This window comes from Afifella sp. IM 167, assembly GCF_020144925.1.
In the GTDB taxonomy this organism is placed as follows: Bacteria; Pseudomonadota; Alphaproteobacteria; order Rhizobiales; family Afifellaceae; genus Afifella.
In genome coordinates this window covers 112,273-154,481 of record NZ_NSLC01000010.1, presented here as the reverse complement: position 1 = coordinate 154,481, position 42,209 = coordinate 112,273, and the positions used below count along the sequence as shown (strand labels likewise).

At 66.7% G+C, this 42,209-nt stretch carries 40 protein-coding genes, 1 tRNA gene and 1 pseudogene (1 of these 42 running past the window's edge); 15 read left to right on the top strand and 27 right to left on the bottom strand.

The genetic code is table 11. The features are described 5' to 3' along the window. From CLD20_RS17585 to CLD20_RS17565, 5 genes and pseudogenes are all read left to right on the top strand, one after another. Positions 1-281: pseudogene (locus CLD20_RS17585) on the top strand (tRNA uridine-5-carboxymethylaminomethyl(34) synthesis GTPase MnmE); the annotation flags it as partial. Between the two features lie 130 nt (positions 282-411). Continuing rightward, a complete protein-coding gene (mnmG, locus tag CLD20_RS17580; RefSeq protein ID WP_224407971.1) occupies positions 412-2,280 on the top strand; it encodes a tRNA uridine-5-carboxymethylaminomethyl(34) synthesis enzyme MnmG in 1,869 nt (622 codons plus the stop codon). Next, a complete protein-coding gene (gene rsmG / locus CLD20_RS17575; RefSeq protein ID WP_224407970.1) occupies positions 2,270-2,926 on the top strand; it encodes a 16S rRNA (guanine(527)-N(7))-methyltransferase RsmG in 657 nt (218 codons plus the stop codon). The genes mnmG and rsmG overlap by 11 nt, the downstream gene beginning before the upstream one ends. 3 nt (positions 2,927-2,929) lie before the next feature. Continuing rightward, the gene (locus tag CLD20_RS17570) at positions 2,930-3,751 is read left to right on the top strand and encodes a ParA family protein (protein WP_255599971.1); all 822 of its coding nucleotides are present in this window, start codon (positions 2,930-2,932) and stop codon (positions 3,749-3,751) included. An 8-nt stretch (positions 3,752-3,759) separates the two neighbouring features. Beyond that, a complete protein-coding gene (locus tag CLD20_RS17565) occupies positions 3,760-4,641 on the top strand; it encodes a ParB/RepB/Spo0J family partition protein (protein ID WP_224407969.1) in 882 nt (293 codons plus the stop codon). Positions 4,642-4,677: 36 nt separating this feature from the next. Here CLD20_RS17565 and holA read toward each other — a convergent pair whose 3' ends face one another. The 3 genes from holA to leuS are packed head-to-tail and all read right to left on the bottom strand — an operon-like array spanning position 4,678 to position 8,844. Next, on the bottom strand, positions 4,678-5,718 hold the full coding sequence (gene holA, locus CLD20_RS17560; RefSeq protein WP_224407968.1) for a DNA polymerase III subunit delta: 1,041 nt from the start codon (positions 5,716-5,718) through the stop codon (positions 4,678-4,680). Positions 5,719-5,729: 11 nt separating this feature from the next. After that, entirely contained in the window at positions 5,730-6,233 is a 504-nt protein-coding gene (gene lptE, locus CLD20_RS17555) for an LPS assembly lipoprotein LptE (RefSeq protein WP_224407967.1), read from the bottom strand. Then, positions 6,226-8,844: a leucine--tRNA ligase gene (leuS, locus tag CLD20_RS17550; protein WP_224407966.1), complete on the bottom strand. Its 2,619-nt coding sequence runs from the start codon at positions 8,842-8,844 to the stop codon at positions 6,226-6,228. Before leuS ends, lptE begins: the two co-directional genes overlap by 8 nt. A 125-nt stretch (positions 8,845-8,969) precedes the next feature. Here leuS and CLD20_RS17545 point away from each other — a divergent pair, with 125 nt between their 5' ends. Beyond that, a complete protein-coding gene (locus CLD20_RS17545; protein WP_224407965.1) occupies positions 8,970-9,659 on the top strand; it encodes a YggS family pyridoxal phosphate-dependent enzyme in 690 nt (229 codons plus the stop codon). Between the two features lie 4 nt (positions 9,660-9,663). Here the strand turns inward: CLD20_RS17545 and CLD20_RS17540 are convergent, their stop codons facing one another. After that, on the bottom strand, positions 9,664-10,302 hold the full coding sequence (locus CLD20_RS17540; protein WP_224407964.1) for a L,D-transpeptidase: 639 nt from the start codon (positions 10,300-10,302) through the stop codon (positions 9,664-9,666). Between the two features lie 109 nt (positions 10,303-10,411). On the opposite strand from CLD20_RS17540, the gene CLD20_RS17535 reads away from it, so the two are divergent. Both CLD20_RS17535 and CLD20_RS17530 read left to right on the top strand, forming a co-directional pair. Next, positions 10,412-11,098, top strand: coding sequence for a response regulator transcription factor (locus CLD20_RS17535; protein WP_224407963.1), 687 nt, complete (start codon positions 10,412-10,414; stop codon positions 11,096-11,098). Positions 11,099-11,106: 8 nt separating this feature from the next. Beyond that, a complete protein-coding gene (locus tag CLD20_RS17530) occupies positions 11,107-11,583 on the top strand; it encodes a Crp/Fnr family transcriptional regulator (RefSeq protein WP_224407962.1) in 477 nt (158 codons plus the stop codon). Positions 11,584-11,590: 7 nt separating this feature from the next. On the opposite strand, the gene CLD20_RS17525 is transcribed toward CLD20_RS17530, so the two are convergent. From CLD20_RS17525 to tesB, 8 genes are all read right to left on the bottom strand, one after another. After that, complete coding sequence (locus CLD20_RS17525; protein ID WP_224407961.1) at positions 11,591-12,394, bottom strand: exodeoxyribonuclease III; 804 nt, start codon at positions 12,392-12,394, stop codon at positions 11,591-11,593. Between the two features lie 281 nt (positions 12,395-12,675). Further along, positions 12,676-13,326 (bottom strand): outer membrane lipoprotein carrier protein LolA, encoded by a 651-nt coding sequence (locus tag CLD20_RS17520; RefSeq protein ID WP_224407960.1) that lies wholly within the window; start codon positions 13,324-13,326, stop codon positions 12,676-12,678. Between the two features lie 107 nt (positions 13,327-13,433). After that, positions 13,434-15,920, bottom strand: a complete 2,487-nt coding sequence (locus CLD20_RS17515) for a DNA translocase FtsK 4TM domain-containing protein (protein WP_224407959.1) — start codon at positions 15,918-15,920, stop codon at positions 13,434-13,436. Between the two features lie 147 nt (positions 15,921-16,067). Beyond that, positions 16,068-17,408, bottom strand: a complete 1,341-nt coding sequence (locus CLD20_RS17510; protein ID WP_224407958.1) for an ammonium transporter — start codon at positions 17,406-17,408, stop codon at positions 16,068-16,070. A gap of 29 nt (positions 17,409-17,437) precedes the next feature. Further along, the gene (locus tag CLD20_RS17505; RefSeq protein WP_224407957.1) at positions 17,438-17,776 is read right to left on the bottom strand and encodes a P-II family nitrogen regulator; all 339 of its coding nucleotides are present in this window, start codon (positions 17,774-17,776) and stop codon (positions 17,438-17,440) included. A 322-nt stretch (positions 17,777-18,098) separates the two neighbouring features. Beyond that, entirely contained in the window at positions 18,099-19,400 is a 1,302-nt protein-coding gene (locus CLD20_RS17500; RefSeq protein WP_304504370.1) for an ammonium transporter, read from the bottom strand. A gap of 26 nt (positions 19,401-19,426) precedes the next feature. Beyond that, a complete protein-coding gene (locus CLD20_RS17495) occupies positions 19,427-19,765 on the bottom strand; it encodes a P-II family nitrogen regulator (RefSeq protein WP_224407956.1) in 339 nt (112 codons plus the stop codon). Positions 19,766-19,997: 232 nt separating this feature from the next. Further along, on the bottom strand, positions 19,998-20,870 hold the full coding sequence (tesB, locus tag CLD20_RS17490) for an acyl-CoA thioesterase II (protein WP_224407955.1): 873 nt from the start codon (positions 20,868-20,870) through the stop codon (positions 19,998-20,000). A 201-nt stretch (positions 20,871-21,071) separates the two neighbouring features. Between tesB and CLD20_RS17485 the strand changes: the two genes are divergently transcribed. Continuing rightward, entirely contained in the window at positions 21,072-22,298 is a 1,227-nt protein-coding gene (locus CLD20_RS17485) for a ubiquinone biosynthesis hydroxylase (RefSeq protein ID WP_224407954.1), read from the top strand. 146 nt (positions 22,299-22,444) lie between these two features. On the opposite strand, the gene CLD20_RS17480 is transcribed toward CLD20_RS17485, so the two are convergent. The 6 genes from CLD20_RS17480 to CLD20_RS17455 form a co-directional block, all read right to left on the bottom strand. Further along, positions 22,445-23,056 carry a TetR/AcrR family transcriptional regulator gene (locus tag CLD20_RS17480; RefSeq protein ID WP_224407953.1) on the bottom strand — a complete coding sequence of 204 codons (612 nt, stop codon included), beginning with the start codon at positions 23,054-23,056 and terminating at the stop codon, positions 22,445-22,447. A gap of 16 nt (positions 23,057-23,072) precedes the next feature. Then, positions 23,073-23,297 carry a Trm112 family protein gene (locus CLD20_RS17475; RefSeq protein WP_224407952.1) on the bottom strand — a complete coding sequence of 75 codons (225 nt, stop codon included), beginning with the start codon at positions 23,295-23,297 and terminating at the stop codon, positions 23,073-23,075. A 37-nt stretch (positions 23,298-23,334) separates the two neighbouring features. Beyond that, positions 23,335-23,952: an LON peptidase substrate-binding domain-containing protein gene (locus CLD20_RS17470; RefSeq protein WP_224407951.1), complete on the bottom strand. Its 618-nt coding sequence runs from the start codon at positions 23,950-23,952 to the stop codon at positions 23,335-23,337. 95 nt (positions 23,953-24,047) lie between these two features. Further along, complete coding sequence (gene trxA / locus CLD20_RS17465) at positions 24,048-24,995, bottom strand: thioredoxin (protein WP_224407950.1); 948 nt, start codon at positions 24,993-24,995, stop codon at positions 24,048-24,050. Positions 24,996-25,088: 93 nt separating this feature from the next. Beyond that, entirely contained in the window at positions 25,089-25,592 is a 504-nt protein-coding gene (locus CLD20_RS17460) for a GNAT family N-acetyltransferase (protein ID WP_224407949.1), read from the bottom strand. Next, positions 25,585-26,088 (bottom strand): prolyl-tRNA synthetase associated domain-containing protein, encoded by a 504-nt coding sequence (locus tag CLD20_RS17455; RefSeq protein ID WP_224407948.1) that lies wholly within the window; start codon positions 26,086-26,088, stop codon positions 25,585-25,587. Before CLD20_RS17455 ends, CLD20_RS17460 begins: the two co-directional genes overlap by 8 nt. 236 nt (positions 26,089-26,324) lie before the next feature. Between CLD20_RS17455 and CLD20_RS17450 the strand changes: the two genes are divergently transcribed. Further along, positions 26,325-26,399 (top strand) — tRNA-Gly (locus tag CLD20_RS17450). A gap of 80 nt (positions 26,400-26,479) precedes the next feature. Here the strand turns inward: CLD20_RS17450 and CLD20_RS17445 are convergent. Both CLD20_RS17445 and CLD20_RS17440 read right to left on the bottom strand, forming a co-directional pair. Then, positions 26,480-26,797 carry a PilZ domain-containing protein gene (locus tag CLD20_RS17445; RefSeq protein WP_224407947.1) on the bottom strand — a complete coding sequence of 106 codons (318 nt, stop codon included), beginning with the start codon at positions 26,795-26,797 and terminating at the stop codon, positions 26,480-26,482. A 173-nt stretch (positions 26,798-26,970) separates the two neighbouring features. After that, positions 26,971-27,885, bottom strand: coding sequence for an AraC family transcriptional regulator (locus CLD20_RS17440; RefSeq protein WP_224407946.1), 915 nt, complete (start codon positions 27,883-27,885; stop codon positions 26,971-26,973). Positions 27,886-28,172: 287 nt separating this feature from the next. Between CLD20_RS17440 and CLD20_RS17435 the strand changes: the two genes are divergently transcribed. Beyond that, entirely contained in the window at positions 28,173-29,204 is a 1,032-nt protein-coding gene (locus CLD20_RS17435) for an aldo/keto reductase (RefSeq protein WP_224407945.1), read from the top strand. A 40-nt stretch (positions 29,205-29,244) separates the two neighbouring features. Here the strand turns inward: CLD20_RS17435 and CLD20_RS17430 are convergent, their stop codons facing one another. After that, a complete protein-coding gene (locus CLD20_RS17430; RefSeq protein WP_224407944.1) occupies positions 29,245-30,156 on the bottom strand; it encodes a LysR substrate-binding domain-containing protein in 912 nt (303 codons plus the stop codon). 72 nt (positions 30,157-30,228) lie between these two features. Between CLD20_RS17430 and CLD20_RS17425 the strand changes: the two genes are divergently transcribed. Further along, positions 30,229-30,414 (top strand): DUF1127 domain-containing protein, encoded by a 186-nt coding sequence (locus tag CLD20_RS17425; protein WP_224407943.1) that lies wholly within the window; start codon positions 30,229-30,231, stop codon positions 30,412-30,414. A gap of 16 nt (positions 30,415-30,430) precedes the next feature. Here CLD20_RS17425 and CLD20_RS17420 read toward each other — a convergent pair whose 3' ends face one another. From CLD20_RS17420 to CLD20_RS17415, 3 genes are all read right to left on the bottom strand, one after another. Then, positions 30,431-32,023, bottom strand: coding sequence for a glucan biosynthesis protein (locus CLD20_RS17420; protein WP_224407942.1), 1,593 nt, complete (start codon positions 32,021-32,023; stop codon positions 30,431-30,433). A gap of 140 nt (positions 32,024-32,163) precedes the next feature. Next, the gene (locus CLD20_RS20280) at positions 32,164-32,298 is read right to left on the bottom strand and encodes a hypothetical protein (protein ID WP_255599969.1); all 135 of its coding nucleotides are present in this window, start codon (positions 32,296-32,298) and stop codon (positions 32,164-32,166) included. A gap of 36 nt (positions 32,299-32,334) precedes the next feature. Next, positions 32,335-33,273: a LysR substrate-binding domain-containing protein gene (locus CLD20_RS17415; RefSeq protein ID WP_224407941.1), complete on the bottom strand. Its 939-nt coding sequence runs from the start codon at positions 33,271-33,273 to the stop codon at positions 32,335-32,337. A gap of 109 nt (positions 33,274-33,382) precedes the next feature. Here CLD20_RS17415 and proX point away from each other — a divergent pair, with 109 nt between their 5' ends. Together proX and betC are read left to right on the top strand one after the other, a co-directional pair. After that, on the top strand, positions 33,383-34,399 hold the full coding sequence (proX, locus tag CLD20_RS17410) for a glycine betaine/L-proline ABC transporter substrate-binding protein ProX (protein WP_224407940.1): 1,017 nt from the start codon (positions 33,383-33,385) through the stop codon (positions 34,397-34,399). Positions 34,400-34,531: 132 nt separating this feature from the next. Next, entirely contained in the window at positions 34,532-36,049 is a 1,518-nt protein-coding gene (betC, locus tag CLD20_RS17405; RefSeq protein ID WP_224407939.1) for a choline-sulfatase, read from the top strand. Between the two features lie 250 nt (positions 36,050-36,299). On the opposite strand, the gene CLD20_RS17400 is transcribed toward betC, so the two are convergent. Both CLD20_RS17400 and CLD20_RS17395 read right to left on the bottom strand, forming a co-directional pair. Then, positions 36,300-37,196, bottom strand: coding sequence for an MBL fold metallo-hydrolase (locus CLD20_RS17400; RefSeq protein ID WP_224407938.1), 897 nt, complete (start codon positions 37,194-37,196; stop codon positions 36,300-36,302). A 60-nt stretch (positions 37,197-37,256) separates the two neighbouring features. Then, the gene (locus CLD20_RS17395; RefSeq protein ID WP_224407975.1) at positions 37,257-38,912 is read right to left on the bottom strand and encodes a thiamine pyrophosphate-binding protein; all 1,656 of its coding nucleotides are present in this window, start codon (positions 38,910-38,912) and stop codon (positions 37,257-37,259) included. Positions 38,913-39,148: 236 nt separating this feature from the next. Between CLD20_RS17395 and CLD20_RS17390 the strand changes: the two genes are divergently transcribed. After that, a complete protein-coding gene (locus CLD20_RS17390) occupies positions 39,149-39,925 on the top strand; it encodes a succinate dehydrogenase iron-sulfur subunit (RefSeq protein ID WP_224407937.1) in 777 nt (258 codons plus the stop codon). Between the two features lie 136 nt (positions 39,926-40,061). On the opposite strand, the gene CLD20_RS17385 is transcribed toward CLD20_RS17390, so the two are convergent. Next, positions 40,062-42,209: the 3' portion of a hypothetical protein gene (locus CLD20_RS17385; protein ID WP_224407936.1), read on the bottom strand. It continues 819 nt past the right edge of the window; the window shows 2,148 of its 2,967 coding nt (coding positions 820-2,967); its start codon lies beyond the right edge, outside the window — the gene reads right to left on this strand; it ends in the stop codon at positions 40,062-40,064.

The window sequence follows — 42,209 nt, the reverse complement described above, 5'->3', positions numbered from 1 at the left end:
GCCTTGCGGAACTTGAGGGGGCCCTGGGCGCCTGGTTGAAGCGTCAGGCTGATGCTGGGGGGGCGGCGGGCACCGCGCCGGTGAATGCCAGGCAGCGCGCCGGGATTTCTTCGCTGTCTCGCCGCATCGAATCGGTTCTGGAACGGAAAGGGGATCCCACCGATGAATTGCTCGTGGAAGATCTGCGAGCCTGCGTCACCGCCGTTGGTCGGATCACCGGACGCGTCGACGCCGAAGAGATCCTCGACGCTGTGTTCGGCAAGTTCTGTATTGGTAAATAATGTGTTTCACGTGAAACGCGGACCCCGGGGATCCGCGAGGGCGTTTCACGTGAAACGCAAGACGCCGCCTTCTGTCCCGTTCCACGTGAAACACCTTTCCAACACGGCGACAAGCCACTAGATCACGCTCATGATCCAGAGATGCGATGTGGTTGTGATCGGGGGCGGCCACGCTGGCTGCGAGGCGGCGGCGGCCGCGGCGCGTGCAGGTGCGAGCACGATTCTTCTGACGCATCGCTTCGACACGATCGGCACGATGTCCTGCAACCCGGCGATCGGCGGTCTCGGGAAGGGGCATCTGGTCCGCGAAATCGACGCGCTCGATGGCCTGATGGGGAAGGTGGCGGACGCGGCAGGGATTCAGTTCCGCATGCTCAACCGCCGCAAGGGGCCGGCGGTGCAGGGGCCGCGCGCCCAGAGCGATCGCTCGCTCTATCGCCGTGCGATGCAGGAAGCGATTCGGGCGCAGAACAATCTTGCGGTTATCGAGGGCGAGGCTGCGGATCTGCGTCTCGAGGATGGGCGACTGGCGGCGATCGTCCTTGCCGACGGTCGGGAAGTCGCCTGCGGGGCGGCGGTCATCACCACCGGCACCTTCCTTCGCGGTCTCATCCATATCGGGGAAGCGACCATGCCCGCCGGCCGCGCCGGCGAGCCCCCGGCCCTTGCGCTGGCCGCGACGCTTGGCCGGATCGGTCTCCGCCTCGGGCGCCTCAAGACGGGGACGCCGCCGCGCCTCGACGGCAGGACGATCGCGTGGTCGCAGCTTGAGAAGCAGCGCGGCGACGATCCGCCGGAACCGTTCTCGGCAATGACAGAGCGGATCACCACGCCCCAGATCGCCTGCGCCATCACGCGCACGGTGTGGCAGACGCATGAGATCATCCGGCAGAACCTCACCCGTTCGGCCATGTATTCTGGCCGCATCGAAAGCCGGGGGCCGCGCTATTGCCCCTCCATCGAGGACAAGATCGTCCGCTTCGCCGATCGCGACAGCCATCAGATCTTCCTGGAGCCGGAGGGCCTCGACGACGACACCGTCTATCCGAACGGCATTTCGACCTCGCTGCCGGAGGATGTTCAACTGGCGCTCGTGCGCAGCCTGCCCGGTCTCGAGAAGGCGACCATTCTGCGCCCGGGCTATGCCATCGAATACGACCATGTCGATCCGCGGGAGCTCACATCGGGGTTGGAGCTGAAGAAAGTCGCCGGTCTTTTCCTCGCCGGCCAGATCAACGGTACCACCGGCTACGAAGAGGCGGCCGCGCAGGGGCTCGTCGCAGGGCTCAACGCCGCACGGCTCACAGGCGGCGAGGAACCGGTCAGCCTGTCGAGGGCAGACGCCTATATCGGTGTCATGCTGGACGACCTGGTGACGCGGGGCGTGACGGAGCCTTACCGCATGTTCACCTCGCGCGCCGAATACCGGCTGGCCCTGAGGGTCGACAACGCCGACGAGCGGCTCACGCCTCTCGGAGAAGCGTGGGGGATCGTCGGAAGCGAGCGGTCGAATCGGTTCCGGAAGAAAGCGAACGCGCTCGGCCATCTGCGGGCGATCCTCGGGGAGAGGACGCTCACGCCGAGCGAGGCCGCGCGCCATGGCCTCGCTGTGAACCAGGACGGTATCCGCCGCACCGGGATGCAGCTTCTTTCCTATCCGGAGATCACCTTCGCGGATCTTACGCGAATCTGGCCGGAGCTTGCCCCGGCAGAGGAGGCGCAGATCCGCCAGGTGACGACCGATGCGCGCTACGCCGTCTATCTGGATCGGCAGAAGGAGGATGTCGCGGTCCTGAAGCGGGAGGAGGCGGTCGCCATCCCGGACGACTTCGCCTATGGCGGGCTCGCGGGTCTTTCCAACGAACTGCGTGAGCGGCTCGAGATCGTGCGGCCCGCGAGCCTTGCCCAGGCCGGGCGCATCGAGGGGATGACGCCGGCCGCCCTGACGCTCATCCTGGCGCATCTGAAGAAGACGGGGAGGGAGCGCCGTGCCGCCTGAACTGCTCGGCGAGGTGCCGGCGAAAGGCACAGCTCTCGCGCCATTCGATCTTTCCAGAGACGTCGAATCGGATCTGGAACGGTTCGTCGCGCTCCTCTTCGAATGGCAGGCGACGCACAACCTCGTCGCGCCGAAAACGCTGGCGGAGATCTGGACGCGACATGTCGCCGACAGCCTGCAGCTCCTGCCGCTGACATCCGAGAGCGCGCGGCGCTGGATCGACCTCGGCAGCGGCGGCGGCTTTCCCGGTCTCGTCGTGGCGATTGCCGGCAAGGCGCGGGGGATCGAGGTGACGCTCGTGGAGGCGAACCACAAGAAGGCCGCGTTCCTGCGCCAGGCGGCGCGGGTCTGCGCCCCGAACGCGACCGTTGTTTCCGAGCGGATCGAGGCGCTCTCAGACGGCCGCGCCGGCCGGTTCGATGTGGTCAGTGCGCGGGCGCTGGCGCCGCTCGACACGCTTCTTGCGCTCGCCGCCCCGCTTCTGGCGTCCGGCGGCGTTCTTCTTGCCATGAAGGGCAAGGAATATGTGCATGAAGAAGCTTCCGCGGCTCACATCTGGAGCTTCGATCGGATATTGTTCGAAAGCGCCGCCGGGGGCGGCGGAACGATTGCAGCCATCTCCAATCCAAAGCTGAGGAAGGCCTGAGACATGCCGCAGAACCCGGAGCGGCTTCCCCCGATTCCCCGCGTCCTCGTCATCGCTAACCAGAAGGGCGGCGTTGGCAAAACGACAACGGCAATCAATCTCGGCACAGCTCTCGCCGCGATCGGCGAGCGCGTCCTCATCGTCGACCTCGATCCGCAGGGCAACGCCTCGACGGGTCTGGGGATCGGCAGGGAGAACCGGCTACACTCCACTTACGATATCCTGATGGACGGCATGGCCATCCGGCAGGTGGCGCGCGACACGGTCGTGCCGCGCCTGTCGATCGCGCCTTCCACCCTCGACCTCCTCGGCGTCGAGCTGGAGATCGCCAGCCTCCAGGATCGCGCCTTCCGGCTGCGCAAGGCCGTCGCCGACCTCGGAACCGAGGCCTCGCCGCCCTACACTTATGTGCTGATCGACTGCCCGCCCTCGCTCAATCTTTTGACCATCAACGCCATGGCGGCCGGGCATGCCGTGCTGGTGCCGCTGCAGTGCGAGTTCTTCGCGCTCGAAGGTCTCAGCCAGATCCTCGGTACCGTCGAGCGGGTGCGCCGCGGGCTCAATCCGGAGCTCTCGATCCATGGCATCGTGCTCACCATGTACGACGGCCGCAACAACCTCTCCGGACAGGTCGTGGAGGATGTGCGCTCGCATATGGGCGAGAAGGTCTACGACACCATCATTCCGCGCAATGTGCGCATCTCGGAGGCGCCGTCGCACGGCAAGCCGGCGATCCTCTACGACATCAACTGCGCCGGCAGCCAGGCCTATCTCAAGCTGGCGAGCGAAGTGATCCAGCGCGAGCGCGTGCTGAGAGCGGCGTAGGAGGGAACATGGCACAGGAACCCCCAAGGCGGCTGGGACGCGGTCTCGACGCGCTCCTCCAGGATTACGCGGTGCCGGATGCGGCGCCCGCCCAGGCGAGCGAGGCGCCGCGCACGCCGCTGACGGCGCTGCTTGCTTCCATCCATCCCAACCCACGCAATCCGCGCAGGGATTTTTCCGGCGAAGAGCTGGAGGATCTGGCCGCCTCCATCCGCGCCCATGGTCTCGTCCAGCCGGTGGTGGTGCGACCGAAGCCCGACACGCCCGGCGAGTACGAGATCATCGCCGGCGAGCGCCGGTGGCGCGCCTCGCAGATGGCGGGTATCCACGAGGTGCCGATCACGGTTCTGGAGGTCTCCGACCGCGAGGCACTCGAGCTCGCGATCGTGGAGAACGTCCAGCGCAGCGACCTCAATCCGCTGGAGGAGGCGCAGGGCTATCAGGCTCTGATCCAGGAATTCAGCTACAGCCAGGGCGACCTCGCCGACGTCATCGGCAAGAGCCGGGTCCATGTCACGAACACCCTGCGGCTCCTGAAGCTACCGGAAAAGGTGCTGGAGCATCTGCGTTTCGGCCGGCTGACGGCGGGCCATGCGCGGGCGCTCATCAACACCGAGGAGCCGGTCAAGCTCGCCGACATCGCCATCGCCAAGGGCCTGTCGGTACGCGACACGGAAAAGCTCGCCCAGCGCGGCGCTGAGCCCTCCGGCGGAACCGCGCGGCAGGCGGACGAAAAAGATGCCGATACCATCGCGCTGGAGCGCGAGATCGGCGACCGGCTGGGGATAAAGGTGGATATCCGCCACAGGCCCGATGGCCGCGGGGAAGTGCGGCTGAAGTACCGCGATCTCGATCAGCTCGATGCGGTCTGCAACCGGCTGCGGGCCTGAGCCAGGCTCCTTCCTGGATCTGACGGGAGCGCCCGCCTAGCGTCGAGCCGCGCGCCGTGCCGCCTGGGCGAGCTTGAGGAGCGTCGTGGCTGCGACGGCATGGTCGAGAGCCGGGAGCTGTCGGGTTTCGAGAACCGCGCTGTCGAGCGCAGCGCGGGCACGCTGCAGGGCCGGCAGGGGCCAGAGCTGCAGGGTCCGCACCACCTTGTCCTTGCGCCTGAAATGCACCGGGGGGCGGGCCCGGTCCACTAGCGATGAGATCGACCCGCCTCGGGCCGCCTCTGCGGCCAGCCCCGACAGCATGATGAGATGGCTCAGCGCCTGCGACATCACCGAGGCGGGGGAGCCGCCCTCGGCTTTCAGGCGGTTGAGGTCGTCCGCCAGGCGCGCGATATCGCCGGTCAAGGCATGGTCGATGAGCCGGTCGTTGCGCAGCTCCACGCTCTCGCCGCTGACGGCCACGACGTCCTCCAGAGCGACCTCACGCGAGTCGCCTGCATAGAGGATGAGCTTTTCGAGCTCGCGACGGGTCACGCCGCGGTCGCCGCCGAGATGGGCCACGAGATAGTCGAGCGCATCGGGTGCGATCTGAAGACCGGCCTCGCGCAAGGCGGAGCGCGCGAGATCGGCGGTGTCCTCGGCCGTCGCCTCGTAACAGGGAAGCGCCACGGAGAAGGCGGCCTCCTCGAAGAGTTTTCTCAGCGCATTGCCGGCGCGCAGTTCTTCCGCCTCAACGATGAGGGCTGGCGTCTCGGGCGGATTATCGAAGAGCGGTCGGACGGCGTTCGCCACGTTGTGGCGCCCGTCCACCACCTTGAGCCGGATCAGCGGCGGGCCGCCGAAAAGCAGATCGGCATTCGCCTCGTCGGAAATGCGGCCCGGATCGCCGGAGAGCTCGTCGGAGCCGATGCGCACCAGGGTGACGCCGCCGGCGTGCCGGGAAGATAGGACCGAGGCCAGCGTCTCGGCCCGCTCTGTCACGGCACCCTGATCCGGCCCATAGACAAGGAAGAGGCGAATACTCTCAGGTGGGGCGGCGACGAATGCGGAAACGCCGCCAGCTCGGACCGCGACCATCGCGGCGCCGCTCAGTTGGTCGCGAGAAAGGCGGCGAGGCGCGACTTCAGGATGCCTGCCAGCGTGGTGGCGGCGCGATCCTCCGCATCGCGCTCGGCGCGGATGTTGGCAAAGACCTGCGAGGAGCGGTCGTAGGAGGCAACGGTCGCGATGGTCCCGTCCGTGACCGTCTTGCTGCTTTCGATGTCTGTGAGCCTGTAACTGAGCGTCGCGGTGATCTGATAGGCCGTCGGCACGCCCGTGACCGTTTCGATGCCGACCGAGCCGGATGAAAGCGACATGGCGTAGGTCAGGCGGTACCGATTCGGAGCCGGAACGGCGTCGTCGATGCCAAAGAGAAGGACATTGCGGAAGACCTGCTCGGCGCGGCTTGCCGGCGGCTCGACATCGACGGCGCGCAACTCGGCCTGCACCGACTGGCCGGTCGGAGTCGGTGCGTAAAGGGGCCTGATCTGGCAGCCGGCAAAGAGGGTGGCACCCGCAAGCACAAATGCCAGCGACGCACGTCTAGCCAACCACATTCACGATCCTCCCCGGCACCACGATCACCTTACGCGGCGGCCGGCCTTCAAGGAAGCGCTGAACGCTGTCGCTGGCAAGCGCGGCCGCCTCGATCTCGGCGGATGTGGCATCGCGCGGGACCGTCAGGTCGTCGCGCTTCTTGCCGTTGACCTGCAGCGGCAGCGTGATCTCGTTGTCGCGCAGGAGGCCCGCCTCCGCCTCCGGCCATGGCGTCTCGGCAACGAGCCTGTCATGGCCGAGAAGCTGCCAGGCCTCTTCGGCGAGGTGCGGCATGAAGGGCGCCATCAGAAGCACGAGGGCCTCCAGGCTTTCGCGGCGCACAGCGGCCGCGGTCGGCGAGGTATCGGCACTATCGTGCTCGGCGATCTTGTTGGCGAGATCGTGCAGGAAGGCGATCGCCCGGTTGAAGCGGAGATTTTCGATCGCATCCGTCACATCACGGATCGCCCGGTGAGTCGTCCGGCGGAGTCCGAGTCCGGCCTCCGAGACCTCCCGCGGGAGCGCAGAGCCGGCCGGAGGCAGGGTGTCCGCGGCGCCGGCCACGAGGCGCCAGACGCGCTGAACGAAACGGTGCGCGCCCTCGACGCCGGCCGCCGACCATTGCACGTCGCGCTCGGGCGGCGAGTCGGAGAGCATGAACCAGCGGGCCGTGTCGGCGCCATAGTTGCGGCTGATCTCTTCGGGGCCGACCGTGTTGCGCTTCGACTTCGACATCTTCTCGATCGGGCCGATCTCGACTGGTGCCCCCGTCGTCGCGTGGCGGGCCGAGCGGACACCGTCCGTTTCTTCCAGAACCACCTCCTCGGGCGGCAGGAAGGGGCCGTTCGGCTCCCGGTAGGTCTCGTGCACCACCATGCCCTGGGTAAAGAGGCCGGCGAAGGGTTCGGCCAGGTCGAGATGACCGGTCTTCGTCATGGCCCGGGCGAAGAAGCGCGAATAAAGAAGGTGCAGGATCGCGTGCTCGATCCCGCCGATATACTGGTCGACCGGTAGCCAGTCGTTGGCGATCGCCGGTACCGTCGGCGTCTCGGCATGCGGGGCGGTGAAACGGGCAAAATACCAGGACGAGTCGACGAAGGTGTCCATCGTGTCGGTCTCGCGCCGGGCGGCGCCGCCGCATTTGGGACAGGCGACATCCTTCCAGCTCGGATGCCGGTCGAGCGGGTTGCCGGGCTTGTCGAAGTCGATGTCGTCGGGAAGCTTCACCGGAAGGTCCGCATGGGGCACCGGCACCGCCCCGCAATCGGGGCAGTGGATCATCGGGATCGGACAGCCCCAGTAGCGCTGGCGGGAGATGCCCCAGTCGCGCAGGCGGAAATTCACCTCGCGCGCGGCCTGCGGCGCGCCGGCAAGGTTGCGCGCCTCCAGACGGCTTGCGACCGCGTCCTTGGCTTCCTCGATGGTCATGCCGTCGAGGAAATCGGAATGGTAGATCCGGCCCGGGCCCGTATACGCCTCTTCCAGAACGGTGAAATCGGCCGCTTCGATATCGTCGGGCTTGACCACCGGCGTCACCGGCAGGCCGTAGCGATTGGCGAAATCGAGGTCGCGCTGATCGTGCGCGGGGCAGCCGAAGATGGCGCCGGTGCCGTAGCCCATCAGGACGAAATTGGCGATGTAGACCGGCAGGAGCTTGCCTTCCACGAATGGATGGCGAACCTTGAGTCCCGTGTCGTAGCCGCTCTTCTCGGCCGTCTCGACCGCCTCCGCGGAGGTGCCGCGACGGTGGCATTCGGCGATGAAGGCCTTCGCCTTCTCGTCCTTTCCGGCGATTTCGGCGGAAAGCGGATGGTCGGGCGAAAGCGCCATGAAGGAGGCGCCGAAGAGCGTGTCCGGCCGGGTTGTGAAGACTTCGAGGATCTCCTCGCCGGAGGGCGCCCTTTCGACGAGCTCGAAGCGGATCCTGAGGCCCTCGGAGCGGCCGATCCATTTCTCCTGCATCAGCCGCACCTTCTCAGGCCAGCGATCGAGGCCTTTCAGCGCCTCCAGGAGCTCGTCGGCGAAATCGGATATGGCGAAGAACCACTGCGTGAGCTCGCGCTGCTCCACCTCGGCGCCGGAGCGCCAGCCGCGCCCGTCGATCACCTGCTCGTTGGCGAGCACGGTGTTGTCGACCGGATCCCAGTTCACCTTGGCGCTCTTGCGCCGGACGAGGCCGGCTTCCAGCATGTCGAGGAAGAGGCGCTGCTGCTGGGCGTAGTATTCCACGTCGCAGGTCGCGAATTCGCGCGACCAGTCGATCGAAAAGCCCATCAGCTTCAGCTGATCGCGCATCGTGGCGATGTTGGCGTAGGTCCATTCCTTGGGATGGACCCTGTTCTGCATCGCCGCGTTTTCGGCCGGCATGCCGAAAGCGTCCCAGCCCATCGGGTGCAGCACGTTGAAGCCGCGCGCGCGCCGATAGCGGGCAACGACATCGCCCATCGTGTAGTTGCGGGTATGGCCGATATGGATGCGCCCCGACGGATAGGGGAACATCTCAAGGACATAGTATTTCGGCCGCGGATCGTCGTCCGGGCAGCGGAAAAGACCACGCTCCTCCCAGACGGACTGCCAGCGGGCTTCGACGTTTCGCGGGTTATAGCGTTCGGTTGACGCGGTCATGGACGGCATGGTTCTTGGGGTCGGGACCGCGCGCCTGGCGCGGGCCGGAGAGCTTCAACACGATTGCCGAAGCCGGTCAACCTCGCGCGGGCGCGATGGTTTGCGCTGCGGCATGGACGTTCCGCATGAGCCAGAAGATCGACCCGAAGCGGGAGCACGCCGTCCTCGCCGAGATCCTAAGCCGCATCGATGCCGCGGCGCGCGAGGCGGGGCGCGATCCGGCGAGCGTCACGCTCGTCGCCGTCAGCAAGACGTACGAAGCGGAAGACATCCGCCCGGTCCTGGAAGCGGGGCAGCGTGTCTTCGGCGAGAACCGGGTGCAGGAGGCGGCCGGCAAATGGCCGGCGCTGCGCGAGAGGTTTGCCGACACCGAGCTCCACCTCATCGGGCCGCTGCAGACCAACAAGGCGCGCGAGGCCGTTTCGCTCTTCGACGCGATCCACTCGCTCGACCGCGAGCGGCTCGCGGTTGCGCTCGCCAAGGAGATGGAAAAGCAGGGACGCCGGCCGACGCTCTTCGTGCAGGTCAACACCGGCGAGGAGGAGCAGAAGGCGGGCATCGCTCCCGGCGAGACGGAGGCTTTTGTGGCGCGGTGCCGCGAGGAATACGGCCTCGATATCGCGGGCCTCATGTGCATTCCGCCCTTCGACGAGCCCGCGGGTCCGCATTTTGCGCTGCTGGCCAAGCTCGCCCGCAAGCTCGGGCTGAAGGGGCTCTCGATGGGCATGAGCGCCGATTTCGAGACGGCGGTGAAGCTCGGCGCCACGCATGTGCGCGTCGGCAGTGCGCTCTTCGGCACGCGCCCGAAACCGTAGGCGTCTAGAAGCGGCGCCTGCCGGAACGGGTGCGCTTTGGTGGGCCGCTCTCGCCGGGGCTGAGGACGAGTACCTGATCACCAGCCCGTACGAGCCGCAGCAGCCGGCGCATGAGCGGACGCGGCACGGCGACGCAGCCGTCCGTCGGCCGCAAGCCGGGGCGCGCCAGGTGCAGGAAGATGGCGCTGCCGAGCCCCCTGCGCACGGGCTGCGTGTTCCACGAAAGGCCGATCACCGCGTCATAGAGATGGTCCTCGCGCCACATCCGCTCCGCCGAGAACGGCACGGGCAGGCGGACCGCGCGGTTGTATTGCGTCGCATGGCTCGCGTCGCACCACCCGTCATCGGGCGCAAGCCGCAGAGTCGGCAAAGTCGGGATCGGCATCGGCGGACGCCGGTCCGGGCGCAGCGCGCCCCATTCCAGAGTCAGGCATCCGACTGGCGTGGCTCCGTCGCCCTCCCGTTTCCGATGCGTCACGCCGGAGCGGCCTAGGGCGCAGCGGTGGAGGTGGCCTTCGAGCTGAAGAAGGCCGGAATGGCGGGGTAACGGCAGGGGGCGGACGACGATCCGGCGCGGCGCTCTCGTGGCGCGGCGCAGCGGCCTTGCCGCCGGCGACCGGAAACGCGGATCGGGCGGGTGCATCAACTTGCCCTCTTCATGGGCGGAAACCCCAAGGCTGGCGGGCGTTATCAACTTGCCTTAAGGTTTCGCGCAAGAGATTCTTGCAAGTTTGGCCGGGAGAGAAGCGCCGATGACGGCGAGACGTATCCTCATCGTCGACGACGACAAGGAGCTGTGCGGCGCGCTGACAGAGCAACTATCGCTCTACGAGGAATTCGAGATTTCCTCCGCAGCCAATGCCGGCGCCGGAATCAAGGCTGCCAAGGACGGGCATATCGACCTCATCATCATGGATGTCGAGCTGCCCGACATGGACGGGCGCGAGGCCGTGAAGCTCCTCAGAAAGAGCGGCATCAAGGCGCCGATCATCATGCTGACCGGGCACGATACCGATTCCGACACGGTGCTCGGCCTGGAGGCGGGCGCCAACGACTATGTCGCCAAGCCCTTCCGCTTCGCCGTGCTGCTGGCGCGTATCCGCGCGCATCTGCGCCAGCACGAGCAGAGCGAGGATGCGACCTTCACGATCGGCCCATACACCTTCAAGCCGGCCGCGAAGCTGCTGCTCGACGCCGGCGGCTCGAAGGTGCGGCTGACGGAGAAGGAAACGGCGATCCTCAAATATCTCTATCGGGCCGGCGAGCGCACGGTGACACGCGACATCCTCCTTTCGGAGGTGTGGGGATACAATTCCGGCGTGACCACCCATACGCTCGAGACTCATATCTACCGGCTCAGGCAGAAGATCGAGAAGGATCCTTCCCATGCGGAAATCCTGATCACGGAGGCGGGCGGCTACAAGCTCGTCCGGGCCTAGGAAAACCCATGAGCCTCGGTTCGGACGTTCAGCTCCTCAGGGAGGCCCCGTTCTTTTCCGCTTTCACGGAGGAACATCTGCGCCTCATCGCCTTCTCGGCGGAAAGCCGGACCCTGCGCAAGGGCGAGACGATGGTGGAAGCCGGGCGTCCGCTGCACTCGGCCTATCTCGTCTCTTCCGGGGAGCTGATGGCCACCCCTGCCGCCGCAGCCAGGCGCGAGAACACGGAAGACGAGGGACGACGGCTTGGCCGCGGCGCGCTCATCGGCGAGCTCGCGCTCATCACCGAGACGCGGGCCTACGAGACGCTGGTCGCCACGGAGCCGAGCGCCGTGCTGCAAATCCGCCGCTCGGTCTTCCGCAGGCTGTTCGACGAATATCCGGAGATCGCCGAGGCGCTTCGCGACAAGCTGACGGAAAGCCTGACCGACACGGTGGGCCGTATCCGCGATATCGGCAAGCGGCTCAGCCCACAGGAAGAGTGAGCCTTCCTTATTCCTCGGAGAAGGCCGCGATAACCGGAACGTGATCGGAAGGCCGCTCCCAGCTCCGCGCTTCCTTCAGCACCTTAACGGACACGGCCCGGGCGCCGAGGTCGGGCGTCGCCCAGACATGGTCGAGCCTGCGACCACGGTCGGAGGCCTCCCAGTTGGGCGAGCGATAGCTCCACCAGGTGAAGAGCTTTTCTTCCGGGGGCACGAAGCGCCGCATCACGTCGACCCAGCCGCCTTCGGCCTGGAGCCGCAGGAGGCCCTCCGTCTCCACCGGCGTGTGGCTGACGACCTTGAGGAGCTGCTTGTGCGACCAGACGTCGGTCTCGAGCGGGGCGATGTTGAGGTCGCCCACGAGGATCGAGCCGGGCTCGGTGTACCGCGCGGCCTGCCGGCGCATCTCCTCAATGAAATCGAGCTTGTGGCCGAACTTCCAGTTCCGCTCCCGGTCCGGCTCGTCGCCGCCCGCGGGCACGTAAAAATTGTGCAGCATCACCGGCCCGGTGCGCGTCGGCATCTCGGCGGCGATGTGCCGGCAGTCGCCCCGGTCGCAGAAGAGATGGCGGTCGATGCGGGAAAGCGGCCGGCGCGAGACAATCGCGACGCCGTTGTAGCCCTTCTCCCCGGCGATCGCGATAAAGGGATAGCCGGCTTCGCGGAAGGCGTTCTCGGGAAACAGCGCGTCCGGGCACTTCGTCTCCTGCAGACAGAGCGCGTCGGGTCTCGCCTCGGCGAGAAAGCGGCGCACCAGATCGATGCGCAGACGGACGGAGTTGATATTCCAGGTGGCGACGGAGAAGGACATGCTTTCCGGTCTGGCGGGTCGGGCGCCTTAAATCCAGCAGAAGGGGCTTCAACCAACAGGAAATCGGCCCCGACAAAGCGAAAGGCGCCCAGCCGGAACGACTGGACGCCTTCGCGGACCGAACCCGAGCGAGACGGGGGGCGTTGTTTCGGCCGGGTCGATCTCCGCAGCGACAAGATGGGACTTCTCGTCGCCGAGACAAGCCCAATCGTCGCATCCTCCTCTTAACCCTTTCGTCGCCTTAATTCCAATTGGCGAAAGGGTCACAGTTAGGAAATATTCTAATCACGCAGAGAGCGCTCGCGCGCCCGGTTGGTGATGGCGCCGTAGTTGATCTTGAACAGGCTCGCAGAGAGATTGCGGCCGGTCTCCACGTTGTAGAGAACGACGGTGGTATCGAGCCCCTGTGCATCGCGCACGGTCCACTGACGCAGCTCGTAACTCGCCGGATCGAAGAAGAGCGTCAGCGTGCCGCCGCCGAACTGCGCGTCGTCGACGATGGTCACCTGGATGAGGTCGCTCTCGATGGCGACCCCGCGCACCTTGTCGGAGCGGGACAGGTTGAGGTTGTTGTCGAGAAGAAACTTCAGCGGCGTCTTCGACAGGGGCCAGAGGTCCTCGGTCTTCACGCTCGCATCCTCGACCAGGACCGAATCGCCGTCGGAACGCACCTTGAGGTGCGAGGGCGGATCGTAGTCGAAGAGGATGCGGCCCGGCCGGGCGATATAGAACTTGCCCTGGCTCTTCTCGCCCGTCGGCCCGAACTGGATGAACTCCCCGTTCATGGTGCGCACACCGTCGAGTTTCTGGGAGATGGCGGCGAGCGCGGCATTCTCCTGCGCGGTGAAAGCGAAAGCCGGGGCGGACAGCATGGCGAGCGCCACGGCGCCGGCGGCGGCAAGGCGCGTCAGGCGCCTGTTGAAGATGCGCATCGAAATTCTCCCAAAGCCGTCTCTTCGGCTTCTCACAATGAACCGCTCACCTTGGCGGTTCCAGCGAGCGTCACCGCCTTCACCACCCAAAGGCGGCCAGAATCGGATCAGGCGGCGTTTTCGTCGCCCACGAGGATCTCGCGCTTGCCGGCATGATTTGCCGGGCTGACGAGGCCCTCCTTCTCCATCCTTTCGACGATGGAGGCGGCGCGATTGTATCCGATCGACAGACGCCGCTGGATATAGCTGGTGGATACCTTGCGGTCGCGCAAGACCACGGCGACAGCCTGATCGTAGGTGTCGTTGCTGTCGTCGGAGCCCCCACCGGCGGCGAGCGCGTCCCAGCCCGATTCGCCCTCGGCCTCCTCGTCGGTGATGGCGTCGTGATAGTCGGGCACGCCCTGGTCCTTCAGATGGGCGACGACGTCCTCCACCTCCTCATCGGAGACGAAGGGTCCGTGGACGCGCTGGATGCGGCCGCCGCCGGCCATGAAGAGCATGTCGCCCTGGCCGAGCAGCTGCTCGGCGCCCTGCTCGCCGAGGATGGTGCGGGAATCGATCTTGGAGGTCACCTGGAAGGAAACGCGGGTCGGGAAGTTCGCCTTGATGGTGCCGGTGATGACATCGACGGAGGGACGCTGCGTCGCCATGATGACGTGGATGCCGGCGGCGCGGGCCATCTGGGCAAGCCGCTGAACGGCGCCTTCGATCTCCTTGCCGGCGACGATCATCAGATCCGCCATCTCGTCGATGATGAGGACGATGTAGGGGATCGGCTCGAGCTCCAGCTCTTCCGTCTCGAAGATCGCCTCGCCGGTATCGTGGTCGAAGCCGGTCTGGACGGTGCGCTGGATCACCTCGCCCTTCTTCTTCGCCGCGGCGACGCGCTGGTTGAAGCCGTCGATGTTGCGGACGCCGAGCTTCGACATCTGCTTGTAGCGCTCCTCCATCTCCCGCACCGTCCATTTGAGGGCGACGACGGCCTTCTTGGGATCGGTGACGACCGGGGTCAGGAGGTGCGGAATGCCGTCATAGACGGAAAGCTCGAGCATCTTCGGGTCGATCAGGATGAGCCGGCACTCCTCCGGCTTCAGCCGGTAGAGCAGCGACAGGATCATGGTGTTGATCGAGACCGACTTGCCTGAACCCGTGGTACCGGCGACGAGAAGATGAGGCATCTTGGCAAGGTCGGCGATGACCGGTTCGCCGCCGATCGTCTTGCCGAGAGCAAGGGCAAGCTTGGCGCGGCTCTTCTCGAAGTCGCTCGAGGCGAGGAGCTCCTGCAGGTAGACCGTCTCGCGGCGAACGTTCGGAAGCTCGATGCCGATCACGTTGCGGCCGGGAACCACCGCGACGCGGGCGGCGATCGCGCTCATGGAGCGGGCGATGTCGTCGGCCAGGCCAATGACCCGCGAGGACTTGATGCCGGGAGCCGGCTCCAGCTCATAGAGGGTCACGACCGGCCCCGGGCGGACGTTGATGATCTCGCCGCGCACGCCGAAATCCTCCAGCACGCCTTCAAGGGCCCTGGCGTTCTTCTCCAGCGCGGAAGCGTCGAGATCGTGTCCCTTGCGCACCTGCGGCTCGGAGAGGAAGTGCAGCGGGGGATACTGGTACTCGGCGCTCGGCAGGAGCGAGGGCTGGGCCTCGCGGGCAACGCGTCTGCCAGGCTTCAGGCGGGGCGCGGCCTCTGCGACTCGCGGTGTGGCCGGGGCCTGCGGCTCGACATCCCATTCTTCGTCGGCAAATTCCTCGCGTTCCTCGCCGAGCATCGGCTCGAGGCGTTCCCCGTTCTGGCTTTGCCCGCCCGGTGATTCGCTGCGTTCCAGGGCGACGCGTACCGCGATCTTGCCCCCCCGCTTCAGGCCGCGGCTTATGGCGGAAAGAGCCGAAAAGCCATGATGCATGGCGAAGCCGGCGGCGACGGAGAGGACGCCCGCGCGCTCGCCATCCGTATCGAGCTCGTCTTCGTCCTCTTCCTCCACCGCGGAGCGGCGCGCCTTCTTTGCCGAGGCTGCGGCGATCTCCGCCGGGCGGGTCAGCGCGGAGGCGACGAGAAGGGCGATGGCAAGTCCGGCCGAAAGGACGCCGAGCGCGGCGCGCATGCCGACCGAGAGCGGATCGCCGAACAGGAATTCGGGAAGGCGCAGGAGGATATCGCCGAGCGCACCTCCGAGGCCGATCGGCAGCGGCCAGCCCGCGGTGACCGGCAGGCAGGCAAGCGCCAGCGCCGCCAGCGCAGCGCCGCCGATCCAAAGCCCGGTCTGGCGGGGGATATGGCGCGGGCGTCGCATCCGCACGAGCGAGAGCCCCAGAGCGGCCGGAGGGGCGAGCAACGCGACGACGGCAAGGCCGAAGAACTGCATGGCGAGGTCGGCGAAGATTGCCCCCGGATGGCCGAGAAGGTTCTTCGGAGCGGCGTCCGTAAGGTTGGAAAAGCTCGGATCGGCGACGTTCCACGTCAGGAGGGCAAGGGCCATCACCGCGATCGCCAGGAGGAGCACGAATCCCGAAAGCTGCAGGGCCCGCCGCGCCGCGAGGCGTCGCAGGGCATAGGTGGAATGGAAAAACTCGCTGCTTGCGCCGAAGGCCATCAGGTTCGCCGTCCTCGCTTTCCGTCGAGCGCGAAGATAGGCCAGTGCGGGTTAAACGCTTGTTAACCAGCAGGATGGAGCGAGGCTCCAGACATAAAAAAACGGCCCGGGCATAGCCCGGGCCGCGGATTGACGTGTCTTTTGCGCTCAGACGCGCTGCGAGCCGACACCGAACTCCGGATAGGCCTCGACACCGACCTCGACCGCATCCAGACCGAGCGCCTCTTCTTCCTCGCCGACGCGCATGCCGACGGTGAATTTGAGGATCAGCCAGACGATGGAGGAGACCACCAGGCAGAAGATGCCGACCGAGACGATGCCGATCAGCTGCGTGACGTAGCTGGTGTCGGCATTGGAAAGCGGCACGATGAGCGTGCCCCAGATGCCCGCGACCAGATGCACCGGAATGGCGCCGACCACGTCGTCGATCTTCAGCTTGTCGAGCAGCGGCACGACGAGGACCACGATGATGCCGCCGATGCCACCGACGAGCAGAGCAACCGGCACACTCGGCGCCAGCGGCTCGGCCGTGATGGAGACGAGGCCGGCAAGCGCGCCGTTGAGGGCCATCGTCACATCGACCTTCTTGTAGATCACCTGGGTGAGGATCATCGCCACCACGACGCCCGCCGCCGCGGCGAGGTTGGTGTTGACGAAGATGCGCGAGATCGCCGAGGCGTTCTCGAAGCCGTCAAGGGCGAGCTGGGAGCCGCCGTTGAAGCCGAACCAGCCGAGCCACAGGATGAAGGTGCCGAGCGTGGCGAGCGGGATCGAGGAACCCGGCATCGGGTGGACCGAGCCGTCCGCCCCGTACTTGCCGCGGCGCGCGCCGAGCAGGATGGCGCCGGAAAGGGCGCACCAACCACCGACCGAATGCACGAGCGTGGAGCCCGCGAAGTCGGAAAAGCCCATCTCGGAGAGCCAGCCGGCGCCCCACTGCCAGGAGCCCGTGATCGGGTAGATGACGCCGGTCAGGATCACCGTGAAGATCAGGAACGGCCAGAGCTTGATGCGCTCGGCGAGCGTGCCGGAGACGATCGAGGCCGCGGTGGCGCAGAAGACCATCTGGAAGAACCAGTCGGAGGCCACCGCATAGTCGCCGCTCGTCTCGGAGGCGGGATCGGGGATCGCCTTGGGGATCGGAACGCCGAAATAGCCGCCGTTCACATCCATGTACATCAGGTTGTAGCCGATCACCCAGAACATCAGGCCGGCAACCGAATAAAGCGCGATGTTCTTCAGGCACTGCATGGAGACGTTCTTGGAACGCACCAGGCCGGCCTCCAGCATGGCAAAGCCGGCCGCCATCCACATGACGAGGAAGCCCGTCATGAGGAAGGAGAGCGTGTTGAAGGTGAAGGCGATCGCCGCCGGGTCGGCGACGGCCGGCGCCTCGGGCGCGGCATCCTGCGCGAGCGCCGGATCCATTGCCAGAAGCGCAAGCGGCGCCACAAAGGCCGCCCGCTTCAGCCAGGATTCATAATTCATCGATTTTCCCTCTCTCGCGGTCCCCATCTTCAGAGCGCCTCCTTGTCCAGCTCGCCGGTGCGAATGCGCACGGCGTGTTCGACATTGACGACGAAGATCTTGCCGTCGCCGATCTGGCCGCTCTTGGCGGCGCCGGCGATCGCCTGCACGACGCGATCGGCGCCCGCAGCTTCCACGACAACTTCGATCTTCAGCTTTGGCAGGAAGCTCACGGCGTATTCGGCGCCGCGATAAATCTCCGTATGCCCCTTCTGCCGGCCATATCCCTTCACTTCCGTGACGGTGAGGCCCTGCACTCCGAGCCCGGTGAGCGCTTCACGCACCTCGTCGAGCTTGAAGGGCTTGATGATCGCAATGATCAATTTCATCTCGGTCACACTCTCCCATGGTTGGGCCGCGATGCGGCCAGCCGGATGACGCGCCGCACAGCCGCCTCCTGCGGCCGCCGTTCCAAGAGATGTGCCAGAATCCGGCCATAATCTCCAAGAGACTGATCCGAAAGACGTTTCAGGAGAAGCTCGGGAAAGCTGAGATTCCGAAGCGGGCAAAATGCCCAAGTTTTGGGCGCCTCAGGAGGCCCGCCTAAATATTGAGCGGGAGACCGCCGCGAAGCTCATCTGCGGCCAAGACAAAAAAGGCCCGGCCGCCGAAGCGGCCGGGCCATGCCTATGAAGAGGTCTCGGCCGAAGCCTACTGCACGACCTCGCCGTGCAGGTTGATGTCGAGGCCTTCGGTCTCGACTTCCGGCGAGACGCGGGCGCCGATCACCATGTCGATGACCTTGAGGATGACGAAGGCGCAGACAGCGCTCCAGATGACGGTGGCGCCGATACCATAGATCTGCGTCACCACCTGGCCGGGATTGCCCTCGATGAGACCCGGCGTACCGCCGATCGCCTCGCGGGCGAAGACACCCGTCAGGACGGCGCCAACGATGCCGCCGACCGCGTGGACGCCGAAGGCATCGAGCGAATCATCGTAACCGAGGGCGGGCTTCAGCCAGACGACGGCGGCAAGGCAGACGAGGCCGGCGGCGATGCCGATGATGAGCGCGCCCATCGGGTCGACGAAACCGGAGGCCGGCGTGATGGCGACGAGGCCGGCGACCGCGCCGGAGATGATGCCGAGCACGCTCGGCTTGCCCTTCACGGCCCACTCGCCGAACATCCAGGCGAGAGCGGAGGCTGCGGTGGCGATCTGGGTGACGGCCATGGCCATGCCGGCCGTGCCGTTCGCCGCAACCGCCGAACCGGCGTTGAAGCCGAACCAGCCGACCCAGAGCATCGAAGCGCCGATCAGCGACAGGACGAGGTTGTGCGGTGCCATGTTCTCCGCGCCGAAGCCGCGACGGCGGCCGAGCACTAGGGCGGTGACAAGGCCAGCGATACCGGCGTTGATGTGGACGACGGTGCCGCCCGCGAAGTCGAGAACGCCGGCCTCGGAGAGGAAACCGCCACCCCAGACCCAATGGGTGATCGGCGAATAGACGACGACGCTCCAGATGCCCATGAACCAGAGCATCGCCGAGAACTTCATCCGGTCGGCGAAGGCGCCGGTGATGAGGGCCGGCGTGATGATGGCAAAGGTGAGCTGGAAGGTCATGAAGACCGTCTCGGGGATGGTGCCGCTCAGCGTGTCCGGGCCGATGCCCGCCAGGAACAGTTTGTCGAGGCCGCCGACATAGGCGTTGAAGGCACCGCCGTCGGTGAAGGCCAGCGAGTAGCCGCACACCATCCAGATGACCGTGACGAGGCAGCAGATAGCGAAGCTCTGCATCGCCGTCGCCAGCACGTTCTTCTTGCGCACCATGCCGCCATAGAAGAGCGCGAGGCCCGGAATGGTCATCATCAGGACGAGCGCGGTGGATGTCAGCATCCAGGCCGTGTCGCCGGTGTCGAGCGTGGGCGCGGCGTCCTGGGCCAGCGCCGGCTGGGCGAGAAGGGCAATCGCCCCGAAAAGCCCCACCCCCTTCAGAAGCTTTGAGATATTCATTCGACAGTCCTCTCCTACCCCCGAACTCAGAGGGCTTCCTTGTCCACTTCGCCCGTGCGGATGCGCACGGCGTGCTCGACATTGACGACGAAGATCTTGCCGTCGCCGATCTGGCCGCTCTTGGCGGCGCGAGCGATCGCTTCCACGACCCGTTCGGCGGCCGCGGCCTCGACGGCCACCTCGATCTTCAGCTTGGGAAGGAAGCTCACGGCATATTCGGCGCCGCGATAAATCTCCGTATGGCCCTTCTGTCGGCCATAGCCCTTCACTTCCGTGACGGTGAGGCCCTGCACGCCGAGATTGGTGAGGGCTTCGCGAACTTCATCGAGCTTGAACGGCTTGATGATCGCAACGATCAGTCTCATCTCTGTCATCATCTCCCTATCCGGACGACAGGGGCGGTCACCTTGTGGGCACCGCTGAAGGCTGCCGCCTCAACGGGCATGGCTAATCAAGCGCTGTGCCATCCGGCGCGGCGCTCCCAAGTTTCTTTGATTTCGAAAGAAAATGTTCCTGCGCGGGGCAAGGATGGCCCGGCTCGCGCTCCGAATTTCTGCCCAGCAAATGGGCTTAGGCAGTGATTTGCCTAGAAATCGATCACCTGGGGAGAGGCCGGGGTCGCATCAGGCCTTCCTGCGCGACAGAGGCGACGAGGCGCCCGTCGCGGCTGTAGACGTTGCCGCGCGAGAGGCCCCGCGCATGCGAGGCGGAAGGGCTCTCCTGCGCATAGAGCATCCATTCGGTCGTATCGAAGGGGCGCAGGAACCACATGGCGTGGTCGAGGCTCGCTACCTGCATATCCTGCGAAAAGACGGAACGGCCGTGCGGAAAGAGCGCGGTATCGAGAAGCGTCATGTCGGAAGCGTAGGCGAGCATGCATTTCTGCAGCGCCCCATCTGAAGGAACGGCGCCGGTGGCGCGGAACCAGACCATCTGCTCCGGCGGCAGGGCCTTGCGGGAGATGTAGTGCTCCAGGTCGACGGGCCGGAACTCGATCGGCCGCTCGCGCCGCCAGTAGGCCTTGACGGCTTCGGGAGCCTTGCTCGCCATGACGAGCTGCTTGAACTCCGCCTCGCTCATCAGCTCTTCCGGCGCCGGCACGTCGGGCATCGTCGTCTGGTGGTCGAAGCCGTCCTCTTCCTTCTGGAAGGACGCGGACATGGAGAAGATCGCCTCGCCGTGCTGGACGGCGATCACCCGCCGGGTGAGGAAGCTCGATCCGTCGCGGATGCGGTCGACCTCGTAGATGATTGGCACGGAGGGGTCGCCGGGGCGCAGGAAATACCCGTGCAGCGAATGGGCATGCCGGTCGAGCGGCACGGTGCGGGTCGCCGCGACCAGCGCCTGGCCGATGACCTGGCCGCCGAAGACGCGCTGCCAGCCGACCTGCGGACTGCGGCCGCGGAAGAGGTTGTGCTCCAGAGTCTCAAGGTCGAGAATATCAAGGAGGCTGGCGATGCCGTTCGTCATGTTGCAGATCCTGGGGCGCGGTCGTAAGCGGGCGCCGGCCGTCGGAGGGACGCCGGGGCGGCTCCCCGTCGCAATGGAGCCGATGAAGGCGGGAAACGTTGTCGGGCGAAGGCGCGAAGTCAAGCGCGGTCTCCGACGCCGGATCGGCCGGACGAGGAATGAGCGGGGAGCGGGTACGCGACCCACAGGAAGGAAGACGGAATGGCGAAGACGAAGCGGGCGGATGTGGTGATCGCAGGCGGTGGCTCGGCCGGCATGACGGCGGCGCTCGCGATCAAGAGCGGCGCTCCCGGCCTCGACGTCATGGTGATCGACGCGGCGAAGCCCTCCGGCGGGGCAAACGACCAGCGCGCCTCCGCCATCGCGGCCGCCGCCAAGCGCATGCTTTCAACCCTCGGCGTGTGGCCGAAGATCGCCGCCGAGGCCCAGCCCGTGCGCGGGATGGAAATCACCGACAGCGATACGGGCGATGCCGTGCGGCCGGTCTTCCTCACCTTCGAGGAGCCGCTCTCCGACGGCGAGCCCTTTGCCTACATGGTGCCGAACGGCGCGCTCGGCCCGGCGCTGAAAGAGGCCGCGGAAAAGGCCGGGGTGAAAATTCTGGCGCCGGAGACGGTCGCCGACTTTTCGGTCGGGCCGGGCTCCGTAGCGATCGATCTCGGCTCGGGCGGAAAGATCGAGGCGAAGCTCCTGGTGGCGGCGGACGGGGTGCGCTCGGGCCTGCGCTCCAAGGCCGGCATCCATACCGTTTCCTGGCGCTACAAACAGATGGCGATCGTCGTCAATGTCGCCCATGAGCGGCCGCATAACGGTGTCGCGATGGAGCATTTCCTGCCCTCCGGGCCCTTTGCCATCCTGCCGCTCACCGGCAACCGTTCCTCGCTCGTCTGGACGGAGCGCGAGGAGGAGGCGAAGAAGCTGCTGGCGGAAGACGAGTTCGTCTTCCAGCTGGAGCTGGAGCGCCGCTTCGGCCACCATCTGGGGGCGATCACGCTCGACGGGCCGCGCCAGGGCTATCCGCTCGGCCTGACGCTGGTGCGCGAATTCGTGCGGCCGCGCTTCGCGCTTCTCGGGGATGCGGCGCACGGCATCCATCCGATCGCCGGACAGGGCCTCAATCTCGGTTTCCGCGACGCGGCGGCGCTCGCCGAGATTGTAGTCGGGGCGAACCGGATCGGCCTCGACATCGGCCATATCGAGACATTGAAGCCCTATGAAAGGTGGCGGCGTTTCGACACCTTCCAGATGGGCGTCACTACCGATCTGCTCAATCGTTTCTTCTCCAAGGAGAACGGCGTGTTGCGGGCGGTGCGCAGCGTCGGTCTCGGCGTTGTCGACCGCTTGCCGAGGCTGAAGCGCAACTTCATCAAGGAGGCGGCGGGGCTTGGCGGCGAGCTGCCCCGGCTGATGCGCGGCGAAGCGCTTTAGGCCATCCGCGAAGGGAGCCTCCCGCCACGCGGCGGGATGTGCCGCGTCGATTCAGGCCGCATGTTTGCCGGGACGAACGATCTGCGCCGTCATCCGCTTCGTTCGGAACCGGAACGCTCTCGCGCGCGAACCAAATCGCGGCGCGCTCAAACCGGAAGCGCGTCTGAGGGGGGGGCTGAAAGCCGTCTTCGCATGGCGGTGAGCGCCTCCAGGAGCGGGCCTTCTTCCTGGCGCGATTCGGCGAGAGCGATGCCGCCCTGCCAGAGCGCCAGCGCTTCGGTGGCCCGGTTTTGCGCCTCTTCCTGCGAAAGGCCCGCGGCGCCGAGCTGCGTCGCCAGCCAGGTCTCCATATCGGCCAGGACCTTGCCCGCCCGGGCCGAAGCGTCCGGAGCCGGGATGCGGAAATCGGCCGCGGCCCTTCGGATCGGGCAGCCCTGCACGGCCCGGATCGAGACCGAGCCTTCCAGGAGTTCGACGAGGGCAAGCAGCCGTTCCCGCGGATCGGCATAGAAGGCGGCGAGCTCGGTGAGCGCGGCCTGCATCTGCTCTTCCATCATGGCGGCCACGGCGTCGGCGAGCGCGGCCTTGGAGCGGAAGTAATAATAGATGTTGCCGAGAGGGATGCCGGCGGCGATCCCGATCTCGGCGAGCGAGGTGGCGGAAAAGCCCTGCCGCCAGAAGAGATCGGCAGCCGCGTTCACGAGCCTTTCGCGGGCCTCTGCGCCCCGCTTCGTCGCCGTGCCGCTTTCCGTGTCCATGCCCCCGCACCCCGGATCAATCTTCCAGAGGCCGGGCCTCTTCTTCAAGCAGAATCGGAATGCCGTCGCGGATCGGATAAGCGAGGCGTGCGGCGCGGCTGACCAGTTCCTGGCGCTGGCGGTCGTATTGGAGCGCCGTGCGCGTCACCGGGCAGACGAGAAGCTCAAGCAGCTTCGGATCGACGCGCCTCGGCTTTGTTTCCCCGGCGCCGCTTTCGGGCGCCGCTGTTTCCTTCTCCACCTCTGCGTCCTCCTGTCACACGCCGCGGCAAGCCTGCCTAATGGACCGGGCTTTCGCCATCTCCCCCGGCGAGAGAGAGCTCCGCGATGGCGATCAATGTCTCGGCCCGGCTCTTGTGGTCGGGCGCTTCCAGAAGTGCCTGCTTCTCGGCCGGACCCCAGGGGCTCATCATGCAGAGCGCCGTCAGGAGCCCGACATTGGAAGCACGGTCGACGCTCTCCCAATCCGCCTCCAAGTCGTGCGCGCTCAGATAGGTACGGAACGCCTTCACCAGAGCCGGACGGTCGATCTCCTCCTCGCCCTGGCGCGGCTCGAAATCCTCCAGGAACTCCTCGAAGCACACCTCGCCATGGCGATATCCGGAGTGCATCGGCAATTCGTTGCGAATGCAAAAGCGCGCGACGCCCGTCAGGGTGATGAGGTAGCGCCCGTCTCCGGTCTCGGCGACCTGGGTGAGCCGGCCCGCGCAGCCGACGCGGCAGAGCGAGGCGGTCAGGCAGTCGTGCTCGTCTCCGAGGCAGGGCTGAATCATCCCGACCAGCCGGTCGCCGCGGAGCGCATCGTCGATCATGGCGATGTAGCGCGGTTCGAAGATATTCAGCGGAAGCTGGCCGCCGGGAAGAAGCAGCGCGCCGGAAAGAGGGAATATCGGCATGCGCCTGGGCAGATCGGCGGGTCCTGTGTAACAGCGATTGCCGGCCTGGATGGCCATGCGGGATACCTCTTCAAGTGCTTTGTCCTCCTAGAGAACTAGGCGAAAAGAAGCGACGACAAGCGCTGACGAAACTTCGCAGTCGCAGGTTCTTTCGGACCCCATGCCTCGAAGAACTGCAAAAGCTGCTTGCGGGCGGCCTCTTCGTTCCATTCGCGCTCGCGCCGGACGATCTCGATGAGCTGGCTGGCGGCGCCGGCGCGATCGCCCCGGGCATTGAGGATGAGCGCGAGGTCGAAGCGCGCCTGATGGTCGGCTGGGTCCACCTCGAGCCGGCGATGCAGCTCGTTCGGATCGCCGAGATCGGCGGACTGTTCGGCTAGTTCGAGCGCCGCGCGGGCGGCGGCCACCGCCTCGTGGTTCTCGATCGAGGCCGGGGCACGCTCCAGGAGGGCACGGGCCGTCGGCAGGTTGTTCTGGCTGATCTCGCAGCGCACCAGACCAGCAAGCGCCGCGGCGTTTTCCGGCTCCTCCGCCAGTGCCTCGGCAAACAGGCCCGCGGCACCCGCGGGGTTGCGGGCGGCAAGCTCCGTTTCGCCCGCCTCCACCTTCGCCTCGGCCGATGAGGGGCCGACCGGGCCCGCGACCCGCTCGATAAAGGCCATCACCTGGCTTTCCGGCACGGCGCCCATGAAGCCGTCGAGCGGCTGGCCGTTCTGGAAGGCGATGACGGCGGGGATGGAGCGGATGCCGAGCTGGCCGGGGATCTGCGGATGGTCGTCGATGTTCATCTTGACCAGGCGCACCTTGCCACCTGCCTTGCGCACGGCCGCTTCCAGGATCGGAGTGAGCTGCTTGCAGGGCCCGCACCAGGGCGCCCAGAAATCGACGAGAACGGGCACGGTGCGCGAGGTTTCCAGGACGTCGGCGCGGAAATCCTGGGTGGTCGTCTCCTTGATCAGGTCGGAGGCACCGGACGGCGCCTCGCCGCCGCCCGATCCGGCGGGTCTTGCCTGTCCGCCGAGGATGAATCCCTGCTCGCTCATGATCGGCTTCCTTCGTTTGCTTTCGGCCGCTTGCTTTCGGCTGTCTTGTGCTCGTCGCCTTATGTGGCGAAGGCCGTGCGGAAAGCAATCGGGTCAGGTCTCGTCCTGCCCCCGCGTGTCACGCACCGGGCGGGACGCGGCCTGCCGGCCCGAAAGATGCAGCGTCAGGATCGGCCGCTCCCAGGCGATGCGCCCGCGCGGTGCCTCCGTGCCGACGCGGCGCGCGCCCATCTTCTCGTAGAAGCGCAGTGCCGGGGGATGGGAGACGATCCTGATGCTTCTGAAACCCTCGGCGGTGGCCTTGTCGCACATGTGGGCGAAGAGGCGGCGGCCGAGACCCGACCCTTGCGCGCCGTCGGCGACGAAGAAGAGATCGAGCTCCGGCTCCGGGCGGCTTTTGAGGCCATAATAGCCGAGGATCTCTCCATCCTGCTCGGCAAGGACGAAGAGCCCGGCGTCAAGCTGCCGCGCTGTGATCTCGTAGCCCTGGAGGATGGCGCGATAGGCGCCGTCATATGCGGCGGAGGACTGGGTCAGGCGGTTGAGGGCGACGAGGTCCTCTGCTCGCGCCGTCCTGAAGCGAAATTTCTCAGGCATCTTCGCCGGAGACGGCCAGCACCTGCGGCGCGTGGCCGGCGGCCTTCAGGAAGGCGAGGAGATCGGCGCGGGCAATCCGCGTCGTGGCGGTGTTTTCGAGCGGGTGGAAGTTCAGCTGCTCGTGGGAAAGGAGCGGCTCGTCGAGAATGACGGCGACGGCACCCGCTTCGTCGTTGATGATCGCAAAGGGGGTGACGGAGCCCGGCACCACGCCGAGCAGCTCGAAGAGGAGCTCCGGCTTGCCGAAGGAAAGGCGGGCCGAGCCGATGCGCTTGTGCAGCGTCTTCATGTCGATCGCGGCCTCCTCTTCGGCGACGACGAGGAAGACGGCACCCTTCTTGTCCTTCAGAAAGAGGTTCTTCGTGTGTCCGCCCGGCAGCTCGCCGCGCAGGTCCTGCGATTCGGCGACGGTGAAGAGCGGGGGATGCTCCACGGTCTGCGTCTCGATGCCGAGACCATCCAGAAACGCCATCAGTTCCGCGCGGCCCTTGGCCATCGGTCAGCCTTTCCTGTCGGGGGCAATATCCGTCGATCGCCCGTCTCGCTGCAGCCGGCTCTAAAGAAGGGGACGGGCGGGCACAAGGCGAGGAGAATGGCGGCGATCGCCACCTTCTTTGGAGCTGCCTGCAAGCCTTGCCGGAACCGGTTTGCGGGCAGCCTCTCATCGGGTGTTGCAATGGGCCATCGGTTGCGCCATATAGGCGACCGCTCCGGCAGCGGAGCCTTACGGATGCGGGTGTAGCTCAGGGGTAGAGCACAACCTTGCCAAGGTTGGGGTCGTGGGTTCGAATCCCATCGCCCGCTCCAGTTTCTCTTCCAGAACAGCTTTCGAGACGACGCTGCGCCGGCTTTGCCGGCCGCGCCGTCTTGCCTGCTGTCACGGATCTCTAGGCCCAGCCCGGCGAGTGGTGCAGCGCGGCGGCGTGAGGCCCCTGGGCGAGGCTGAGGACCGTCGTCTCGCGTATCGTCCTGGAGAAGCAGATGCCCGCCAGGGTTCCTTCCTGCCAGACGACATGGGCGGGCAGCGTCTCGCAATTGGGAATGCGCAGGCGGAAAGTCTCGGGAAGAGCAACCGAGCGCAGGAACTCGATGCGAGCGCCGCTTGTGCTGATGTCGCGGATCAGAATCCGCGCGAAAAGGTTCGGCGAGACGATCGCCGCCTGCACGGCTGCCGGATAACGCTCGGCCAGGCGTCGCTCTTCCATCGACAAAACTCTCGCACTTCTTGCAGATATCGCGACAATATCCGTTGCGATCTCAACATGCCGTTAACGTCCCTGAGCCGGCCGCCGGAAGGCGGTGGGAAGGTCGCTCTGGCGTCCTGAGAGCGGGCCGACGCGGAGAGGCCGGCACGCCCGGTTGCGCGCCCGTTGGGTGCCTAGGCTGTCTCGCCGAGCCCGGCCTCCGCGACCGGAACGCCGCGCAGCCGGGCTGCATCGCGCGCCGGGGGCGCGCCGAACAACCGGGCGTATTCGCGGCTGAACTGCGAGGGGCTGCCGTAGCCGACGGCGAAGCCGACGCTGCCGGCATTGGCGCGCTCGGTCAGAAGGATGTGGCGCGCCTTCTGCAGGCGGATCTGCTTTTGGAAATTGAGCGGGCTCATTGCGGTCACCGCCTTGAAATGGCGATGGAAAGAGGAAGGGCTCATGCCGGCGACCTCCGCCATGTCCTCGATTTTCAGCGGGTGGTCGTAGTGCTCCTTGATCCAGGCGATGGCGCGGCTGACCTGGCTGAGACGGCTGTCGGCCAGCGCGATCTGGCGAATGGTGGCGCCCTGCGGACTCTTCAAGAGCCGGTACAGGATCTCCCGCTCGACCAGCGGCGCGAGCATGGCGATGTCTTCCGGCCGGTCGAGCAGCCGCATCAGGCGAAGGAGCGAGTCGGCAAGCTCCGCCGTTACCGCGCTGACGGAAAAGCCGGGTGTGACCGGAGCTTCTTCCTGGGCTTCTCCCAATTCCAGAAGCATGGAGGCGAGGAGCCTGGTTTCGAGACTGATCGCCAGGGCGAGGTAGGGCTCCTCGCGGCTCGCCTGACAGATCTCGCCGACAACGGGCAGATCGACCGAGACGATCAGGTAATCGCCGGCGCCATAACGGAAGAGCCTTTCGCCCAGCATCACCCGCTTCGCGCCCTGTGCGACGAGGCACACGACCGGCTTGTAGGTTCCCGGGGAAGGGCTTGTCGGTGCATCGGAGCGGATGAGGCTAAGCCGGGCGATCGGCGTGTCGCAGCGCTCTCCCTCGCAGTGGCGCTGGATGAGGTCGCCGATCTCGCCGAGTGCGGGTATGTGCATTGGGAGGGTCTCCTGTCGCGGCCGAAGGATGGGGGCAGACCGCAGGCCCAGCCAAGGCGAATCTGGGGCGTTGCGAGGATCGTGCAAGAACCGGGCAGCATCTCGGTCGTCTGCAGAGCGGGCGCGCTCCATCTGGGGAGCATCCGGCGCAGCTGGCCTTTCTGAGCCGCCCGCCGGGACGATTACCGAGGAGAGGGAAGTCCGACCCATGCCGGAAAGCCCTCCACCCCTTTCGGGCCCTTCGCAAAGCCCCGAAAGGGCGACCATCCGAGACCAAGGATCATCTCATGCAATACAACCCACTCGGCCGTACCGGCCTGCTCGTCTCCGAACTCTGCCTCGGCACCATGACCTTCGGTGGCGGCCAAGGCATCTGGCGCAATATCGGCGCTCTCACCCAGGAGGAGTCCGAGGCGCTGGTGAAACGGGCTTTCGAGGCTGGCGTCAATTTCATCGACACGGCGAATGTCTATGCCGAGGGCCTGTCGGAGGAGATCACCGGAAAGGCGCTGAAGAACCTCGGCATTCCCCGCGACGAAGTGGTCGTGGCCACCAAGGTCTTCGGCCGCGTCGGCGAAGGCCCGAACGCCACCGGCGCCTCGCGCTACCACATCCTCGGCGAGGTCCAGAAGAGCCTGAAGCGGCTGCAGCTCGACCATATCGACCTTTACCAGATCCACGGCTTCGACGTGGCGACGCCGATCGAGGAAACGCTGGAAGCGCTCGACACGCTCGTGCGCCACGGCCATGTCCGCTACATCGGCCTTTCCAACTGGGCGGCCTGGCAGGTGGCGAAGGCGACCGGTATCTCCGAGCGCAAGAACCTCGCGCGCCCGGTATCGCTGCAGGCCTACTACACGCTCGCCGGCCGCGACCTGGAGCGCGAGATCGTGCCGATGCTGAAGTCGGAAGGGGTCGGGCTGATGGTGTGGAGCCCGCTCGCCGGCGGCTTGCTTTCGGGCAAGTACAGCCGCGAGGATGAGAAATCCGGAGACGGGCGACGCGCCAGTTTCGACTTCCCGCCGGTGGAGAAGGAACGCGGCTGGACCGTTCTCGACGCCATGCGGCCGATCGCCGAAGAGCACGGCGTGAGCGTGGCGCAGATCGCGCTCGCCTGGCTCCTGCACCAGGAGGCCGTGACGAGCGTCATCATCGGCGCCAAGCGCGTCGACCAGCTGGAGGACAATCTCGGCGCCGTTGATGTGAAGCTCTCCGAAGCCGAGCTGAACACGCTCGACGAGGCGAGCCGCCTGCCGGCCGAATATCCGGGCTGGATGCTGGAGCGGCAGGGGACCTATCGCGTGCCTGCCAAGGCGTGACGCCGCATCTGCGGCATGTGAAACGGGAGGTCGGCGGCGCTCAGTCGCCGGCTTCCGCCGGTGTCTCCTCCTCGAAGCGCCTTGCTTCCTCGAAGAGCCATTCGAGGAGGAGCTTTACCTTTGCCGGTGGGCGCGGGCGCGAGAGGGCGACATAGGCGTTGCCGCTCGGCGCGAAGCCGAAAGGAGCGAGCAGCCGGCCGGCGCGCACGTCGTCGGCGACGAGCTGCCAGGGCCCGATGGCGACGCCGAGGCCGGCCGTTGCCGCCTCCAGCATGTAGTAGAAGCGCTGATAGACCGAGGCCGCCGGCGCCTTCTCCATGTCGCCTGCCGGATTGCGGTGCCCGGAGGCGTCCGCCCACTGGCGCCAGGCGTGCGGGCGCGTGCGGGTGTGCAGCATGGGCAGGCCGGCGATGTCGCGCGGCAGGAGCCGGGCGAGGGAAGGCGACAGTACCGGCCCGGTCCGCTCCGCAAAGAGCTCGCCCACATCCATTCCCTCCGGCCAGGGGCCCGCGCCGACGCGGATCGCGACGTCGTAGTCGATGCGGGCGAACTGGTCGTCGCTGTCGCAGGCCGTCAGTCGCACCTCCACTTCGGGGTGGCGCTCCTGAAAGGCGTGCAGGCGCGGGATCAGCCAGCGCATCGCCAGGGTGCCGCTGGCGGCGAGATCGAGGACGCTGGAACGCGTCTCGGCGATGCGTCGCACGGAGGCGTCAAGCTGGTCGAAGGCGGCTGTGAGTCCGGGCAGGAGGCTTCGCCCGGCTTCCGTCAGGCGTGGAGAATTCTTCGGCCCCTCGAAGAGCGCGACGCCGAGCGCATCCTCCAATTGCTGCACCTGGCGAGAGACGGCGCCGTGCGTCACGCAGAGCTCTTCGGCGGCGAGCGACATGCGGCCATGGCGGCCCGCCGCCTCGAAAGCGCGCAGAGCATTGAGCGAGGGCAGGTTTCGCTTCATGTGAGATAAATGCACATAACGCGCGCGATCTTATCGTTTGAATGCCCCCGTATGAAGGGGTTTTTGAAAGACATGCACAGTCATGTCATCACAGCAACGCACAAACGCCTAGGCCTCGTCGTCTCCATTGGTCTGTGGATCCGAAGGTCGCGCGAACGCCGCCAGCTGGCCGAGCTACCATCCTTTCGCCTCGCCGATATCGGCATCGAGGAGGCCGAGCGGCGGCGCGAATGCGCCAAATGGTTCTGGCAGGAATAGGCGTTCCGGCCGCGCGTCAGCCCCGGCTTGCGAGCCGGTCATCCTCGGCAAAGAACTGATAGATCCAGGTCTCCGTCAGCGCCTCCTCTGCGTGCTTCAGATAGAGGCGGAGATCGACCGGCTCACGGCCCGCGGCGTGAAGTTCGAAGGCGGCACGGAAGAGACCGGGCCGGCCGACGACAGGATAGGCGCCCGCCCGCCCGATGCGGCCGCGCGAGGCACTGACGACGGGCGTCACGCCGTCCTGCGCCGCGAAACGGGCAAGCTCGCCGCCGGCGAAGTCGACGACGAACTGATGCGCGTCCCTCGGACGGTTCTGGCCGGGAATGCCGCCGGCACCCAGAAAGGTGTCTACGACGCGCCCGGCGCCGCTCGGATAGGGCTCGCCGGCATTCCAGTGGAGCCGGTAGGCGAGCCGGATCGCCCGGCCCGGCCGGGGGCGTTCCTCCGGCACCCAGTAGGCGACGATGTTGTCATGGGTCTCGTCGTTGGTCGGGATCTCGACGAGCTGCACGGCGCCGCGCCCCCATTCACCCCGTGGCTCCACCCAGAGCGAGGGGCGGCGGTGATAGAAGACGTTGTCGTCCTGATAATGGTCGAAGTTGCGGTCGCGCTGGAGAAGACCGAAGCCCTTCGGGTTCTCGTCGGCGAAGCTGTTGGTCATGATCGCCGGCGGATTGTTGAGCGGGCGCCAGATGCGCTCGTCGCTGCCTGTCCAGATGGCGAGCCCATCGGAATCGTGGATTTCCGGGCGCCAGTCGGTCGCGTGGCGTCGGTCCTTCTGCGAATACCAGAACATGGAGGTGAGCGGGGCGATGCCGAGCCGCTCGATCGCCTTGCGCGGGTAGAGTTCCGTCGCGGTCTCCATGACGACGCCGCCGGGCCTTGTGCAGTCGAAGCGATAGGCACCCGTCAGGCTCGGGCCCTCCAGGAGCGCGTAAACGATGAGGCGGCCGCGCTCGCCCGGAACGGCTTGAAGGAAGAAGCGCGTAAAGCGCGGGAACTCCTCGCCGCGCGCAAGCCCCGTATCGATGGCGACGCCGCGTGCGGAAAGCCCGTATTGCCGGCCGCTGCCCGGAGAGCGGAAATAGGAGGCGCCAAGAAAGGAGAGCCAGTCCCATTTCAATTGCTCGCCCATGACGCGAAAGCCGGCAAAGCCGATATCCTGCGGGAGGCGGCGGGCGACGTGGCCGTCGGGAATGTCGAAATAGGCCTGGCGGTAGAGAACCTCGCGGGCGGCGCCGTCGTGTACGATCGAGATGGAGACGGGTTCACGTTGATAGCGGCCGAGATGAAAGAACTGGATCGGGGCGCCCTCGTCACCATCGGCCCAGATCGTATGGTCGGTGCGAAAGACGATGCGGAAATAGGCGTCGTAGTCGATCTCTTGCAGGATCGAATCCGCTGGGGAGCTGGCGGCTTTCCATGGCCGGCGCGCGAGGTCTCGCGCCGTCTCCTTCAGACGATGGAAGGAAAACGCCTCCGGCGCACCGTAAACGATCCCGCCGTCCGCCTGGCGCAGGGATGCCGCGAGCGGGCCGCGGCCGAGGGGGCTGAGGGCGAGGGCGCCCGCGCCGACAAGCGCGGCGCGGCGGGAAATCTCTGCCATGGGTCTTCCGATGACGCAGAACCTAGGAAGCCGGCTAAGGGGGCTATGCGGCGGAATGGTGACGCAAACGGCAGAGCTTTTGTGGCGGCTTCGCGCCTGCGGCGAGGAAGGGCGGAGTGCCCGCGCCGCAGTTGCGCCCCCTAGCACCTCGTGCAGCGAGCGGCGCGCGCCGCCTCTCCCGTGTCGCTCTCGATCTCGCCCCGGGAGACGAGGTCGATCATGTGGGCGAGGGTCGATTGCGCCGCCGTTTCGAAGAGCGCCGCCGCGAGGCTCATGAGGAAGGCGGGCGCTCCCAGGGGAGCCCGCCCCTCCTATGCCCGGTGGCTTTCGGCGTGCACGGACGCCGCGGCGAGAGGATTCTCCGCCGAGAAGAAGGCCGCGATCCAGGATGCGAAGGCGGAAGCGCCCGCGTGGTGGGCGTTGCCTATGACGAGCCAGTAGATGTCGCGCGCAAGCGGCTCGGCGCCTTGCATGGTGAGAAGGCGGCCTTCCGCCAGATGGGTGTCGATCAAGGGGTTGCCCGCGAGCGCGATGCCTTGCCCCTCCAGTGCCGCGTGCAGCATGGTGATGTAGCTGTCGACCTGTGTGCTGAGCGTTGCGCCGGGAAAGTCGAGGCCGCGCGTTGCGAACCAGTGATCCCATCGCGCTTCCGGCCGGTAGCGGCCGCTGAGTTGAAGCAGGCGCTCTGAAAGCAGGTCCTCCGGCCGCGTCAGCGGGGTGCGCGGCTCGTAGCTCGGGCTCCAGACGGGCACGATCATTTCGCGCGCGAGCGGGACCGCTCCGGTTGGCGCATGCGGTCCGTAGCGGATCGCAATGTCGATCTCGTCGGCATCGAGATCCAGATAGCGGTCGGAGACCGCTAGATCGATCTCGATGGACGGGTGCTCGGCCGAAAAGCCGACAAGCCGGGGCATCAGCCAGAGCGTTGCAAAAGCTGCCGTCGTCGTGACCCGCAGGCGGCGCGCAGATTTCGGATGGCGGATTTTTTCCAGCCCCTCCGTGATTGAGGCAAGCGCCGGCTCCACGAATGAGGCCAGTTCGACCCCGGCGCGCGTGGGATGGACGCTGCGATGCGCCCGCGTGAAGAGGCGTGTGTCGAGATGGGCTTCCAGCTCGGCAATCTGACGGCTCACCGCAACGCGCGAAATGCCCAGTACCTCGCCGGCTCGCGAGAAGTTTTTCGTACGGCATGCCGTCTCGAAAACGACGAGATGTCTGAGGAGATGGGCGTATTTTCGGCTTGTTGCCATAAAGCAGCGGTTAACGCAGCGCTACGCAATTGGCAACTGGAAGGGGCTGGAGCCCAACCTCTATATCCGTTCCAAACAGCTTTTCAGACAACAACCCAAAGAGATCTTCATGCTTCGTCCTCTCGCGCTTCGTTCCCTTGCAAGTGTCGGTACGATCGCGGTCGGCGTCCTTATGGCATCGAGCGGCTTGGCTCAGGAGATGCCGGGCAATGGCGTGACCGTTCAGCCGATCAAGTCGCCGCCGATGAATTCCTGGCTATGGCATCAGGTCGTCAACCTGGGACTTGAGGAGCTTGGCTACGAGGTCGCCGAGATGCGCGAGGCCGACTTTCCTGTCCTGCACCTTGCCGTCGGTCAGGGCGACGCGGATTACACGGCCAACAACTGGAAGCCCCTCCACGACGCCTTCTACGAAAAGGCCGGTGGCGAGAAGACGATGGTGCGCGCCGGGCCGATCACGAGCAACGCGGGGCAGGGCTATTACGTCGACAAGGCAACGGCCGACAAATACGGCATCACCAACCTGGCGCAGCTCACCGATCCGAAGATCGCCGCCCTCTTCGACACCGATGGCGACGGCCTAGCCAACCTTGCCGGCTGCAATCCCGGCTGGGGCTGCGAGGCGGTGATCGAGCATCAGCTCGATGCGTTCGGTCTGCGCGACACGGTCGAGCACGACCAGGGAAGCTATTCCGCCATCATTGCCGACACCGTGGCGCGCTACCGGAACGGCGAGCCGATCCTCTACTACACATGGTCGCCGAACTGGGTCGGCGACATCCTGGTGCCCGGCGAGGATACGACGCAGCTCAGCGTGCCCTTTTCCGCGATGCCGAACGATCCCGACGCCGACACCGAACAGGAGAACGGCTTCAACCCAGGCTTCGCCGTGAACGACGTCTACATTCTCGCCAACCGCGAATTCTACGAGAACAATCCGGCCGCCGCGACCTTCTTCGAGCACGTCAAGATCCCGCTGAACGACGTGAACGCGGCACAGCTCGCGATCTACAACGGCGCCGACAGCGACTCCGACCTTCTCAACCAGGCGAGGGCCTGGGTCGCCTACCACCGCGAGACCTTTGACGAATGGCTGGAAGCGGCGCGGGAGGCGGCGCGCGATTGAGGCCGGCCGCCCTCAGGGTGGAGCGGGAGCATTCAAGAGCAAAAAGGCGTGGCCTCAACGCACATTCGTTTCGTGGCGTCGCAGGCTGCGCCCGTCGAGGATCAGGCCCAAGGAGGCCTGAAGGACAACCCAATGAACGACAGACTCAACATTCTCTTCGTCCAGGTCGACCAGCTCATGGCGGAGTCGCTGCGCGCTTACGGCGACAAAATCTGCCATGCGCCCAATCTGGACCGGCTCGCCGCGCGCGGCGCCGTGTTCGAGCGCGCCTATTGCAACTTTCCTCTCTGCGCGCCGTCGCGGTTTTCGATGGCGACCGGGCAGCTCTGCTCCAGCATCGGGGCCTATGACAACGCCGCCGATATGCGCGCGTCGGTGCCGACATATGCGCATTATCTGCGTCGCGCCGGCTACAAGACCGCGCTTTCCGGCAAGATGCACTTCATCGGCCCCGATCAGTTCCACGGCTTCGAGCGCCGCCTGACGCCCGACGTCTATCCGGCGGACTATTCCTGGGTGCCGAGGGAGAGCGGGCTTTCCAAGCGCGAGACCAACGATACAAGGGCCGTGACGGTGTCGGGTGTCGCCGGCCGGACCGTCCAGATGGATTACGATGACCGCGTCACCTTCGAGGCGCAGCAGTATTTTTACGAAGTGGCCCGCGACGAGGAAGACGATCGGCCGTTCTTCCTGCAGGTGTCGTGGACCCATCCGCACGATCCTTATCTCTGCCGGCCGGAATACTGGGAGCTTTACGAAGACGCCGAGATTCCGATGCCGCGCACGGCGGCGCTCGATCCCGAAGAACAGGACGCGCATTCGCTGCGGCTTCTGGAAAGTTTCGCGCTGCTCGGCGTGGAGTTCGCGGCCGAGGATATCCGCCGCGCGCGGCGCGCCTATTACGGCTCAATCAGCTATATCGACGACAAGCTCGGTCAGCTGCTCTTCGCGCTGGAAGAGGCGGGCCTTGCCGAGAACACGGCGATTGTGTTCACCTCCGACCACGGCGAGATGCTCGGCGAGCGCGGCATGTGGTTCAAGAAGCACTTCTTCGAGCCATCGGTTCGGGTGCCTCTGCTCATCGCGGCCCCGGGGAAATCGCCGAAGCGCGTCAACGGCCTCGCCTCGCTCGTCGATCTTCTGCCCACCTTCATGGGCCTTGCCGAGGGGGCCGGCTGGACGAGCCCGGTGGAGCCGCTCGACGGTATCGATCTGACGCCGTACCTGGACGACGCGCAACTTTCCCAGGATCGGGCGGTCTACGCCGAATACCTCGCCGAGGCGACGCCGGCTCCGATCCTCATGATCCGGCAGGGCCGGTTCAAGTATCTTCATTCGGAAGTCGACCCGCCGCTGCTCTTCGAGATCGAGGCCGACCCCGACGAGCGCAGGAACCTGGCGGCCGATCCGGAATACGCTGAAGTCGTGAACCGTTTCGCCGGGCAGGCTCGCCAGAAATGGGACAGTCAGGCGCTCTGGCAGGACATCCATCAGGACCGGCGCAGGCGGCTCTTCATCCTGGAAGCGGCTGGCGTAGGGCATGCGACGCGCTGGAACCACGGCGAGACGCCGGATGATGCGACCCCCTGGTATCGCGGCACGGAAGGCTACAACGAATGGGCCTTCCGGCATCTTCCTGCCCGGACGTAGCCCAAAAGCTCAGACCTGCCGGGCGGAGTGCCGCAAGCAGAACGAAGCCAACGATCGGAGAGGGACCGCCGCGGGCGCCTCAAGGAGCGCTCGCCGTTCTGTAATTTCGATAGATCTCAAGATATCTCCTTGCTCCGCGCCGTCCGCCCGCCCGTTTTGTGCTTTATCTCGGGTGGCTTTTTTCGGCAGGGTTGCGGCCGGCCTCGCCCTCCAGGCGCTTGCCGATTAGCGGGAGGTGGCGGCCTCGGCCTTAGCTCAGCCGGTAGCGGGCACCCCGCAACGGTTCGCCGTCCTCCACCGACACCTCGCCTCGCCGCACCAGCGCCTGCAGATGCGCCAGTGTCGACTGCGCTGCCGGCTCGAAGAGCGCCGGGGGAAGCTTCCGATAGATCTCGGAGACGATCTCGTCGATGGAGCGGGGCGTCAAGCCGAGCGCCTTCAGGATGGCGGCCTCGCGCTGGCGCCGATGCTGCAGGAGGGCGCGCACGAAGCGCTTCGGCTCGCGCACCGGCCCACCGTGCCCCGGCCAGTAGATCGTGTCGTCGCGTTCCAGCAGCAGGCGTAGCGAGGCGAGATACTCCGACATATCGCCGTCGGGCGGGATCACCACAGAGGTCGACCATGCCATGACATGATCGCCGGAAAAGAGGGTGCCGGGTTCCTCGGCGAGCGCGAAGCAGAGGTGGTTGGAGGCATGGCCGGGGGTCGCGACGGCGGTCAGCGTGAAACCCTCGCCTTCAAGCCGCTCGCCATCGGCGAGAATCCGGTCCGGCTCGTAGGCCGGCAGGGGCGCTGCACCGACCGGTGGCGCGAGCACGGCGCGCGGTTTCGGACAGCCGACGATCGGCGCCCCCGTCGCCTCGGCGAGCGGAATGGCGAGCGGAAAATGGTCGCGGTGCGTATGGGTGAGGACGATATGCGAGACCGTCTCCTGCCCGACGGCATCGCGCAGCGCGCGAAGGTGCGCCTCGTCGGCCGGGCCGGGATCGATGATGGCGACCTTGCCGCTGCCGACGATGTAGGTGCAGGTGCCCCGGAAGGTGAAGGGGCTCGGATTGGGCGCCAGGACCCTGCGAATGAACGGCGAAAGGCGGACGACTTCGCCGGCCTCGCCTTCAAGGTCCCGATTGAAACTCAGCTCAGCCACTGATTCTCCCGTCTCGGCCTTCGACGCCCAAATTTCCCTATCTCTGCAAATGCTTATATATCAGTTGGACACCTTGCTGGCGCGCAGCTGGGTGAGCGTTTTGGCCGGCGTGATGGCTTCCGGATCGAGCCTGCAATGGATGATCGCGGCCTTCTTCGCGGCGAGGGCGCGTTCGAAGGCGTGCGCGAACTCCTCGGTGGTCTCCACCGTCTCGCCATGGCCGCCATAGGCCCGGGCCAGGGCGGCGAAATCGGGGTTGGAAAGGTCCGTTGCCGAGACCCGGTCTGGATAACGGCTCTCCTGATGCATGCGGATGGTGCCGTACATGGAATTGTCGACGACGACGACGATGACGGCGATGCCGTGCTGGACCGCGGTGGCGAATTCCTGGCCGTTCATCAGGAAGCAGCCGTCGCCGGCGAAAGCGACCACGTTCCGCTCCGGATAGAGGCGCTTGGCCATGACCGCCGCGGGCACGCCGTAGCCCATGGAGCCGGAGACCGGGGCGAGCTGCGTCGCAAACCGGCGGAAGCGGTAGAAGCGGTGGATCCAGGCAGCATAGTTGCCGGCGCCGTTGCAGATGATGGCGTCGGGGCCCAGCCGCTCGCGCAGCCACACCATCGCCTCGGCGTACTGGAAGGCGCCGGGCACCTTCAGCGGCGTGCCGGAAAAATCGAGATACTCCTGATGCGTGGCGCCGGCCTGCTGGGCCGCCGGGCCGACATTGAGCGCGGTGCCCGCAAGCGCCTCCACGAAGGCCGTGGGGCTCGCCTGGATGGCCAATGCCGGCTGATAGACCCGGCCGAGCTCCTCCGCGCCTGGGTGAACGTGCACGAGCCTCTGGCGCGGCGTTGGCACGTCGAGGAGCGTGTAGCCGCCGGAAGGCATCTCCGCGAGCCGTCCGCCGAGGAGAAGGATGAGATCGGCCTCCTTCACCCGCTCGAAGAGCTTCGGGTTCGGGCCGATGCCGAGATCGCCGGCATAGTTCGGATGCTCGGCGGGAAAGAGATGGGCGCGGCGAAACGAGGTCGCGACCGGTAGCCCGGTCCTCTCGGCAAAGGCGGCGAAATCGGCCGAGGCCTTCTCGCTCCAGCGCGAGCCACCCAGAATCGCGATCGGCCGGCGCGCCTCGGCCAGGAGCCCGGCGAAACGGGAAAGATCGGCGGGCGAAGGCGCGCTGTCGGCCGGCTCGACATAGGGCGCGTCGGCGACGGCGGCTTTCTCGACCAGCATGTCCTCCGGCAGCGACATGACCACCGGCCCCGGCCTGCCCTGCATGGCGATGCGGAAGGCACGGGCAAGGAATTCCGGCAGGCGGCTCGCTTCGTTCACCTCGACGACCCATTTGGCGACGTCGCCGAACATCTGGCCGTAGTCGATCTCCTGGAAGGCCTCGCGATGGCGCATGGCGCGCTCCACCTGGCCGATGAGGAGGATCATGGGGGTCGAATCATGTGCGGCGATGTGGACGCCGTGTGCGGCATTGGTGGCGCCAGGCCCGCGGGTGACGAAGCAGATGCCGGGCCGCCCGGTCAGCTTGCCGACGGCCTCCGCCATCATCGCGGCGCCGCCCTCGTTGCGGCATGTGACGACGTCGATTTTCGAGCCGTGGAGTGCATCGAGCGCGGCGAGGTAGCTTTCGCCCGGCACGCAGCTTATCGCCTTGACGCCCTGCGCAAGCAGCTGGTCGATCAGAATCTGGCCGCCCGTGCGCATGCGAAGGGCGGCGGCGCTTCCCGCTTGATCATTCATGGTCCGACGACTACTCCGGCCTCGTTCACGTGGCGCTCTCTTGCGCGCAAGCGCGCGCCGGCGCAAGAGATCGGCGGGCAAGCTGCGGCGCCGGAACGCGCTTACGGAACGGCATGGCGGCCCTCAGACGTTGACGCCTTCGCATTTGCAGCACAGGTTAGGCCAAGCCCACCCGTCACTTTCCAGCAGACGAAATCGAGATGGTCCAGGTTACTCTTCCGAAGAATTCCGTCGTTCACCAGGGCAAGTCCTGGCCGAAGCCCGATTCCCAGCATCTGAAGGAATTCCGCATCTATCGCTGGGATCCGGACGATGAGGAAAATCCGCGCCTCGACACCTACTGGGTCGATATCGACGATTGCGGGCCGATGGTCCTCGACGCGCTCTTGTGGATCAAGAACAAGGTCGATCCGACGCTCACGCTCCGCCGCTCCTGCCGCGAGGGCATCTGCGGCTCCTGCGCCATGAACATCGACGGCTCCAACACGCTCGCCTGCATCAAGGGCTGGGACGAGGTGAAGGGCGCGGTGAAGGTCTATCCGCTGCCGCACATGCCGGTGGTGAAGGATCTCGTGCCGGATCTCACGCGCTTCTACGCCCAGCACGCGCTGATCGAGCCCTGGCTGCAGACGGTCTCGCCGATGCCCGAGAAGGAATGGCGGCAGAGCCGCGAAGACCGCGAAAGGCTCGACGGCTATTACGAGTGCATCCTGTGTGCCTGCTGCACGACGGCCTGCCCCAGCTACTGGTGGAACCCGGAGCGGTATCTCGGCCCGGCGGCTCTCCTTCAGGCCTGGCGCTGGATCGCCGATTCCCGCGACGAACGCACCGGCGAACGGCTCGACCAGCTGGAAGACCCGTTCCGGCTCTATCGCTGCCACACCATTCTCAATTGCGTGCAGGTCTGCCCGAAGGGGCTGAACCCCGCCAAGGCCATCGCCGAGATCAAGAAGAAGATGGTGGAGCGGCGCGTCTAGCGCCCGTCAGCCTGCTCTCCTCGCTTGCCGGCCTCGCCGGCTTCAAAGCGGCGCGAGCGCTAGAACGTTCGCCGGTATATCCCGGCTCTTTGAAGAGGCGCGCCGGTCCTTCCGGCGCGCCTTTTTTCGTTGTCCCCTAGCGGGCGAGCGGCTGGCGGTAGAGCCAGCTGGAGGGGGCGGGAGCGGCAGGGGCCTTCTCTTCCGGCTGTGCTTCCTGCTTCTTTGCCGCCGAGGCGGGAAGGGCCGGGAAGAGCCAGCTCGTGCCGTTGACGTGGGTCCCATTCATGGCGTGGCCGTTGGCCCGGGCTCCGTTCATGCCTGAAGCGTGATGGGCGATGCCGTTATGCCCGTTCAGGGCATGGCCGTTCGACCTGGTGCCGTTCATGGAAGCGCCATTCTTGGAGGCTCCGTTCACGGCCGCCCCGTTCGTCTGCGGGGAAGGCCGCATGAAGATCCCGGTGGGCGCCTGCGGCCGCTTGATCTCGCCGTTGGAGTGCGGCTGCTGCGGTTTCGGGGCCGCCGGACCGGTGGTGGAGACGCCGTTGGTGTGGCCGTTGGCGGCCCCGTTGGGACGGAAGAGCCAGCTTGCGGGCGCCTCGGCCCGGCTGGCCGGCGCAGCCGGTTTCTCGGCCACCTTCGGTGCGGCGGCTTTCGGTGCGGCAGCCTTGGGTGCTGCCGTCTTCGGTGCCGGCTTCGCCGGAACGGCCGGAGCCGCGCGGAAGAGCCAGGTCGACTGGGTCGCGGCGGGCCCTGCGGCCGGCTTTTCGGCCGGCTTCGCCTCGGTCTTCGGAGCAGGCGCGGCAGCTTTCGCCGGGGCGGCGGGTTCTGCGCGGAAGAGCCAGCTCGACTGCGTCACGGGCTTTTCGGTCGCCTTCGGCGTGGCGGGAGCGGCAGCCTTCGGCTCGGCCGGCTTGGCAGGGGCTGCCGGAGCGGCCCTGTAGAGCCAGCTCTGCTGCGGCGCGGCGGGCTTTTCAGGTGCTTTCTCGGGCGCCTTCGGCGCGGGAGCCGCAGGCTTTGCCGGCGCAGCGCTGCGATAGAGCCAGCTCGCTTTCGGGGCGGCCGGCGCCGCGGCCTTCGGCGCTTCGGGCTGCGTGGCTGCGGCTTTGGGGGTCTCGACCTTGGATGCGGATTTCGCCGGAGCGGTGGCCGCCGGGAAAAGCCACGAACGGGCCGGCGCCTCGGTGCGCGCCGGAGCGGCGGCGGCCTTTTCGGATGCCTGTGCGGCCAATGCCTGCTGGCCGCGGAAGACCCAGCTCGATCCGGCGCTCAACGGCCTGGCGGCTGCGGTCGGCTTCGGCTGCTGCTGGGGCTGGGGCTGGGGCGCGGCGGCGCGGTAGAAGTAGCCGGAAGACGGCTGGGCGGCGGGCTTCGTCGCCGGCTTTGGCGCCGCGGCGGCCGCCTGTGCCTGCGCGGTCGCGCCGCCGTAGATCCAGCTGGAGCCGGCGGGGCGGGCGGCGGCCGCCGCGGGGCGCGGCGCCGGCGCCTTGGCGGCGTCCGTGCCGGTCTCGGGCTTGGCGAAGAGCTTCTTCACGAAGGCAGCGGCGCGGGCGGCACCCTCGGTCGGCTCGGGCCCCACCGGAGCTTCCGGTTCGGGAGCGCGCGCAGGCTCAGCCTCGATGGCGTTGTGGGAGGTGGCAGTGTTGCCAGTGGAGAAAAGACAGCCGAGGAAGGCGGCAGGTCCTGAAGCCGGTGACATCTCGTCGTTCTCGCGGTGCTCGATGATGGGGTGGGCGGCGGAAGCGACGGCGTCGCTCGCCTTGCGATAGAGCCAACCCGCAGCGGCGGCAGCGGAGTTGGCGGTGGAAGCCGCGGCCTCGGGGGCGCGCTGGCGGTAAAGCCAGCTCGTCTCGGCCGTTGCGGAGTTCGGGGCGGAGTTCGGGGCGGAGTTCTGGGCGGAATGCTGCTCCTTCCTAGGCTCGGTCGGCGCGGGCGCCGCAGCCGGGCGGAGGAACTGGAGCCAGGAGGAGAGACCCGACGTCTTCTTCTCTTCGGCGGGCTCCGCGACCAGGCGGTAGACCCAGCTCGTCTCCGGCTGGCTCTTCTCGGCCTTTGCGGAAGGGGGTGCCGATTGAGGCGCGGCCGGCGCCTTGCGGAAAAGCCAGCTGGAAGTGGTTGCGGGTGCCTGCTCCTGCGAGGGCTCCTGCGCCGGGACGGGCTTGGGCGCGGCGCGGTAAAGCCAGCTGGTGCGCGGCTCCGGCGTCGCCGCCGGCGCGGCCGGCCGTGGCGCCTCGGCGCTCTTCGGCGCGGGATAGAGCCAGCTCTTGCCGTTCCCCGGTGTGCTCGT

Bases quoted from the DNA above. Each gene is read 5' to 3' on its own strand.
- mnmG (WP_224407971.1), top strand. From the start codon at position 412: ATGATCCAGAGATGCGATGTGGTTGTGATCGGGGGCGGCCACGCTGGC.
- CLD20_RS17570 (WP_255599971.1), top strand. From the start codon at position 2,930: ATGCCGCAGAACCCGGAGCGGCTTCCCCCGATTCCCCGCGTCCTCGTC.
- CLD20_RS17565 (WP_224407969.1), top strand. From the start codon at position 3,760: ATGGCACAGGAACCCCCAAGGCGGCTGGGACGCGGTCTCGACGCGCTC.
- holA (WP_224407968.1), bottom strand. From the start codon at position 5,718: ATGGTCGCGGTCCGAGCTGGCGGCGTTTCCGCATTCGTCGCCGCCCCA.
- leuS (WP_224407966.1), bottom strand. From the start codon at position 8,844: ATGACCGCGTCAACCGAACGCTATAACCCGCGAAACGTCGAAGCCCGC.
- CLD20_RS17545 (WP_224407965.1), top strand. From the start codon at position 8,970: ATGAGCCAGAAGATCGACCCGAAGCGGGAGCACGCCGTCCTCGCCGAG.
- CLD20_RS17540 (WP_224407964.1), bottom strand. From the start codon at position 10,302: ATGCACCCGCCCGATCCGCGTTTCCGGTCGCCGGCGGCAAGGCCGCTG.
- CLD20_RS17535 (WP_224407963.1), top strand. From the start codon at position 10,412: ATGACGGCGAGACGTATCCTCATCGTCGACGACGACAAGGAGCTGTGC.
- CLD20_RS17530 (WP_224407962.1), top strand. From the start codon at position 11,107: ATGAGCCTCGGTTCGGACGTTCAGCTCCTCAGGGAGGCCCCGTTCTTT.
- CLD20_RS17525 (WP_224407961.1), bottom strand. From the start codon at position 12,394: ATGTCCTTCTCCGTCGCCACCTGGAATATCAACTCCGTCCGTCTGCGC.
- CLD20_RS17520 (WP_224407960.1), bottom strand. From the start codon at position 13,326: ATGCGCATCTTCAACAGGCGCCTGACGCGCCTTGCCGCCGCCGGCGCC.
- CLD20_RS17515 (WP_224407959.1), bottom strand. From the start codon at position 15,920: ATGGCCTTCGGCGCAAGCAGCGAGTTTTTCCATTCCACCTATGCCCTG.
- CLD20_RS17510 (WP_224407958.1), bottom strand. From the start codon at position 17,408: ATGAATTATGAATCCTGGCTGAAGCGGGCGGCCTTTGTGGCGCCGCTT.
- CLD20_RS17505 (WP_224407957.1), bottom strand. From the start codon at position 17,776: ATGAAATTGATCATTGCGATCATCAAGCCCTTCAAGCTCGACGAGGTG.
- CLD20_RS17500 (WP_304504370.1), bottom strand. From the start codon at position 19,400: ATGAATATCTCAAAGCTTCTGAAGGGGGTGGGGCTTTTCGGGGCGATT.
- CLD20_RS17495 (WP_224407956.1), bottom strand. From the start codon at position 19,765: ATGAGACTGATCGTTGCGATCATCAAGCCGTTCAAGCTCGATGAAGTT.
- tesB (WP_224407955.1), bottom strand. From the start codon at position 20,870: ATGACGAACGGCATCGCCAGCCTCCTTGATATTCTCGACCTTGAGACT.
- CLD20_RS17485 (WP_224407954.1), top strand. From the start codon at position 21,072: ATGGCGAAGACGAAGCGGGCGGATGTGGTGATCGCAGGCGGTGGCTCG.
- CLD20_RS17480 (WP_224407953.1), bottom strand. From the start codon at position 23,056: ATGGACACGGAAAGCGGCACGGCGACGAAGCGGGGCGCAGAGGCCCGC.
- CLD20_RS17470 (WP_224407951.1), bottom strand. From the start codon at position 23,952: ATGCCGATATTCCCTCTTTCCGGCGCGCTGCTTCTTCCCGGCGGCCAG.
- trxA (WP_224407950.1), bottom strand. From the start codon at position 24,995: ATGAGCGAGCAGGGATTCATCCTCGGCGGACAGGCAAGACCCGCCGGA.
- CLD20_RS17460 (WP_224407949.1), bottom strand. From the start codon at position 25,592: ATGCCTGAGAAATTTCGCTTCAGGACGGCGCGAGCAGAGGACCTCGTC.
- CLD20_RS17455 (WP_224407948.1), bottom strand. From the start codon at position 26,088: ATGGCCAAGGGCCGCGCGGAACTGATGGCGTTTCTGGATGGTCTCGGC.
- CLD20_RS17445 (WP_224407947.1), bottom strand. From the start codon at position 26,797: ATGGAAGAGCGACGCCTGGCCGAGCGTTATCCGGCAGCCGTGCAGGCG.
- CLD20_RS17440 (WP_224407946.1), bottom strand. From the start codon at position 27,885: ATGCACATACCCGCACTCGGCGAGATCGGCGACCTCATCCAGCGCCAC.
- CLD20_RS17435 (WP_224407945.1), top strand. From the start codon at position 28,173: ATGCAATACAACCCACTCGGCCGTACCGGCCTGCTCGTCTCCGAACTC.
- CLD20_RS17430 (WP_224407944.1), bottom strand. From the start codon at position 30,156: ATGAAGCGAAACCTGCCCTCGCTCAATGCTCTGCGCGCTTTCGAGGCG.
- CLD20_RS17425 (WP_224407943.1), top strand. From the start codon at position 30,229: ATGCACAGTCATGTCATCACAGCAACGCACAAACGCCTAGGCCTCGTC.
- CLD20_RS17420 (WP_224407942.1), bottom strand. From the start codon at position 32,023: ATGGCAGAGATTTCCCGCCGCGCCGCGCTTGTCGGCGCGGGCGCCCTC.
- CLD20_RS20280 (WP_255599969.1), bottom strand. From the start codon at position 32,298: ATGAGCCTCGCGGCGGCGCTCTTCGAAACGGCGGCGCAATCGACCCTC.
- CLD20_RS17415 (WP_224407941.1), bottom strand. From the start codon at position 33,273: ATGGCAACAAGCCGAAAATACGCCCATCTCCTCAGACATCTCGTCGTT.
- proX (WP_224407940.1), top strand. From the start codon at position 33,383: ATGCTTCGTCCTCTCGCGCTTCGTTCCCTTGCAAGTGTCGGTACGATC.
- betC (WP_224407939.1), top strand. From the start codon at position 34,532: ATGAACGACAGACTCAACATTCTCTTCGTCCAGGTCGACCAGCTCATG.
- CLD20_RS17395 (WP_224407975.1), bottom strand. From the start codon at position 38,912: ATGCGCACGGGCGGCCAGATTCTGATCGACCAGCTGCTTGCGCAGGGC.
- CLD20_RS17390 (WP_224407937.1), top strand. From the start codon at position 39,149: ATGGTCCAGGTTACTCTTCCGAAGAATTCCGTCGTTCACCAGGGCAAG.